At 36.5% G+C, this 43,728-nt stretch carries 46 protein-coding genes and 2 riboswitches (1 of these 48 cut by a window edge); of the genes, 10 read left to right on the top strand and 36 right to left on the bottom strand.

Annotation, left to right across the window (positions count from 1 at the left end):
- From TE34_RS04795 to TE34_RS04860, 15 genes are all read right to left on the bottom strand, one after another.
- Positions 1–468 carry the beginning of a bifunctional metallophosphatase/5'-nucleotidase gene (locus tag TE34_RS04795; RefSeq protein ID WP_236687101.1) on the bottom strand. Its footprint begins 951 nt before the window's first position, so the window shows 468 of its 1,419 coding nt (coding positions 1–468); the start codon lies at positions 466–468; its stop codon lies off the left edge, out of view.
- Between the two features lie 12 nt (positions 469–480).
- The gene (locus tag TE34_RS04800; protein ID WP_236687102.1) at positions 481–1,347 is read right to left on the bottom strand and encodes a sulfite exporter TauE/SafE family protein; all 867 of its coding nucleotides are present in this window, start codon (positions 1,345–1,347) and stop codon (positions 481–483) included.
- Positions 1,348–1,451: 104 nt separating this feature from the next.
- Positions 1,452–2,849, bottom strand: coding sequence for a Fe-S cluster assembly protein SufB (gene sufB, locus TE34_RS04805; RefSeq protein WP_047983692.1), 1,398 nt, complete (start codon positions 2,847–2,849; stop codon positions 1,452–1,454).
- A gap of 26 nt (positions 2,850–2,875) precedes the next feature.
- A complete protein-coding gene (sufU, locus tag TE34_RS04810) occupies positions 2,876–3,307 on the bottom strand; it encodes a Fe-S cluster assembly sulfur transfer protein SufU (protein ID WP_047983693.1) in 432 nt (143 codons plus the stop codon).
- Positions 3,297–4,517 carry a cysteine desulfurase gene (locus tag TE34_RS04815; protein WP_047983694.1) on the bottom strand — a complete coding sequence of 407 codons (1,221 nt, stop codon included), beginning with the start codon at positions 4,515–4,517 and terminating at the stop codon, positions 3,297–3,299. Before TE34_RS04815 ends, sufU begins: the two co-directional genes overlap by 11 nt.
- Positions 4,517–5,824, bottom strand: coding sequence for a Fe-S cluster assembly protein SufD (gene sufD / locus TE34_RS04820; protein WP_047983695.1), 1,308 nt, complete (start codon positions 5,822–5,824; stop codon positions 4,517–4,519). The genes TE34_RS04815 and sufD overlap by 1 nt, the downstream gene beginning before the upstream one ends.
- A 17-nt stretch (positions 5,825–5,841) precedes the next feature.
- Positions 5,842–6,627, bottom strand: coding sequence for a Fe-S cluster assembly ATPase SufC (sufC, locus tag TE34_RS04825; protein WP_047983696.1), 786 nt, complete (start codon positions 6,625–6,627; stop codon positions 5,842–5,844).
- Positions 6,628–6,910: 283 nt separating this feature from the next.
- Positions 6,911–7,081, bottom strand: a complete 171-nt coding sequence (locus tag TE34_RS21195; protein WP_169749086.1) for a hypothetical protein — start codon at positions 7,079–7,081, stop codon at positions 6,911–6,913.
- 483 nt (positions 7,082–7,564) lie between these two features.
- Positions 7,565–8,380 carry a MetQ/NlpA family ABC transporter substrate-binding protein gene (locus TE34_RS04830; RefSeq protein ID WP_047983697.1) on the bottom strand — a complete coding sequence of 272 codons (816 nt, stop codon included), beginning with the start codon at positions 8,378–8,380 and terminating at the stop codon, positions 7,565–7,567.
- A gap of 27 nt (positions 8,381–8,407) precedes the next feature.
- A complete protein-coding gene (locus TE34_RS04835) occupies positions 8,408–9,076 on the bottom strand; it encodes a methionine ABC transporter permease (protein ID WP_047983698.1) in 669 nt (222 codons plus the stop codon).
- Entirely contained in the window at positions 9,069–10,091 is a 1,023-nt protein-coding gene (locus TE34_RS04840; RefSeq protein ID WP_047983699.1) for a methionine ABC transporter ATP-binding protein, read from the bottom strand. The genes TE34_RS04835 and TE34_RS04840 overlap by 8 nt, the downstream gene beginning before the upstream one ends.
- Before the next feature lie 133 nt (positions 10,092–10,224).
- A riboswitch (SAM riboswitch) is annotated at positions 10,225–10,338 on the bottom strand.
- Between the two features lie 83 nt (positions 10,339–10,421).
- Positions 10,422–10,739 (bottom strand): thioredoxin family protein, encoded by a 318-nt coding sequence (locus TE34_RS04845; protein WP_047983700.1) that lies wholly within the window; start codon positions 10,737–10,739, stop codon positions 10,422–10,424.
- A gap of 19 nt (positions 10,740–10,758) precedes the next feature.
- Positions 10,759–11,115, bottom strand: coding sequence for a toprim domain-containing protein (locus TE34_RS04850; RefSeq protein WP_084710627.1), 357 nt, complete (start codon positions 11,113–11,115; stop codon positions 10,759–10,761).
- A gap of 109 nt (positions 11,116–11,224) precedes the next feature.
- Positions 11,225–11,608, bottom strand: coding sequence for a glycine cleavage system protein GcvH (gene gcvH / locus TE34_RS04855; protein ID WP_047983701.1), 384 nt, complete (start codon positions 11,606–11,608; stop codon positions 11,225–11,227).
- Positions 11,609–11,679: 71 nt separating this feature from the next.
- Complete coding sequence (locus tag TE34_RS04860; protein ID WP_047983702.1) at positions 11,680–12,036, bottom strand: arsenate reductase family protein; 357 nt, start codon at positions 12,034–12,036, stop codon at positions 11,680–11,682.
- Between the two features lie 219 nt (positions 12,037–12,255).
- On the opposite strand from TE34_RS04860, the gene TE34_RS20195 reads away from it, so the two are divergent.
- Positions 12,256–12,804, top strand: coding sequence for a VanZ family protein (locus TE34_RS20195; protein ID WP_053074975.1), 549 nt, complete (start codon positions 12,256–12,258; stop codon positions 12,802–12,804).
- 7 nt (positions 12,805–12,811) lie between these two features.
- Positions 12,812–13,297 carry a GNAT family N-acetyltransferase gene (locus TE34_RS04870; protein ID WP_047983703.1) on the top strand — a complete coding sequence of 162 codons (486 nt, stop codon included), beginning with the start codon at positions 12,812–12,814 and terminating at the stop codon, positions 13,295–13,297.
- 62 nt (positions 13,298–13,359) lie between these two features.
- Here TE34_RS04870 and TE34_RS04875 read toward each other — a convergent pair whose 3' ends face one another.
- From TE34_RS04875 to TE34_RS04890, 4 genes are all read right to left on the bottom strand, one after another.
- Positions 13,360–14,130, bottom strand: coding sequence for a phosphotransferase (locus TE34_RS04875; protein WP_047983704.1), 771 nt, complete (start codon positions 14,128–14,130; stop codon positions 13,360–13,362).
- Positions 14,131–14,257: 127 nt separating this feature from the next.
- Positions 14,258–16,042, bottom strand: a complete 1,785-nt coding sequence (locus TE34_RS04880) for an acyl-CoA dehydrogenase family protein (protein WP_047983705.1) — start codon at positions 16,040–16,042, stop codon at positions 14,258–14,260.
- Positions 16,043–16,275: 233 nt separating this feature from the next.
- Entirely contained in the window at positions 16,276–17,451 is a 1,176-nt protein-coding gene (locus TE34_RS04885; protein WP_047983706.1) for an acetyl-CoA C-acetyltransferase, read from the bottom strand.
- Positions 17,452–17,467: 16 nt separating this feature from the next.
- Positions 17,468–19,867 (bottom strand): 3-hydroxyacyl-CoA dehydrogenase/enoyl-CoA hydratase family protein, encoded by a 2,400-nt coding sequence (locus TE34_RS04890; protein ID WP_047983707.1) that lies wholly within the window; start codon positions 19,865–19,867, stop codon positions 17,468–17,470.
- A 351-nt stretch (positions 19,868–20,218) separates the two neighbouring features.
- Between TE34_RS04890 and TE34_RS04895 the strand changes: the two genes are divergently transcribed.
- Genes TE34_RS04895 through crcB form a run of 6 tightly spaced genes read left to right on the top strand, consistent with a single transcriptional unit; the run spans position 20,219 to position 23,963 of the window.
- Positions 20,219–21,187, top strand: a complete 969-nt coding sequence (locus tag TE34_RS04895) for a metal ABC transporter solute-binding protein, Zn/Mn family (protein ID WP_047983708.1) — start codon at positions 20,219–20,221, stop codon at positions 21,185–21,187.
- 15 nt (positions 21,188–21,202) lie between these two features.
- On the top strand, positions 21,203–21,961 hold the full coding sequence (locus TE34_RS04900; protein ID WP_047983709.1) for a metal ABC transporter ATP-binding protein: 759 nt from the start codon (positions 21,203–21,205) through the stop codon (positions 21,959–21,961).
- A 16-nt stretch (positions 21,962–21,977) separates the two neighbouring features.
- On the top strand, positions 21,978–22,826 hold the full coding sequence (locus TE34_RS04905) for a metal ABC transporter permease (protein ID WP_047983710.1): 849 nt from the start codon (positions 21,978–21,980) through the stop codon (positions 22,824–22,826).
- Complete coding sequence (locus tag TE34_RS04910; RefSeq protein WP_047983711.1) at positions 22,823–23,236, top strand: Fur family transcriptional regulator; 414 nt, start codon at positions 22,823–22,825, stop codon at positions 23,234–23,236. Before TE34_RS04905 ends, TE34_RS04910 begins: the two co-directional genes overlap by 4 nt.
- A complete protein-coding gene (locus TE34_RS04915) occupies positions 23,221–23,604 on the top strand; it encodes a fluoride efflux transporter FluC (RefSeq protein WP_047983712.1) in 384 nt (127 codons plus the stop codon). Before TE34_RS04910 ends, TE34_RS04915 begins: the two co-directional genes overlap by 16 nt.
- Positions 23,605–23,606: 2 nt before the next feature.
- Positions 23,607–23,963, top strand: coding sequence for a fluoride efflux transporter CrcB (gene crcB, locus TE34_RS04920; protein WP_047983737.1), 357 nt, complete (start codon positions 23,607–23,609; stop codon positions 23,961–23,963).
- Here the strand turns inward: crcB and TE34_RS04925 are convergent.
- From TE34_RS04925 to TE34_RS04955, 7 genes are all read right to left on the bottom strand, one after another.
- The gene (locus TE34_RS04925; protein ID WP_047983713.1) at positions 23,946–24,260 is read right to left on the bottom strand and encodes a DMT family transporter; all 315 of its coding nucleotides are present in this window, start codon (positions 24,258–24,260) and stop codon (positions 23,946–23,948) included. The genes crcB and TE34_RS04925 overlap by 18 nt on opposite strands.
- Positions 24,261–24,599 carry a DMT family transporter gene (locus TE34_RS04930; RefSeq protein ID WP_047983738.1) on the bottom strand — a complete coding sequence of 113 codons (339 nt, stop codon included), beginning with the start codon at positions 24,597–24,599 and terminating at the stop codon, positions 24,261–24,263.
- A 106-nt stretch (positions 24,600–24,705) separates the two neighbouring features.
- A riboswitch (guanidine-I (ykkC/yxkD leader) is annotated at positions 24,706–24,795 on the bottom strand.
- A 50-nt stretch (positions 24,796–24,845) separates the two neighbouring features.
- Positions 24,846–26,039 (bottom strand): hypothetical protein, encoded by a 1,194-nt coding sequence (locus TE34_RS04935; protein WP_047983714.1) that lies wholly within the window; start codon positions 26,037–26,039, stop codon positions 24,846–24,848.
- Positions 26,040–26,059: 20 nt separating this feature from the next.
- Entirely contained in the window at positions 26,060–27,253 is a 1,194-nt protein-coding gene (locus TE34_RS04940; RefSeq protein WP_047983715.1) for a hypothetical protein, read from the bottom strand.
- The gene (locus TE34_RS04945; RefSeq protein ID WP_047983716.1) at positions 27,243–28,457 is read right to left on the bottom strand and encodes a DUF58 domain-containing protein; all 1,215 of its coding nucleotides are present in this window, start codon (positions 28,455–28,457) and stop codon (positions 27,243–27,245) included. The genes TE34_RS04940 and TE34_RS04945 overlap by 11 nt, the downstream gene beginning before the upstream one ends.
- Positions 28,454–29,398 (bottom strand): AAA family ATPase, encoded by a 945-nt coding sequence (locus tag TE34_RS04950; RefSeq protein WP_047983717.1) that lies wholly within the window; start codon positions 29,396–29,398, stop codon positions 28,454–28,456. The genes TE34_RS04945 and TE34_RS04950 overlap by 4 nt, the downstream gene beginning before the upstream one ends.
- 175 nt (positions 29,399–29,573) lie before the next feature.
- Entirely contained in the window at positions 29,574–30,887 is a 1,314-nt protein-coding gene (locus tag TE34_RS04955) for a hemolysin family protein (RefSeq protein ID WP_047983718.1), read from the bottom strand.
- A 292-nt stretch (positions 30,888–31,179) separates the two neighbouring features.
- Between TE34_RS04955 and TE34_RS04960 the strand changes: the two genes are divergently transcribed.
- Positions 31,180–31,770: a YitT family protein gene (locus TE34_RS04960; protein WP_047983719.1), complete on the top strand. Its 591-nt coding sequence runs from the start codon at positions 31,180–31,182 to the stop codon at positions 31,768–31,770.
- A gap of 4 nt (positions 31,771–31,774) precedes the next feature.
- Here TE34_RS04960 and TE34_RS04965 read toward each other — a convergent pair whose 3' ends face one another.
- The 9 genes from TE34_RS04965 to TE34_RS05005 all read right to left on the bottom strand — a co-directional run bounded on the left by TE34_RS04965 (position 31,775) and on the right by TE34_RS05005 (position 42,108).
- On the bottom strand, positions 31,775–33,286 hold the full coding sequence (locus tag TE34_RS04965; protein WP_047983720.1) for a BCCT family transporter: 1,512 nt from the start codon (positions 33,284–33,286) through the stop codon (positions 31,775–31,777).
- Between the two features lie 163 nt (positions 33,287–33,449).
- On the bottom strand, positions 33,450–34,646 hold the full coding sequence (locus tag TE34_RS04970) for a C40 family peptidase (RefSeq protein ID WP_047983721.1): 1,197 nt from the start codon (positions 34,644–34,646) through the stop codon (positions 33,450–33,452).
- 460 nt (positions 34,647–35,106) lie between these two features.
- A complete protein-coding gene (gene aceA, locus TE34_RS04975; RefSeq protein ID WP_047983722.1) occupies positions 35,107–36,378 on the bottom strand; it encodes an isocitrate lyase in 1,272 nt (423 codons plus the stop codon).
- Positions 36,378–37,973, bottom strand: a complete 1,596-nt coding sequence (gene aceB, locus TE34_RS04980; RefSeq protein ID WP_047983723.1) for a malate synthase A — start codon at positions 37,971–37,973, stop codon at positions 36,378–36,380. The genes aceA and aceB overlap by 1 nt, the downstream gene beginning before the upstream one ends.
- 327 nt (positions 37,974–38,300) lie before the next feature.
- On the bottom strand, positions 38,301–39,134 hold the full coding sequence (locus tag TE34_RS04985; RefSeq protein WP_047983724.1) for an undecaprenyl-diphosphate phosphatase: 834 nt from the start codon (positions 39,132–39,134) through the stop codon (positions 38,301–38,303).
- 12 nt (positions 39,135–39,146) lie between these two features.
- Positions 39,147–39,755: a DedA family protein gene (locus tag TE34_RS04990; protein ID WP_047983725.1), complete on the bottom strand. Its 609-nt coding sequence runs from the start codon at positions 39,753–39,755 to the stop codon at positions 39,147–39,149.
- A 261-nt stretch (positions 39,756–40,016) separates the two neighbouring features.
- Complete coding sequence (locus TE34_RS04995; protein ID WP_047983726.1) at positions 40,017–40,382, bottom strand: PilZ domain-containing protein; 366 nt, start codon at positions 40,380–40,382, stop codon at positions 40,017–40,019.
- Positions 40,383–40,516: 134 nt separating this feature from the next.
- Complete coding sequence (locus TE34_RS05000; protein WP_047983727.1) at positions 40,517–41,485, bottom strand: LLM class flavin-dependent oxidoreductase; 969 nt, start codon at positions 41,483–41,485, stop codon at positions 40,517–40,519.
- A 14-nt stretch (positions 41,486–41,499) separates the two neighbouring features.
- On the bottom strand, positions 41,500–42,108 hold the full coding sequence (locus TE34_RS05005) for a DUF1836 domain-containing protein (protein WP_047983728.1): 609 nt from the start codon (positions 42,106–42,108) through the stop codon (positions 41,500–41,502).
- Between the two features lie 130 nt (positions 42,109–42,238).
- Between TE34_RS05005 and trhA the strand changes: the two genes are divergently transcribed.
- Complete coding sequence (gene trhA, locus TE34_RS05010) at positions 42,239–42,886, top strand: PAQR family membrane homeostasis protein TrhA (protein WP_157037582.1); 648 nt, start codon at positions 42,239–42,241, stop codon at positions 42,884–42,886.
- A 28-nt stretch (positions 42,887–42,914) separates the two neighbouring features.
- Here trhA and TE34_RS05015 read toward each other — a convergent pair whose 3' ends face one another.
- Positions 42,915–43,676, bottom strand: coding sequence for a helix-turn-helix transcriptional regulator (locus TE34_RS05015; RefSeq protein WP_047983730.1), 762 nt, complete (start codon positions 43,674–43,676; stop codon positions 42,915–42,917).
- Positions 43,677–43,728 lie beyond the last annotated feature (52 nt).

Raw genomic sequence — 43,728 nt, forward strand, 5'->3', positions numbered from 1 at the left:
CGGATCAGCGATATGCCAACCTAACAGCTCATAATAGTCATTGAAAGGAGCAGTAAGCCCGATAACCCCTACTTTTACTCCTTGAACAGACTGTATACGTACCGACTGACTCAGCCAGTCCGGTAATTGATTATCCAAGCTTTCTAGATTTGCACAAACCACCTTAAACGCTGCATCATCATATAAATGAAACAAGTCCTCATGACCAAAAGTAATTCCCTCATTATTTCCAATGGTTACTAAATCATAACCAACCTCATTGAGTAGAAAGACATTTCCTCTTCCCATGAGCGCTTCAGATATTGGATGCACACGGTCCACATGGTCACCTATATCAACTATCCAGTATGAATCATTAGCTTTTTCCCGCCTAGCCTTTGCTTCTTTCATAAAAGTGGCAACACGCGGCCACTGTTCGAAGTTACTATGTAGATCATTTGTATAATAAAAATATAGTTTTTCTTGCATTCAAAAATCTCCTTAAGCTGTTAACCCGTTAATAATCATTCTAACTCCAATAAGAATCAATGTTATTCTTAATACCCATTCCAATGTTTTTCCTTTTAAAAATTGACTAGTCTTAGCACCTAATTTCCCACCAATCCATGCTCCAGGAATAAAAAATAAAACATATTCCCAAACAATATGTCCTAGTGCAATATGGGTGCTTGCCCCGATAACACTAACGAAAAAGATCATAAACATGGAAGTCGCAGTAGCAATATGAACAGGAAAACCAAATAATAATATCATGGCTGGAACCATAATCGAGCCTCCACCTATTCCAAACAATCCTGACATCATCCCTACCGTTAATGATAAGAAAAAGGCAAAAACCGGTGATACAGCATATTCATAAAGCTCGCCATCAACTAGAAAGGATCTTCTAGTTTTACCACGTAAGGTGAGCTTTTGTTGTGGTCTTTTTTTCAAGAAGAACAACATGGAAATAATGATGATTAAAATTCCGAAATATAGTAAAAAAGCATCTGTCTCCATAAACTGGTTTAGCCAAGAACCAAAGACACTCCCTGGTATACTCCCAGTTAAAAATAGTAGCCCAGTCTTATAGTCCACCCTACCTTTCTTAAAATAAGTAAGAGTGGAAGATAACGAAGTAAAAATCATTGTAATTAATGAAATCCCTACTATGGCTTGTGGTGATGCCCATTCAAATCCAGGCACAAATTGATGTAATAGAATTAAAATTGGAATTAGAATTACTCCGCCACCAAGCCCAACTAAACTACCAACAAATGCTGTTAAAACTCCAACAAGTACACAAATAATAAATACCAAGCCAATAACCTCTGTCCTATTTTTAGTTTCTATTCTATATTTTAGCATTCTTTTATAAAGATTCCTACCGAGCAATAGAAAGTTCGAACGTATCCGACAATATAAAAAACCTGAATCCATTTTGGATTCAGGTTTTTGATTCATGAAATAGCTTAACCAATAGAACCTTCCATCTCGAATTTGATAAGACGGTTCATTTCAACTGCATATTCCATCGGAAGTTCTTTTGTAAATGGTTCGATGAAGCCCATTACGATCATTTCTGTTGCTTCTTCTTCTGTTAAACCTCTACTCATTAGGTAGAATAGTTGCTCTTCAGATACTTTAGAAACTTTCGCTTCATGCTCCAGTGAGATATTATCATTTAGAATCTCATTGTAAGGGATTGTATCAGAAGTTGACTCGTTATCAAGGATTAACGTATCACACTCGATATTTGCACGTGCACCATCTGCTTTACGTCCAAAGTGAACGATCCCACGGTATGATACTTTACCACCTTGTTTCGAGAATGACTTCGAAACAATTGTAGAAGATGTGTTTGGTGCTAAGTGATGCATTTTCGCACCAGCATCTTGTACTTGACCTTTACCTGCAATAGCGATAGAGATCGTGTTACCACGAGCACCTTCACCTCTAAGAATAACCGCAGGATATTTCATCGTTAATTTAGAACCAATGTTACCATCAATCCATTCCATTGTTCCGTTTGCATCAACTACAGCACGCTTTGTAACTAGGTTGTATACGTTATTAGCCCAGTTTTGAATCGTAGTATAACGGCAATAACCATCTTTCTTAACGATTATTTCAACAACCGCACTGTGAAGTGAGTTGGTTGTATATACTGGTGCCGTACAACCTTCTACATAGTGAACAGATGCGCCTTCATCTACAACGATTAACGTTCTTTCAAACTGTCCCATATTTTCAGAGTTAATACGGAAGTATGCTTGAAGTGGTGTATTTGTTTTAACACCTTTTGGAACATAGATGAATGATCCACCAGACCAAACCGCCGAGTTAAGTGCAGAGAATTTATTATCAGAGTAAGGGATTACTGTTCCGAAGTACTCTTTAAATAATTCTTCATTCTCTTTTAGTGCAGTATCTGTATCTTTAAAAATAATACCTAAATCTTCTAAGTCCTCTTTTAAGCTGTGGTATACAACTTCTGATTCATACTGTGCAGAAACACCAGCAAGGTATTTTTGTTCTGCTTCTGGAATACCAAGTTTATCAAATGTTTGTTTGATTTCAGCAGGCACTTCATCCCATGTTCTACCTTGTTTTTCAGAAGGTTTAACATAATACACAATCTCATCAAAATCAAGACCTGTTAAGTCTCCACCCCATTGTGGCATTGGACGCTCATAAAAATGCTCTAATGCTTTTAAGCGATAATCTAACATCCACTGAGGTTCTTCTTTCATATTCGAGATTTCTTCCACGACTCTCCGCGTTAAACCACGTTCTGTACGGAAGATAGAAACGTCTTTATCACGAAAGCCATATTTATACTCATCTATTTCAGGCGCTTTCTTTGCCATTATATATACCCTCCTTTAAGTATTCGTTACTTCTCATTAACTCCCTTTTCCATCGCTTTCCATGCTAGGGTTGCACATTTGATTCGAGCTGGGAATTGCGAAACACCACTCAATGCTTCTGCATCTCCTAGTTCTAGCTCTGAATCAACTTCCTCCCCAAGCATCATCTCTGAAAAGATTTTCGACATTTGGAGAGCATCTGATACAGGTTTTCCTTTAATTGCTTGTGTCATCATAGATGCTGATGACATACTAATCGAGCAACCTTCCCCTTGAAACTTAGCATCTTTTACTACTCCATCTTCCACTTGTAGTTGAAGTTGTATACGGTCACCACATGTTGGATTATTCATATCCACTGTTAATGCGTCACCTTCAAGTTCACCGCGGTTTCGTGGGTTTTTATAATGATCCATAATAACTTGTCTGTAAAGTGTTTCCAAGTTGTTAAAAGACATGACCGAAAAACTCCTTCGTCTTCAAAAGTCCGTCTACTAATTTTTCTACATCATCTTCTGTATTATATAGATAGAAGCTTGCTCTTGCTGTTGCTGTTACATTCAACCATTTCATTAATGGTTGTGCACAGTGATGGCCAGCTCGAACAGCTATTCCATAAGAATCTAATGCAGTTGCAACATCATGTGGATGAACATCCCCAAGGTTAAATGTGACTAGAGCTGCTCTGTGTTCTGGTCCATAGACTTTAATGCCTTCAACCGTGCGTAAACGATCCATCACATAATCTGCTAATTTTTGTTCATGGTCTAGAATGTTATCCATGCCGACTTCTTCTAAAAAGTCAATCGCAGCAGCAAGACCAATTGCTCCCCCAATAATAGGAGTACCACCTTCAAACTTCCAAGGTAGTTCTTTCCATGTAGAATCTTGTAGTGAAACAAAATCAATCATTTCTCCACCGAATTCCACAGGCTCCATGTTCTCAAGTAACTCCCTTTTGCCATATAAAACACCGATACCAGTTGGTGCTAGCATTTTATGTCCAGAGAAAGCATAGAAATCACAATCTAAATCCTGCACATCTACTTTCATATGAGGAACACCTTGTGCACCATCAACTACAAGGATAGCACCTTTGCTATGTGCAATGGTAGCTATTTCTTTAACTGGGTTTATTGTTCCCAATACATTAGAAACATGTGCAATTGCTACAATCTTCGTATTCTCCGTAACAAGCTGGCGGTAATCATCCAAAGATACCGTACCATCAGCTTGTAAGGGAACATAGTTTAGCGTTGCACCTGTTGCTTTTGCAGCTTGCTGCCAAGGAATAATATTACTATGATGCTCCATTGGAGTTATTAGAATTTCATCTCCAGGTTTCAAGTTTGCTCGAGCATAACTCATAGCAACTGAATTAATAGCAGTAGTTGTACCACGATTAAAAATTATTTCCTGTGTACTCTTCGCATTGATAAACCTACGAACCTTCTCTCGTGCACCCTCATATTGATCTGTAGCACGAGACCCTAATGTATGAACACCACGGTGAACATTCGCATTGTCAAAACGGTAGTAATTTTCAACTGCCTCGATCACAGAAATTGGTTTCTGTGAAGTTGCAGAAGAATCAAGATAAACTAATGGATGGCCATTGACTTCCTGATCAAGTATCGGAAACATCTGCCGGATAGCTTTTACGTCCATTAGTTAACTTTCCTTTCAATTACTTGTTTTAACTGTTTTTTAACAGCAGCAATAGGTAGTTGAGCAACTACTGGATCTAAGAAACCATGAATAACTAATCGTTCTGCCTCTTCTTGTGTAATACCACGACTCATGAGGTAGTAAAGTTGCATAGGGTCTACACGGCCAACGGAAGCCGCGTGTCCTGCAGTCACATCATCTTCTTCGATTAATAGAATTGGGTTGGCATCACCACGTGCCTTCTCACTTAACATTAGAACGCGAGATGTTTGTTCATTATTAGCACCTGTAGCACCATGTTCAATCTTACCAATTGCGTTGAAGATAGTAGTTGCACTCTCTTTCATTACACCACGTTGTAAGATTTGTGCATCAGAATTTTTACCCCACTGCGCAATTTTAGCAGTAAAGTTTTGAATTTGCTTCCCACGGCCAACAGTAACCGCATTAGCATTAGAAACAGATCCATCACCAATTAGATGTGTTACGTTTTCCGATACTGTATTACCATCGTTCATTTGTCCAAGAGCCCAGTCAATAGTTGCATGACGATAACCGACACCACGTCGATTCACATACGTTGTCGTACCTGCTGCAAAATTATCTACCGCACCAAACGAGATTTTAGCATTATCTTGTGCAATAACCTCTGTAACGATATTAGCAACTGTAGCTTCTTCTTTATTATTAGAAATGTAATTTTCAACATAAGTTAGTTCACTGTTTTCTTCAGCTACTACTAACACATGGTTTACTAGCGCTACTTCTGGGTCTTCTTGCCAGAATACAGCTTGAAGTGGTTCTTCAATTTGAACATTCTTAGGAACATAAACAAAGACGCCACCATTCATTAAAGCTGCGTGTAAGGCAGTTAATTTATGTTCATCAACGGACACAGCATCTTTCATGTAATAACGTTTTACTAGTTCTTCATGTTCTTTCAGAGCTGTAAAAATATCTGTAAAGATTACACCTTTATTTTTAAGTTCTTCGTTTAATTGTGCGAAAGCTACAGAGTGGTTACGCTGAATAACAATATTCTCTGGTAAGTTCTCAACATCAAAGAAATCTTGAATTTCAGCCGGTAAATCTGTTAATGAAGAAATTGTTTCTCCTGTAGCTACATGCTTGAAACGTGTAAAATTCCAATTACCGATTTTTGTTTTATCTGGTTTTGGTAATTCTAAAGATTCAGCTTGTTCTAGCGCATTTATACGTAATTCCTTCATCCAAGCTGGTTCATTACGTTCGCTAGAGAACTGTTCAATATAACTTTTATCATAAGGTAGCTTTGTGTCTACAGCCATATTACCCCTCCTAACTATTAAGCGTTTTGCCCAACTGTTTCGTCTTCAATACCTAATTCTTCTTTAATCCAGTCATATCCTTCTGCTTCCAAACGATGAGCTAGTTCAGGTCCACCGGATTTCACAACGCGACCTTGCATCATAACGTGTACAAAGTCTGGAGTAATATAATTTAATAGACGTTGATAGTGTGTAATAATTAAGCAACCGAAGTTTTCGCCACGCATTTTGTTGATCCCTTTTGAAACAACTTTTAATGCGTCAATATCTAATCCTGAATCAATCTCATCTAAGATAGCAATATCAGGCTTAATTTGCATTAATTGAAGAATTTCATTACGTTTCTTTTCCCCACCTGAGAATCCTTCATTTAAGTATCTTGTTGCCATGCTTTGATCGATTTCTAGGTAATCTAAGTCTTTATCTAAGTCCTTAATGAATTTCATTAAAGGAATTTCATCGCCTTCTTCACGGCGTGCGTTAATTGCTGAACGTAGGAAGTCAGAAGTAGTTACACCACTAATCTCACTAGGATACTGCATCGCTAAGAATAGACCAGCACGTGCACGCTCATCTACTTCCATCTCTAATACATCTTCACCATTTAAAAGAACGCTTCCTTCTGTAATTTCATACTTTGGATGCCCCATAATTGCAGATGCTAATGTTGATTTACCTGTTCCGTTTGGACCCATGATTGCATGGAATTCCCCACCTTTAATTGTTAAATCAACACCCTTTAATATTTCTTTACCTTCAATTTCAACATGAAGATTTTTAATTTCTAATGTAGATCCTGCCATATCGATACCTCCATATATTATCTTGTTTTTGGATATGTAATATAATGATATCCATTCTCAATTTATTCTCATTACAATCTTATAGCATTTCGAATTGATAATCAACTTTTTTAGGTTGCACAAGTTTGTCCATATTATAATAGGAAAAAACACGGATTTTTATAAGTTCCATTTTATTTAAAAATCAAAGTTTCCTAGGCTTTTATAGTCCTAATAATAGATTATTAATCTATAACCAAAGGAAAGAGGATATTCTTATGGAATATCCTCAAGTTTAAGTAAATTATTTAAATAGTTGACTATCTATTTCAGCTACAATTTGCTTGCTTTTATTGTAATCTTCTTGTCTTCTCTTTTCAACCTTCATCCGGTTTTCCAGTTTGCGACAATACTCAGCATACCCCATTTGATGTGACGTTTGCATCGCTTTTTCCATTTCTGGGGTATAATTCATCTTAATTCCACTATTAATAGTGAATCATCCTTTCGTTTTATTAACAATTCTAATGTTACATGATTATCGAAAGGACACCAAACTCGATTTAATTGCTTCATTTCAATTCTTACTACGTATAAAGTGCTCCATTACATATAATTGGACTTTTCATAAACATTTGGATGTTTCCTTGCATATACTAGTAAATGCTAAGATTATAGCATCGTAGCCCGCAGCCAGCATACACTCCGCTTTCCGCGGGCGGCTGGTGAGCCAGGCTACTACTTGAGTATACTTCCTTGCTGCCTTGCACCGAGGAAGCCTGCTTCGTAGCAATACTAGTAGACACAGGTGCATCTTGTGGGGTCTCACCTAAGCCTATCCTCCCGCAGGAGTCTCCGTGTATGCTGGCTGCTCAGAGGAGTTTCGCAAGTCACATTTCTCTCTATATGATCAATCATAAAAAATGACCAGTAATAAATCACTGGTCATCTCTATAATTTAGTTATTACCGCCTACTGGTACAACTGCTCCATCATATTTTTCTAAGATGAAGTTTTGAATTTCTTCCGATTGTAGAACTTCAACAATTTTCTTTAAGTCCTCATTATCTTTATCTTCTGCACGTGCAGCAACAATATTTACATAATCAGATTCTTCACCTTCAACAAATAATGCATCTTCTAGTGGCTTCAGGTCACCTTCGATTGCATAGTTAGTATTAATTGCCACAAGGGTATCTTCCTCATTGTTATAAGCCTCAATTAGGAATTCTGGATTAACTTCACCAAATAAGAATTGTAAGTTTAACGGATTTTCAACAATATCGTCTTGTGATAATGTTAGTGGATCCTCAATATCATCTGCAATCTTAATCAAACCTTCTGCTTCAAATAATTCAAGTACACGCAGGTGATCTGCATCATTACGACTAATAATTACTTCTGTGCCTTCTGGAATCTCTTCAACACTTGTAATTCCTTTTGAATAAATCGCAATTGGTTCAATATGAATTCCACCTAAATTAACAATATCATATGCTTTGTCTGGATCTGATGTTTCACCTTCAAAGAATGGAATATGTTGGAAATAGTTAGCATCAATTGCACCTTCATCTAAATCCAGGTTAGGTAAGAAGTAATCGGAATACTCTTCAATTTCAATTGTAATTCCCTCCTCTTCAAGAATAGGTTTAGCCTTTTCTAAAACTTCAGCGTGTGGTGTACTTGTTGCACCAATTTTAATAACATCATCATTTCCACAAGCAGCTAATAGTCCAATAAGTATAATGGATAGTACAAATAATAATTTCTTCATCTTTTTATCTCCCTTATGTTTAGTTTTTTATCTTTTATCCAATTTCTTAGTAATTAAGTCACCAATAAATTGGAAAATGAAAACAATTATAATGATTAATACAGTACAAACAAATACAACATCAAAATCACGTCGTACAAAACCGTGGTAATAGGCAAAATCACCTAGTCCACCAGCACCAATAACTCCAGCAACTGCCGTGTATCCAATTAATGCAATTGCTGTTACGGTTGCCCCTGAAACAAGAGCAGGCATCGATTCAGGTAATAACACTTTAAAAATGATTGTTTTTGTTTTTGCTCCCATCGATTGTGCGGCTTCTATTACTCCTTTATCCACTTCACGTAAACCGATTTCTACTAACCTTGCATAGAAAGGTGCAGAACCAATAATAAGTGCAGGTAAAGCGGCATTCGAGCCTCTAAACGTACCTATTAAGAATGTGGTAAAAGGGATTAATAATAAAATTAAAATGATAAAGGGAATTGCTCTAAAAATATTAACGATAGCAGCTACAATTATATTCAGTCCCTTATTTTCCCAAAGGGCTCCCTTAGAAGTTAAGTACAGTAGAAGACCTAATATTACCCCAAAAATAATTGATCCTACCAAAGCAAGTAAAGTCATATAAAAAGTCTCACCAGTTGCTACTAATAAATCTTCAATAACCACATTTGGAAATAATTCATTAAGCATTTTCTAAAACCTCCACTTCTACTGAGGTTTTATCGTTGATAAAGCTTATTGCTTTACTTATTTCGCTTGAGTTACCATTAATTTGTACGACAAGCGTACCGTAAGCTCCTAGCTTCGTTTGGGTAATTTTCCCTTGGAGTATATTAATTTCTACTTCGTATTCTCTGGAAATTTTACTAATTAAAGCTTGGTTTGCAGACTCCCCAACAAAATGTAATCGCACAACCTTACCACTAGTGTAAACTTCCAATAACTGATCTAGGTCACCATCTTCATTTCCCATCACTTGCTCTACAAATTTCTTTGTGACAGCCTGCTGAGGTTTTAAGAAGACTTCCAACACATCACCTTGCTCCACCACTTTACCATTTTCCATAACTGCAACTCTGTTACAAATTTTGCGAATCACATGCATTTCGTGAGTAATAAGTATTATGGTTAAACCCAATCTTTCGTTAATATCAACTAGAAGATCTAGTATAGAATTTGTCGTTTCAGGGTCTAATGCTGATGTTGCTTCATCACAAAGTAAAACTTTAGGGTTGTTAGCTAGTGCTCTGGCAATGCCTACTCGTTGTTTCTGACCTCCACTTAGCTGAGAAGGGTAAGCATTTTCCCTTCCAGAAAGTCCAACAAGCTCTACTAGTTCTTTTACTCGCTGTTTTCTTTCTTCGTCAGGAACTCCGGCGATTTCCAGTGGAAAAGCAATATTCTCACTAACAGTACGAGACCACAACAGATTAAAATGCTGAAATATCATTCCAATATCTTGTCTAGCGATTCGAAGGTTACTCTTATGCATAGCTGTTATATCTTGACCTTGTATCGTTACCTTGCCTGAAGTAGGTTCTTCTAGTCGATTTAATAATCGGATAAACGTACTTTTTCCTGCACCACTATAACCTATGACACCAAATATTTCACCATCTTCAATGGTTAAACTCAAATCATCAACAGCGTTAATTTCTTTCTGATTTAAGCGAAATATTTTTGTCAAACCTTCTATGGAAATCATACACATCCCTCCTCTTTCTATGATGTACAAAAATCTAAATTACATAAGGTTCTTATAGCTCGAAACAAACAAAAAACGCCCTTCTGTAAGAGAACAGAAAGACGTAATAATTTAAGTATTAGATCTTCACGTTCTCTCATCTATCAAAGCATAAATGCTTTGTAGGAGTTGGCACCATTTCAAACACAAGTGTCTGACGGTTGCCGCGGTTTCATAGGGCCTTTCCCTCCACCGCTCTGGATAAGAGATTCATTGGATATTCGATTTTCAATAAAGTTAACTATATCACCAGTCTATAAAAGTGTCAACTAGTAAAATAAATTTATTTATTTATTTATTTTCGGTAAACATCTCTGGCTGATATTCTAAAAGATAACTATAAATATTAGCAATCGAGTGAAATGCATAGATTTTTTCTTGTATGTTATTACTCTTTTTAATAACTAAACAAGGAACACTCTCAATTTTATTTTCTTGCATAAATTCCGGATACAAAGAGGCATTCATTTCATAAAAAATAGTCTCCTGATGCACAGCCTCAATCTTTTCTAGCATCGTTCTAGCTAGATGGCATGTTCCACAGAACGGCGTATAAATATATAATAGAAAGTCTTGTTCCTCCAATATTTCTTCAGATATTTCTTTCAAATCATCACCTACTCGTAAGCTAAACTAAGAAATGGGGATTAACAGCAATATGCTTACCAAGTAGAAGCATTGCCAATATGCGCTCTGGAGTTGCAGCAACTTCACGATACTCGCTGCTCACATAAATATGATCTGCATGTGGTAGCTCCAATGATAGTTGCTTGCGAAGTTTCATCCCTGATTTATCTTCATCAACAAGTATATAAACATCTTTCTCATCCAATTGATAGGTTTCTAGCATTTCATCAAAACGCTCAACATCAAAAGTTCCATTCGTACAAATTATTGTAATCTGATCATCAATAACCTTTTCCAGTTGCTTTTTGTCGGTTAATCCCTCAACAATAATAACACGATCCGGCTGATGTAACATCATGATAGATCCCCCTTAATTAGAAAAGCGTAAGGCGTATAGACAAATGGAAAGTTAAAACTGACTCTCTTCCTACATTAGGAAAAAAGTCAGCTCAAGATTCAATATTATATTAGTCTTGCTCAATTAATTCTTTATATGCTTCAGGTGATAATAGGTTATCAAGCTCTGAGTCATCACTTAATTCGACAACAATCATCCATGCATTTTCATATGGTGATTCGTTCACAAGCTCTGGGCTATCCTCTAATTCAGCGTTAACCTCAACAACTTTCCCACTAACAGGAGCATATAATTCAGAAACAGTTTTAACAGATTCAACACTTCCAAATGGCCCGTCAAGAGTAATTTCATCGCCAACTTCTGGTAGCTCCACGAATACGATATCTCCTAACTCATCTTGGGCGAACTCTGTAATACCAACACGAACCGTGTTACCTTCTTTTTTTACCCATTCGTGTTCTTTTGAATATAATAATTCATTTGGTAAGCTCATTGTAATCCCTCCGAATAATTGGTTGTACATTAACTATACAACCTATAATTGTTTTACGCTAGTATTATTAATTAGACCCAATTACTTTGATATTCTTCTTCTTTAAAACCTACTGTTACAGCTTTTCCATCTGTTACAATTGGCCGTTTAATGAGCATCCCATCCATTGCTAGGATCTCTGCCATCTCCTCGTTAGTTGCATCTTGTATCTTCTCTTTAATATTTAATTCACGATACTTCTTACCGCTCGTATTAAAGAATTTTTTAGCAGGAAGACCACTCTTTTCAATTAGCTCTAAAATCTCTTCCTTAGAAGGTGTTTCTTCCACAATATGTATGCTGTTATAGGAAACGTTATGCTCATCAAACCATTTCTTCGCTTTTTTGCATGTCCCACAGTTTGGATACCAGTAAAATGTAAGTGCCAAAATATCCCCCCTCTATTAAGGTTATTTTACCATGTATTGTGTCGAATTATAAGTGAGATTACTTGAATTGGTTTAGAATAAAAGTTATATGGATTTCGTGTTGTGGTACTCAGCAAGTTTCGAGTGTTTTTTATGAAATAACTTTGAGTTTTTGGCTACAACTACTTAAATTGCTGATATACTAGTCTTAGAATCAATCAAAGAAAATAAGGAGATATGATGAATTATATAAATAACATACCAATACTACTTATTGCTATCACTCTTATTATTTACATACCACTACGTTTTATTTATCGTAAGAAACACAAGATAACGAAGAATCTGTCCCGTGAAATTACATATATATTACTAATAGCATATGTAGAAAGCATACTTTACTTAACATTATTTCCTACTACTACGGGAGTATCTAATCACGTTTCTATTAATCTAATACCTTTTAAAACTATTAATATGTATATAAACTTCCATCACGATTTTACTCTACAAGTTATTAATTTGTTAGGTAATATTGTCGTCTTTATTCCCATTGGTATATTTGCTTTACTCTTATTGAAAAGAGTTACTTTCTCTACTGTTTTCTTAATAGGTTTAATTAGTACGTTGTTTATTGAATTCATGCAATTAGTACTATCTATTAACGGTGTCATCTCTCGAAGCTTTGATGTGGATGATTTAATATTAAATACTATCGGTGTAATAATTGGGTACGTAATTGGGATAATTGGACGAAAACTCTTCCCCGACAAAGAGGAAACGGGGTGAAATTATTTTGCGAGTAAGCGAAGTTAGTTTAAGAGACATTGAAGAATCTGATCTACCAATTTTCTATAGCCATCAAACAGACAGGGATGCAAATTATATTGCTGCATTCACAGCCAAAGATCCATTGGATAAGGAAGCGTTTCTAGGACACTGGAAAAAGATTATGGCGAGTGATACCGTCATAATAAGGACTATCCTTAAAGAAAACACTGTTGTCGGGCATATTGCTAAGTTTGAAATGTTTGGTGAACCTGAGATAACCTATTGGCTAGGAAAAGAATATTGGGGCCAAGGAATAACTACGCTTGCATTGACAATGTTTCTTGAGGTAGTTACCATCAGGCCATTATTTGCTCGTGCGGCAAAAGATAATATCGCCTCTTTAAGGGTACTTAGAAAATGTGGATTTAACATGATTTCTGAAGATAAAGGATTTGCGAATGCTAGGGGAACAGAAATAGAAGAATATGTTTTAAAACTTAATTCCCTTTGATAATTTAGAAAGCTAGTTTTATTAATTTAAAAATCTAGCTTTCTTTTTTTATCATTATAAAATCAAAAGAATTCATAAAGACCTTCATCAAAATAAGAATACTCTTCGCTCGAAACCTGATACCTCTTGTAACCCTCATAAAAAGCTCTCAGGTATTCTTCATGATTTTTCAAACGACCAATGGCTAATGATTCATCATATCGAGGGTCACCAACCGTCATACCCGCCACATCAATAAACATTTTAACTTCTCCGTTAATTACTAATACATTATCAGTTGTACAATCTCCATGAATCACTGTCTGTTTCACTGGTAGAGGCTTATGTAATTTTAACTTCTCCAGTAGTAGTTTATCTCCGTCCACTCCTCCTTGTTCTAAGTGTCGCTCTGCAAGCTCTAACTGAACTTCTAGCCATTCACCTTCATGATTCAAAGGATCGATTGGAACTATCTCATGGAGTTGTTGAAGAAGGCTGCCAAAACTCTTTATTAATGCTATTTTTTCTTGGGAATCTTTAGCTTTCCCTAAAGCACTAGATAAAGAGATTCCATCCTCCAATGACATTATTAAGTGGCTAGCATCATTTTCTTCTATAAACCCGTAAAAGTGAGGAACAGGTATTTTGGTCTGGTTAACTAGTTTCTCTAGTACCTGAGCTTCCTGCTTAAGCCAATCTCTATACCGCTTCTCAAAGGAACTTTTTAACAAATAATTCCCCTTATTAGTAGTAATCTTTTGTACGATAGAAGTGCACCCTTGTTCTTCCAATCTTGTAATACTTTTTATTTCACCTACGATATTCCCAATCTTACTTATCAATTGTTTATTCAATTTTTTGACACCACACTTATCTAATGATTCGTGATTTTACAATTTCAATTCTATATTAACAAATATTTAAGATAATCTAATACTAAAAAGAGATCGATTTGTTATCGACCTCTTTCCATGATTAATATTAAACAGTGTACTTCTCAGCTTCGATAATCCCGGCTGCGATTTCACGCTTCTTAACAATTACATTAGTTGGAGTGTGACGAGTCAGTTTACGTAGAGAGGAAAGCATCATACGTAACGTATCTCCTTCTTCTACAGCAATTAATGTTTCTTTCGCGTCAGCCTCTATACGATTAAAAGCTTCTTGCACATAAACTTGTGTATACAGAAGTTTTTGCTTGTTCTTTTCAGCGCCAGTAGCATTGATTGCTTTTTCTGTACGAAGGATAGCACTTTCCATGTTGTAAACTTCAGCAACCATGTCAGCAAGATTCACAAGTATTTCTTGTTCTTTTTCAATCTTTTGCATGTATTTTTGTGCCGCTAATCCTGCACCAAGCAATACGATTTTCTTTGCGTTTCTTAGTAAATATTTTTCTTGATCAAGAGGCTCTGAACCTGGCTCTTCTGGCATCATCATCATTAACTCTTCCTGTAAGCTCATTGCTTTTTGGAAAAGTGGTAAGTCACCTTTCATGGCCTTCTTCAACAATGTTCCAGGAACTAGTAAACGGTTGATTTCATTTGTACCTTCAAAGATACGGTTGATACGTGAGTCACGATAAATGCGCTCTACTTCATACTCTTGCATGAATCCGTAACCACCGTGCATTTGTACCGCTTCATCTGCTGCATGGTCAAGTAATTCAGTAGCCATGTACTTGTTCATGGAGCACTCGATTTGATATTCTGCAATCGCACGAGCGATTTCTCTTCCGTCTTTTAACTGTTCCTCTGTTAGTGATCCCATGCGCTGTTCAAATAGTCCAACTGTACGGTATACAGCACTTTCGTTGGCATAGATTTCAGATGCAATCGTAGCAAGTTTTTCTTGTGTTAATGAGAATTTAGAAATTGGTGTGTTGAATTGTTTACGTTGGTTAACGTATTGTGTAGCAACTTCAAGAGCACGCTTCGCTCCACCAACACCACCGATAGCTAATTTATAACGACCTACATTCAAGATATTAAATGCGATAATATGGCCGCGTCCTTTTTCTCCAAGTAAGTTCTCAACTGGCACTTCCGCATCTTCTAGGATTAATGTACGAGTTGAAGACGATTTGATACCCATTTTCTTTTCTTCAGGACCTGTAGATACACCAGGGAAGTCTTTTTCTACGATAAATGCAGAGAAGTGCTCACCATCGATTTTTGCATAAACAACAAATACGTCAGCAAAAGCGGAGTTTGTAATCCATTGCTTTTCACCATTTAATACATAGTGCGTTCCTGCTTCATTTAATTTAGCAGTTGTTTTTGCACCTAATGCGTCTGAACCTGAACCTGGTTCAGTTAGTGCATATGCTGCAATTAGTTCGCCTGTTGCAAGTTTTGGTAGGTATTTTTCTTTTTGTTCTTCGTTACCAAAGAAAACTATTGGAAGTGATCCAATTCCTACATGTGCTCCGTGAGTAATGGAAAATCCACCGGCACGAGCAAATTTCTCTGTGATTAAGGATGAACTGATTTTATCTAGTGCTAGGCCGCCGTATTCTTCTGGAACGTCAGCACCTAATAGTCCTAGGTCTCCTGCTTTTTTAAGTAGGTCTACTGAATGTTCGAATTCATGGTTTTCTAGTTTTTCTACTAGTGGTAGTACTTCTCCTACTACGAAGTCTTCTGTTGTTTTTGCGATCATTTTGTGTTCGTCTGTAAAGTCTTCCGGTGTGATGATGTCTTCTCCGGATAGGTCTTCTACTAGGAAGGATCCGCCTTTAAATAATTTTTCTTTTGTTTCGCTCATTTGTTTACATCCTCTCTTAATATCTTTAGCCCTAGTCCGCGAGTCGAATACACTTCGCTTTCCGCGGGCGGCTGGTGAGCCTCCTCGTGCTATCGCACTGTGGGGTCTCACCTATGCCTATCCTCCCGCTGGAGTCTTCGTGTATTCGACTCGCTCAGAGCAACTTATGTTATTTGTCTATAAACTTAAAGTAATAATCTACTAATAAACCAAATAAATTTTAAACTACTAACTTATAACAGTTCAAATACTCCTGCTGCGCCCATGCCTCCGCCGATGCACATGGTTACTACTCCGAATTGTACGTTTCGGCGTTTCATTTCGTAGGCTAGGCTTAGTGTTAGTTTGGTTCCTGTCATGCCTAGTGGGTGTCCTAAGGCGATTGCTCCGCCGTTTACGTTTACGATGCTTGTGTCTAGATCTAATGCTTGGATTACACGTACGGATTGGGAAGCGAATGCTTCGTTTAGTTCGAATAATCCGATATCAGAAAGGCTTAGACCGGCGATTTCTAGTGCTTTAGGAATTGCTTTTACTGGTCCTACTCCCATAATCTCTGGTTCCACTCCCGCTACAGCGAAGGAACGGAATTTCACTAAAGGTTTTAGTCCTTCTGCTTCTGCTTTTTCTCGATCCATTACTAGTACGGATGCTGCACCATCACTCATTTGTGATGAGTTACCTGCAGTAACAGAACCTTTCACATGAAATGCAGGACGTAATTTTGCAAGTACATCGATTGTCGTACCTTCTCGTACACCTTCATCCGTATCGAAAAGAAATGACTTTTCTTCTACTTTGTTGTTCTTCCCAATAAATCGTTCTGTTACTTCTACAGGAACAATCTCATCTTTAAACTTACCTTCTGCGATTGCTTTCGCTGCACGCTTATGACTTTCAACTGCAAATGCATCTTGGTCCGCGCGTGATATTCCAAATCGATTTGCTACTTCTTCTGCGGTATGCCCCATTCCCATGTAATAACCTGGTGCATCTGTAACTAGCGTTGGATTTGGCTTAAATGAGTGCCCTAGCATTGGTACTAGACTCATAGATTCCGCACCACCAGCAACAATGGTGTCACTTGCTCCTAGCATGATGCGTTCTGATGCAAAGGCAATACTCTGTAAACCAGAAGAACAATAACGGTTAATTGTAATTCCTGGTACGTCATGTTTTAATCCTGCAAGACCAGCTATATTACGTGCCATATTCATTCCTTGTTCAGCTTCAGGAATAGCACAACCGATTATCACATCATCAATATTCCCATCATAGCCACCAGCACGTTTTAGCGTTTCTTTTATCGTAAGAGCTGCTAAATCATCCGGACGATTGTTACGCAAAGATCCTTTGCTTGCTTTTCCTACAGGGGTTCTAGCACCTGCTACAATAACTGCTTCTCTCAAAACTCTCTCCCCCTCACTAATTCCTTAATGGTTTTCCTTTTAATAGCATGTGTTGCATACGCGCTTGCGTTTTTGGCTCGGCAATTAAACTTAAGAACGCCTCACGCTCTAAATCTAGCATTACCTGTTCATCAATTAGCGTACCTTCTTTAATTCGTCCACCAGATAATACATATGCTAACTTTTCAGCAATCTTCACATCATGTTCGGAAGCATAACCACCGAACTGTAATGTTTTAGCCCCTATTAACATAGCTGCATATCCTGCTTCACCAACAACAGGGATTTTTTCACGTTTTGGTGCACGGTAACCTGCATTGTACAATTCAAGTACGCGTTGTTTTGCATCATAAATTAAATGATCTGGATTTACACTAATTCGGTCATTTGCATCTAAGAAGCCATTCTCTCTTGCTTCCTCTGCTGATGTAGACACTTTCGCCATCGCCACTTTTTCAAATACATCATTGGCAACCTTCGTTAAGTCAAAATCAATTCCTTTTGGTACATTACGTAGTTGCTTTAAATAAAGCTCTTTTGTACCGCCACCACCAGGAATAAGACCGACACCAAATTCTACTAGTCCCATATACGTTTCAGCAGATGCTTGTAGAGCTGCAGCTGGTAAGGATACCTCAGCTCCTCCTCCAAGTGTCATATTAAATGGAGCTACTACAACTGGTTTGTCGGAATATTTGATTGTGGTTCCCATGTCTTGGAACATCTTAACAACCATATCAAGCTCAAAGAAGTTATCTTCTTGGGCTTCCATTAGCATTAACGCTAGGTTAGCACCTACACTAAAATTCTTTCCTTGGTTTCCGATTACAAGCCCTTTGTAATTTTTATTTACTTCTTCTACTGCGAATTTCACCATTTGAATGGTATCAAGACCGATTGCGTTACTCTTTGAATGGAACTCTAGTAATGCTACTCCATCCCCGATATCAATAAGGCTAGCTCCTGAATTTTTCTTAATGACACCGTTAACATCTTTTAGGCGCTTAACATTTATTTCTTTTGGATTAAATGCTTGTTGTTTATACTCACCATGATCAAAGAAGTAAACATTACCATGGTCATATTTATAGAAGGATTCATTTCCTGCCTCTAGCATTTCAGTTACCCAATTAGGAACTGTTTCTCCCTCTTCTTTCATGCGTTCAACGGATTTCTTCAGACCAATTGCATCCCATGTTTCAAATGGACCAATTTCCCATCCGAATCCCCATTTCATCGCTTGATCAATAGCAAGTATATCATCTGCTATTTCTCCTACGAGTTCAGCAGAGTATAATAAAGCAGGCTTTAAAATGTTCCATATCAAATCTCCAGCACGGTCGCCTTTCGCGTTTACAAGCGCTTTCAATTTATTGCGTGAGCCTTTTGCTTGCTTTGCTATTTCTACAGCAGGAGATTTTAATTTTTTATTGTCTTCATATTCTAATGTTTCAGGGTTTAATTCATAGATGGTGCTCCCATCTTTCCCCTTCTTTTTCAAGAAAAATCCTTGGCCACTTTTTGCACCTAGCCAGCCATTTTCTTGCATTTTTAGCATGAATTCAGGTATATCAAATACTTCTTTCTCTGCGCCGTCTACTTGATCATATACGTTACGTGCTACATGAACGAAAGTATCTAATCCGACAACATCTAATGTACGGAAAGTTGCACTCTTCGGTCTTCCGATTAAAGGACCTGTCACTGAATCGACTTCACCAACACTATATCCACCTTTAAGCATCTCTCTTACGGTTACTAATAAACCATACGTACCGATACGGTTGGCAATAAAGTTTGGTGTATCTTTTGCTTCTACGACACCTTTTCCTAAAACATCCTCACCAAATGTCTTCATAAAGCTAAGAACTTCAGGATCTGTATGTTTTGTAGGAATAACTTCTAGTAATTTTAAGTATCTTGGCGGATTAAAGAAGTGTGTTCCAAGGAAATTTTTTTGAAAGTCCTCTGAGCGTCCTTCTACCATTGCTTCAACAGAAATTCCAGATGTGTTTGAGCTAACAATGGATCCTTGCTTTCTGAACTGATCCACCTTTTCGAAAACGATTTTTTTAACATCTAGTCGTTCTACTACTACCTCAATAATCCAATCAACATCTGCTAATCTTTCCATATCATCATCCATATTCCCGACTTCAATTAAGTCTAGACTTCCTTTGGATGTGATAGGTGATGGCTTTTGTTTTAATAATAATTGCTTACTTCCGGCTGCGATTCGATTTCGTACTGCCTTATCCTCTAATGTGAGACCTTTTTGCTCCTCTTCTTTCGTTAATGCTCTTGGTACAATATCAAGCATTAATGTTGGAATGCCGATATTGGCTAAGTGAGCAGCGATTCCGGACCCCATCACTCCTGAGCCTAAGACCGCAGCACGCTTGATTGTTCGATTCATGTTTTGTCCCCCAATCACACTTTGAATGAATACTCATTCATTTTTTGAGTAAAAAATTAAGGACAGTCTCCTATCCATCTACATTAACTATAAAATAAATTCTGATATTTCGCAATAACCAATTAGGATATTATCTAATTTATTTTTAATCCACATTCTTTTACAGCCAATAAAACCGTACCGAATAGGTTATTTAATTCGTGGCAAATTATGAAGAAACTTATTAGGAAATTTTCTCTGTACTAAATTTTATACTTTTCCCTAAAACCGTAATCATTCCTATTTACAAATCGTAACGATTACGATACTATATCATAGGTACTGCTATTCTATGAAATTGCGAGGCCAATCATGAAACTTTTTACAAGTCTTATTACGATTATATTAATGAGTATATTACTCCTCGGTTGTACAAATGTAAATACAGAGAGTCAATCATCCAATAAACTTAGCATTTATACATCTGTTTATCCAATTCAATATATAGTCGAGCGTATTGGTGGTGATACGGTCACGACCACATCTATCTTCCCTCCAGGAGTTGATGCCCACACCTATGAACCAACTGCAAAGACGATGACTACGCTCGCTAGAAGCGATGCCTTTATATACTTTGGAACTGGAATGGAAGGATTTACAGAAAGCATTGCAGAGGCTTTGGAATCTGTAGATATAAGTTTACTCGAGTTAGGTGAGTATGAAGAGCTATTTGAAGAAGTTGAACACCATCACGTGGAGAGTAATCAGGTAGAACCCGAAGAGCATGAAGAACATCATCACGATGGCCATAACCATGGTGATCACGATCCACATATTTGGATTGATCCGCTTCGTATGGCAGAAATGGGTCACATTATTACAGAATACTTAATAGAGCTTAATCCTGATCAGAAACGACTTTATGAGGAAAACTTTCATCTGTTGGAACTGGATTTGCACCAACTTGACGAAGCTTTCTCCGAAGAATTAAGTAAGAAAAAAAATAAAGAGATCCTAGTTTCCCATGCAGCATATGGCTACTGGGAGGAGCGCTATGGTATAGAACAAATATCTATAAACGGATTATCATCTTCGAGCGAACCATCTCAAAGGGATCTAGTAGAAATAATTGAGCAAGCAGAAGCTAGTCAGCTACAGTATGTGATTGTTGAGCAAAATACTTCTAGTAAAGTAACCGAAATTATACAAGAACATATTGGTGCTGAGGCACTTAGCATCCATAACCTGGCCGTTCTAACGGAGAAAGATGTAAAAGAAAAATCCGATTATTTATCCATTATGAGGCATAACCTTAGCGTCTTAGATTTAGCAACCCAATGAAAGGAGGCAAATTACATGAATCAAGATACCATCATCACTTTAAGAAATATTAATTATTCTATTGAAAAGAAAAATGTTCTACATGATGTTAATTTCGAATTACCAAAGGGTGCCTTCGTAGGACTGTTAGGTCCAAACGGAGGAGGAAAAACAACCTTAACCAAAATCATACTTGGAATGTTGAAACCTACTAGCGGGAATGTGACACTCTTTAATAAACCACTTGAAGAATTTAATGACTGGACAAAAATTGGCTTTGTTTCCCAAAAGTCAAACTCCTTTAACAGAGAGTTTCCAGCTACTGTTTATGAAGTTGTATCTACAGGTCTTACTAGTAAAGTAGGTTACTTTAAATTCTTTAATAGATATGACAAAGAAAAAATTCTACAAGCAATCGATGCGGTTGGTATGAACGAATACACGCGTGAAAATATCGGTAAATTATCTGGTGGCCAGCAACAACGGGTTTTTATCGCACGTGCATTAGTCAGTGAACCTGAATTACTGATCCTCGATGAGCCAACAGTCGGAGTTGACTCTGAAAACGTACAACGCTTCTATGAACTTTTACATGATTTAAATCAAAATAAAGGTATTACTTTACTATTAATAACACATGATACCGGAACGATGACAAAGTATGCTTCAAACGTAGCTTGCTTGAATAAAACGCTTCACTTTCACGGGAAACCAGAGGAATACGAAAAACTTACAGAGAGAGAAATATCAAAATTTTATGGTCACCCTGTAAATATTGTCTCACACGACCATTAATGTTGGAGGAAAACGAATGTTAGCAGATTTATTAGAGTTTGATTTTTTAAGGCAAACATTTATGACGGGGCTTTTAATTGGTATTATTGCACCATTACTAGGAACCTTTATCGTTGTTAGACGCCTGTCTTTAATTGCTGATGCTTTATCACATGTAACGTTAGCTGGTATCGCATTTGGTCTATTTTTGGAAAAACGATATGCACTAGTCATGATTCCACCGATATACAGTGGATTACTGTTTTCCGTAGTAGGTTCGATTTTCATTGAGAAGCTGCGTAGTGTATATAAATCGTATCAAGAAATCGCCATCCCTATTATCCTTTCTGGTGGTGTAGGATTAAGTGTTATTTTTATCGCTTTAGCAGATGGGTTTAACACAGAACTTATGAATTATCTTTTCGGTTCAGCATCAGCAGTTAGTAAAGCAGATTTTATTACTATATTTACAATCACTATTTTTGTTGTGCTAATCATTACCTTTTTATATAAAGAGTTATTCACATTATCCTTCGATGAAGAGCATTCTAAAGTTTCAGGCATTCATTCTAAACAAATACATTTACTATTTATCATTCTAACGGCGCTAGTTATAGCAGCTTCCATCCAAATTGTAGGTGTACTATTGGTATCCGCACTAATGACACTCCCCGTCGCCGCAAGTATGCGAATTGCTAGAGGGTTTAAGCAAATGATGTTTCTAGCTATTGCTTTCGGTGAGCTAGCTGTTATGATAGGATTAATCTCAGGATATTATTTAAATATTCCTCCTGGAGGAACGATTGTTGTCGTATCCATTATTATATTATTAATAGCAATTGGCTATAAAAAAGTGAATGTAACTAAATTGGGGGCAGTAGAATGAAAACCTCTGAAGCAATTGAACTGTTAAAGAAAAAAGGCTATAAAACTACTGGAAAAAGAAAAGATATATTAACATATTTCGAGAATGAAGATGGTTATCGTACTGCTAAAGATCTTATTCTGCATTTAGAAGAAACCTATGAAGGAATTAGCTTTGATACAATCTATAGAAATCTCCATCTATACCATGATGTAGGAATACTAGAAGTAACCGAGTTAAATGGGGAAAAACATTTCCGTATGAATTGCACGCATCATCACCACCACCATTTCATTTGTAAAGAATGTGGTAAAACGAAAGAAATTGAAGTATGCCCTATGGAAGAGGTTAGAAAGTCTCTTAGTAACTATGAAATCGAGGACCATAAATTTGAGATTTATGGATTATGCCCAGGATGCCAAACCGTTTAAATCTTTACCTCGGTGTTGGCATCGGTGGTGTAATTGGTGCTTTAGGAAGATATGCCATATCCATTCTATTTGAAAGTGATAGTTATTTTCCTTTTGGAACACTGGTTGCTAATTTGCTTGGTTGCCTTTTGCTAGGTTTTCTATTAAATAGTCCACTAATAAAAAATAATGTATCAAACATTGTCTTCATAGGGTTAACTACAGGTTTAATTGGGGCATTTACAACCTTCTCCACTTTCGCCTTGGAAACAGTCCATTTAGCATATCATCATTTATTTTTAGCTTTTGTATATGTTGGGATAAGTGTTCTTGGTGGAATTTTTTTAAGTTTCCTTGGGTTTAGACTCGCGAATAAAAGGCAGGCATGATCATGAATATCCTATTGATTAGTTTAGGAGGATTTCTGGGAAGCATCCTCCGTTTTTACATTTCCATTAAACTAGATAAACGACTGGTTGGTACATGGTTGGCTAATGTAACTGGCTCTATGCTATTGGGAGTTTCTATATACTTCCACTCTATTCATATGATTTCAGATTATTTGTGGCTATTCTTAGGAATTGGCTTTTGCGGGTCTTATACTACATTTTCTACTTTTGGAAATGAGGTAGTTCAACTGCTTTTAATGAAAGATTACCGTACAGCCACACTCTATATTGTTACTTCACTGTTCGTGTCTATTCTGGTTGTTCTTACTGTTTTCGTATTGTTAGGATATAAGTTTTAACCCAACAGCTGCTGTTAAAACCATCCCAATAAATAGTATTCGTAATAAGTCTCTAGACTCTCCGTAAAAAATCATACCGACTACGACACTACCAACTGAACCAATTCCTGCCCAAACCGCATAAGCCGTACCCATAGAAATTGTTTGCATAGCTATTGTTAATAACACAAAGCTTAATACAAATCCACCAATTAATAATCCATAACTACCAATACTTTTTTTCTTGTTAACCTGACTTATTCCTGTTACACCTAGAACTTCTCCTACACCAGCTAACAATAAAACTATCCAGTCCATTTATACTCCACCTTTTTCTTGTGGTTGCTTTGTCACCATTTTTAGTCCAATCACACCAACTAGTAGCAATGTAATCAGCCCTATTTTCACAACTTGAAAAGGCTCATTAAAAACGATCATTTCCATTAGAACCGTACCCGCTGTTCCCATCCCAGTAAATACAGCATAGGTAGTACCAGTTGGCAATTTGCTAGAGGCGACTACGAGTGCATGTATACTAATATAAATTGCTAGGATGGTTAATCCCCAAGTCCACCAATTGTAAGAATGCTTTAATCCTGTTACCCACCCAATCTCAAATATCACGCCAAGCCAAACTAAATTCCAGTATTTATTCATACCATCACCTCTATAAGAAATTGGAAAGACACCGAGAGCCTCATAATTTAACTTCCACTTGTTAACATAGAAAAAAGCCCGGGAATAGATATCACTATTACTGATATCCTCCCGGGCTTTTCTCCCTCCGTGTACACTTCCGTGCGTTTTCTCTCGGACCAGACCATAGAAATGCGGAACCCTAGAAAACTTTAATATAATTACTATAACACGATATTCTCTCAAATACTAGGCTTTGTCCTGCTACTAGGACTTTTCTAGCCTTGCTTCCATTTCCTTTAACCAATCTCGTAAATCATTTTCCTCTTCAGTAGTTGCTTCGTAATCACCATAACGAACTTTCTGATAAACTTGAATATCACCTTCTATGTCAAGACGATCGAACCAGTTTTCTATTGATTCATGACGCAACCTGCCTAGTTCAAGCTTAGCTGCTTTCTTCTCAAATTCATATACCAGCTTACGTATTGGGTGATTTGGTCTTCTATTTCTTTTTTTAAACCATCTTCTATCAGATTGGTCATCATTGGTTAGCTTTTCTTCTCGTATGTCATAATTTAAAGAGTCATTTGACACGGCTTCAGATGCCTTTTCCCGAAATGTTTTATACAATATCACGAAAAATACTAGAATAAGGATTCCAAAGAAAATATAGATTAAAACGTTAACATCTACTCCATCCGAATGCTCTCTACTAGTTGTTTCAATCGTTTCGTTATTCGCAAAACCTGTAGGTTCAGGTGGTTCCATCTGGTCTATACCCTTTTTAAAGAATTCACTTATACCTATATACTCAAATAGTTTTGCTATACCACTTGCAAATAACGTTAATACGCCTCCAATTCCTGCCCAGATCTTTGACGTAATCATGGCAAGTGTATCAGAAAATAAGTAAATTAATAAAGTAGTAGTTCCAAAGAATCCTCCCCACTTTAGCCATTCTGTCCGATTAAAGGTACGTCGTTTTTCTGGTTCTGTATTAAGCAGATTTCTAAGTGTGTACCCGAACAGGACAACAACAACTTGTGTGATAAGGAATATGACAACCTCAAAGTCACGCATGATTACTAAGCCAAGAAGTGTCAAAAGAATGGTCGCTCCAAGGTAGGTTGGTTCATATGCAGCACCCATCTTGCCTCTTATCGAAATAAATCTCCAAGCAAATAATGATGAAAATACAATGCTTAATCCTAATGCAAACCCTAAAAACTGTAGAAAAAAAACGAGAATTGGTATGGATAAAATATATGGAAGGTAATTTGCCGTTTGTTTTGCGATAAAAGCATACACGATACTGATGCCCAATACCAGGGCTAGATATGCCCATACGGACACATCTTCAAATTGAGCAAATACAATAGGCAGTAATGCCAAATATATGATAATGGATTCACTAATGAAATAGTAGGCATGAGTTACATAGTTATGCTTTTCGTGCATTGCTTTCACCCTCAGGTATTTTATTTTACGGAAATAACTTGTTCCATTGATTTTAGCTGACTTTTTAATGCTTGTTGTTCATTTTCGCTTACTTTTCTATCACCATATCGTACGCGTTGATAGATATTGATGTCCGCTTCCACCCCAATACGTTTAAACCAATCCTCAATTGTTTCATGTGACTTTCTACCTTTATTAAATTTAGTTGCTTTTCTTTCAAATTGAAAGACCATCTTTCGGATTGGGTTATTCGGCTCTTTCTTCCTTCGTTTAAATATTGATTTACTCTCATTTTCTACAATTGCCTCACGGTGTATAGGAATAGGGCTTTTCTTTTCTGCTAATTCTACATCAACATTGATCAGTCTATTCTTCACTTGTTTTCGTATGTAGTTGATTATTATTAAAGCAAATACGAAAAGTAAAACCAAAATTACTCCCATAACTAATAACCCTGACATTTCTTCTAAGACATTATATTCCTGTAACTCATCCCAGTACCCATCTCCATGCTTAGCTTCCTCGGGTGTTTGTTCTGGCCACCCTCTTTTCTCAACTTCAAAGAAGCTTAAGAAGTTGGATACGCCGAGAATTACATCCCCTGCTAAGTTTATAAAGCCTTGCCATATTTTAACTGTAATTTGCCTTAGCAAAGGAAAAGCTATAAAAAATAATCCAGCACCGATTATTAATAAACCAGCAAAATATCCCGGGATTTTTCTATCAATTTGTTTTCTATCTTCTTTTACAACATGAACCATATGACTAGCTATGTATCCGAAGAATAATAGGACAAATTGTAAGAAAGGAAACATCATAATTTGGCTATCATGAACAAAAATACTTACAATTACAGTCGCGAATACAGTCAAGAGAATATATAGGGCTTCTCTATTTATGACCTCTTGTTTCCGTATATTTATATAACTCCAAACTAGAAAGACAGAGAATAACGCACTGAAGACAAAAGGATAATCTAATAGAGAAAATACGATAAACAAAATTGGTGCAACTACGATATTTACTTTTAGATGGGCTTTTAACTTAGTAAGAATGGAAAAAAGTATACACGCTGCAGCAATTACCGCTAGATAGCTTCCATAAGGAACAAAGAAAAACCGATGATAAAAGACTGGTATCGTAATCATAAAGATTAAGATTGCCTCACTCAAAAAGTGATAGGCATAGGCTATAAGAGGATGATTATGTTGCATTCCTTTTAGCCTCCCTTGCTACTGGCCGTATACCTGCTCCACCTTCTCCTTCCACCACCTGATAAACACTGTTTTGAACTTGTTTCCATGAATTCATCATTTCCATAGAAGCACCAGGTAAATCACCGATAAAGATTATCGTCTTAGGCTTTATAAATTGCTTGCCAATATGGAAAAGCAGTTTATTAAATGGTAAAATAGGGGCTTGTTTATGTACTCTCGCCAACATCTCAAGTGCATGCATGTAATGTGTTTTCCCTTCCCCTTCATGCAGATGAACATATGGTATTTTTCCAGGCCTTCTTGCATTAATGTAGATTTCAAATGGAATTCGCATTTTTGTCGCGTATTCACTCAGGAATGCTGTGTAAGATAAAATATTTTCTAAGTTCTTATTAAAGCTCACCATGTTTTTGTCATTTTCTGTACTTAAATTAATAATGAATACAAAGGTTCGATCCACTACCTTTTCATAAATATTAGTTTGTATTTTTTGTGTTTTAACGGTTGCTTTCCAATTAATTTTATGAAAAGGATCGCTATAGCTATAATCTCTAGTACCTAATGGACTTTGAACATCCTCAAATGGTGAGTAATTCAAGCGACTATCTCCTGGCATCATGTGAAATACCGCATTTGCTCCTTGAACAGGTAATAGCTTCGGATAGACAATAAATTCCGTTTGAAAAAAATCATAGTAACGAAGCCGGACCCTGCTAAAATTAAGGAGATGTGGAAAATCGAATGAAATATTTTTCACTCTAGAAACGCCCCGTTGCTCAGCACGTATAGGAAACTCTAAAATAGTTTTCTTCTTTTGGATGATAGATAATGGTAGATGTAACTCTCTCCAGTATTCCTCTTCCTTTGTTAATGTATAGGCTTTGATGGCGGATCCTATTTGAAATGTAAATTCACCGTTTATTAAAGGAAACATCGATCTGTTTTCAATCTCAAACTTAAAGCTTTCTTCCTCTCCAGGAAAAAGCTTAACGGTTCGCTGTTTATTCTTTAAGGAGAGACTCCGCATAACACTTTTGTCGTATATTTTATAAGCAATTAAGTAAGCAGCAAAAATTCCAACTGCTATGAAGACAACAGCAGATTTAAAAATAACACCGATAATAAAGAATACACCTAACGCTAGAAGGATATAATCAAAGCTTCTAGAATCTCCTGTCCCTGCTTCCTTTCTCCACATCATTGTGATACTGCTCCTTCTTCAACAGGTACTGGAACTGCTTCTAAGATTTCATTTACTACCTGTTCGGAAGTTTTCTTAATTGATCCTTCCATAGTTAATATTAAACGATGTTCAAAGACAAACGGTGTTAGTCTCTTAATATCATCAGGCGTAACAAACTCTCTTTCTTGTAAAAATGCACGTGCTTGGCTTGCTCGCATTAGTGCCAGCATCCCCCTTGGACTAATTCCTAATTCAACATCATGATGATTTCTTGAAGCATGAACTAAATCAAGTAGGTAATCATATACAACATCAGAGATAGTGATTTGTTTAATATTTTCTTGAACGGTTCTAATCTCTTCTAAAGATAAAGCTGCTTGAATCTCTTCATATGGGTCATTCATGCGATAAGTGGTTAAGATTTGTTTTTCTTCTTCTTTTGTTGGGTATCCGATATCTACTTTAAACAAGAAACGGTCTAATTGAGCTTCTGGTAATGGGAAAGTTCCATAGTTGCTTTCCACCGGGTTTTGAGTTGCAATTACAATAAATGGTGCGTCTACTTTAATCGTTTCACCATCAATTGTAGATTGATATTCTTCCATTACTTCTAATAAACTCGATTGTGTTTTTGGTGTTGCACGGTTAATTTCATCGGCTAAAAGTACATTCGATACTACTGGACCAACTCGTAATTCAAAATCTTGTGTTTTTGGATTAAAGAAACGAATCCCAGTTACGTCACTAGGCAGTACATCAGGTGTAAACTGAACACGACTAAACTTACCATCCATTACTTTAGCGAAACTCTTTGCTAGCTTTGTTTTACCAGTTCCTGGAACCGATTCTAGTAAAACATGCCCTCCTGCAAACATTGCTGTGAAAAGAAGGTCTACCACATCCTCTTTTCCGTAGATTACACGATTTAATGCTTCCCTTGCTAGTTTAATATTCTCCATTTCTATACCCCCAGTAATTATAATAATTTGACAATTAATGCAATTATAACATGTTTTAATATTTTAATACGAGTCAATTAGCGCGAAGGTTTCAGATTTCCAACTTATATTTTAACCATACAAAAACGCACTGCAATACTTTTACAGTGCGTCAATGCTTACTATTCATAGATTGCTACTCTAGTGAACCTTCTTCTAGGTCCTGAGTTAACTCTGATTTTACGATACGTATTTTCTTAATTTGATAACCATCGTTTTCTTCTACTATAAACTGATACCTATCATGTTCCACTGTAGTACCTTTTTTCGCTTCTACATTATGGTTAATGATCCATCCAGCAATTGTATCCACTTCTTCTTCATCAAGGTCAATATCTAAATACTCATTAACTTCATATAATAACACTTTACCATCAACTACAATAGAACCGTCTTCTAGTTCCTCAATCATCGGGGTCTCATGCGTATCAAATTCATCACGGATTTCTCCTACGATTTCTTCTAAGATGTCCTCAACTGTAATTAAACCTGCAGTTCCACCGTATTCATCAACAACGATAGACATATGAATACGTTCCTTCTGCATACGTAATAATACTTGTTTAATCGGTGTTGATTCTGATACATGAAGAATCGGTCGAATATGCGGTTCAATGGATTCCTTTTCACTCGTTATATGTCCTGTGAATAATTCTTTAATATTGATTAGTCCAATAATATGGTCTTTATCTCCATCAGCTACTGGATACCTTGTGTATTGCCCCTCGCGGATGACATTAATATTCGTCTCATAGCTATCTTCTTTAAAAAAGCAAACCATTTCGGTTCGTGGTACCATGATTTCTCTTGCGACACGTTCATCAAATTCAAAAATATTATTCACGTACATCATTTCTGCTTTATTTATTTCACCATTCTTGTAGCTCTCCGTAAGAATTAAACGTAATTCTTCTTCCGAATGTGCATCATTTTCTTGAACGGATTTAAACCCAAGTAAGCGAACGAATAGCTTTGCAGTTCCATTCAAAATGAACGTAATAGGAGTTAAGATGAACCGAACAAATAGTAGAGGCTTCGCCAAGCTTAAAGCTAATACTTCAGGTTTATTCGTAGCTATAACTTTCGGTACTAATTCACCTAAAACGACACGTACAAACAGAATTATGAAAAAGGCAATTATAAATGCTAGGAAACTAGATAAACTAGCCGATTCTAAATTAACGAAAATTGGTTGGATTGTTTTCTCTACAAAATCTTTACCTAACCATCCAAGTCCTAGTGCAGTAATTGTAATACCAATCTGACACACATTTATAAAAGCATCGAGATTGTCATCAATTTTTTTCAAACTAACCGCTCTAGAATTACCTTCTTCAATTAATTGGTCTATTCGACTAGAACGAACCTTTACAATAGCAAATTCGGTTGCTACAAAGAATGCGGTTAGCAATATCAATGCAGCAACCCACAGTAAGTTAACTATATCCAATTAAGATCCTCGTATCATTAGATACAGAGGATTTCACCTCCTGATATTTATCAATCTAATATAATAACCGTCCAATCTGTAGATGATTCCATCCAATAGGGAATGAGAACATCTTCAAATCGTCTCTTATAAACATATAGGTTTACCTTCCCATGAGAATCACCTACCTCCCTATCATAATTATATTCTATCTTTTTCTTTGAGTCTACAAAATTATTTGCATACATTTCTCATGATTTCTCCGTGTTTTTCATACAATAGGATGATAACTTGGACAAGGTGGTTAGAAAAGTTGATTCAAAAAATAATAGCCATATTAAGCGGGAGTCTATTTATATCAATTGGTATTAACTTTTTTGCTATCCCGCATCACTTATTGGACGGGGGGATGATTGGACTTGGCCTAATTGGCAAGTATGCCTTTGAATTGCAACCTGGTCTAACAATTATTGTATTAAGTATACCTCTATACCTCGTTGCGTTCTTTTATGAGCGGAATTACTTTTATAATGGTATTCATGGCCTATTAGTTTCATCCTTTTTTATAGATTTTTTCCGACCTCTTTCAGAGTATTCCACGATTCCAATATTTATAAGTAGTATTAGTGCTGGATTTATGATTGGCATTGGTATTAGTATTATGTTGATCAATAACATTAGTACAGGAGGATCTGATCTTTTAGCTTTAATTTTATCTAAGATCACCTCCATAAATGTTGCCCTATTTATACTTACTTTCGACGGTTTGGTGATTCTACTTGGCTCTATATTCATTCCAGAAACGACTATTCTCTACTCTGCATTATTAATTGGAACCGTTGGATTTACAGCTCTTTTTATTACAAGCTTCATGAGAATGAATAAAAGTAGCTCTCCTATATGAAGAGCTACTTCAGTTCTTTTCCATCTTTTTTAGCAAGCTCGGTGTCTTTTAAAAGCTTGATAAAAGCAATAACTATTAATACTAATATGATAGTGAATGGTAATGCAGATATAAGGGAGGCAGTTTGAAGAGCATCTAATCCCCCAGCTAATAATAAAACTACTGCTATCGCTGTGATTAAAATACCCCAAATAATTTTCACGATTAATACCGGATTTAGACTACCTTTTGAAGTCATGCTACTTAAAATATAAGTCGCAGAGTCAGCAGATGTTACTAAGAACGTAAATATTAATAAAATAGATAGAATAGACATTATGGTTTTAAGCGGCATTACGCCAAATGTCTCAAATAAAGCAACGGCGACATCTTTATTAACAGCCTCAGCTATTCCCGTTCCATTGATTAGGTCACTATAGAGTGCTGTCCCTCCAAAAGCTGCTATCCACAAACATGCAATGGCTGGCGGTACAACAAGAACCCCGAAAATAAATTCCCGGATTGTTCTCCCTCTAGAGACTCTTGCGACAAACGCCCCCACAAACGGAGACCAAGCTATTGCCCATGCCCAATAGAAAATGGTCCAATCACGAACCCAACTTCCCCCCCGATATGGTGTTAATCGCAAGCTATACTCTATAAAATTGGTTAAATAATCACCTAATCCAAGCACAAACGAATTTAAGATAAATACAGTTGGACCAGCAAAGAAAACAAATAGAAGCACCAATAAGGCTAAACCAAGATTCAAATTACTTAACCATTTAATGCCCTTATTTAATCCAGTACTAGAGGATAACAGGTACAAAGCAAGCATGACAGTCGCTATAATTAATTGAATCCAAGTAGTATTCGGAATACCAAAAGTGCTGGATAATCCACCAGTCATTTGAAGGATACCAAGACCTAGCGATGTTGCAACTCCCATTACTGTTGCAATTACGGCTAATGAATCAATGGTATTCCTTACTATTTTATGACCACCCACCACTGGTTTAATAGCGGTTGATATAAGGCCATTCTTTTCCTTTTTAAACTGATTATAGGCAATAATTAATCCTACTACAGCAAATACAGACCATTGACTAATTCCCCAGTGAAAGAAAGAGTAGCCCATCGCAATTCTTGCAGCCTCTTCGGATTTACCTACCAAGTCAGGAAAAGGTGTCGAGAAAAAGTGTGACATAGGCTCCGCAACTCCCCAGAAAACTAATCCTGATCCAAATCCTGCAGAGAACAACATTCCTATCCAAGTAAAAAAAGGATATTCAGGTTTTGAATTTTGCGGCCCAAGTCGTATCTTTCCATATTTACTAATAGAAAGTGCAAGAAGAAATATGATAAAAGCAAATACTGCTAGTAAATATAGCCAACCAAAGTTAATAGTAGTGAAATTAAAGAGTGTTTGAGCAATTTCACGAAATCTCTTTGGTAAAAATGCTCCTAATATAACAAGTAAAGATATGACACATACGGAAACATAAAATACGGGGTTACGATAAGATTGGTTTTTCATACTAATTCCTTTCTAAAAGAGAATTTCATTAGCATGATTTATTCTACTTCAATCCTACTGTTTTATACGATAGCAAAAAGTACGCCACGTCCTAAATAAATTTAAAAGGTCAAATTTCTCATAATCTGAGAAATTTGACCTCAAAGGAATGTATTGTAAATAATTAATTAACTACTCGTCTTACATGGCCGGCAAAGTGGTTTTTCCAATATCCAGATGTCATATCTGCAACAGCTAAGCCAGTTGAATTTTGCGCGCCAATAAATTTACCGTTTCCAATGTAAATCCCGACGTGACCATTTCTTTTATACGTATCAAAGAATACTAAGTCACCAGGCTTGATATCACTATAGGAAATCTGTGTACCAGAGTATTGCATTGCTGACGTACTAGATGGAAGATATACACCGGCTTGTCCATAAGCCCAAGATACAAATCCAGAACAATCAAATCCACCAGGACCTTTACCAGCCCATACATACGGTGTACCCAAATGTGGGTAACCTGCATTGATCGCTGTTTGGATAGTATTGCTTGAAACAACAGGTTTATTCTGCGTACTATTTTTACTTAACTGTGTTAATGAACCGTTAGATTTAGATGTATCACTAGTACCTGTTGAAGCTACCGGGTTAGAGGCAGTACGTTTTGCCGCTAACTGACGATTAACCTGTGCTTCGATGGAAGCTAGTTGGCTTTCTTTCATTTGCAGTTCTTCAATTTTAGCTTGTAGACTTTCTTCTTTATCACTTAGTTCTTTCTTCTTAGCCTCATTTTGTTCCTTTTGTGTAAGAATCGTTTCTTGCATACCTTCAAGTTCTGTTTGCAATTCGGATAACTCAGCTAATTTCTCTGCAACTTCTACTTTATCATCTTCTAATTGATTAACTAAATCAGCATCTGAGGATGTAATCTTATTAATAGCGGTTACTCGACTAATGAAGTCAGAAAAGCTGCTAGAACCAAAAATCACATCAAGAAAACCAATATTACCACCATTTTTTTGGTAGTTAACCATTCGGTTACTTAAAATATCGTAACGTCTCTCAATTTCTTCTTCTAGTTCTGCAATTTCTTCTTTAGTAGTTTTAACTTGTTCATTTGTCTCGTCGATCATTTGTTGGTTAGACTTTAATGCTTCTTCGACTTGTTTAATCTCTTCATTTAATTCTTCTAATTCTAACATTACGTCAGCGATTTGCGCTTCGGCATTGGATAGTTGACTTTGAACTTCAGATCGCTCACTTTGAATCTGTGATTGACGGTTGTTTAAATTATCTGCATGTACAGAATCAATAGCTAAATTACTTGTCAAGCCCACTACGGCAACTGTAGCAATTGTTATGAAAGACTTCTTCACTTTCTTTCCCCCGCTTTCCGAGACATCCTACTAGTCTACTAAATCTATTTATCTATATTTCGAGTCTATTAAGTCTATTATTAGTTAATTAGTAGTATAGCACCTCATAGTTTCATGAGTATTTTAGTTGTGTTACAAATAGATTTCAATAGATAGTAGTAGGTACTAATAGTTTGTCTATAAGCCAAGAGAAAGCTGTGTCAAAAGTAATACCATCAAAAGTAAATCCGAACATTATTAGTGCACATAACCCGCCCCAGAAATATGGTAATTGTCCGTATTTACATTCCTTTGATTTAGTTATGTCCCAGACTGAATTTAATGAAAATACCACGTAAACCCACTCCGCCAATATGAATTGCCTTTACTACCAACAATTTATTATCGGAGTGGGTTTATTGTTCATATTTTAATCTCTTGTAGAAGTGATTTTGTCCTATTGCCTTTATATTTTTAGTTCTTAAAACTGCGCTTCTTCTGTTGAACCTTTTAATGCTACTGTTGAAGATGTACCACCAGATATTACTTGAGCAACTTCATCAAAGTAGCCAGTTCCAACCTCTCGTTGGTGCCTTGTTGCCGTGTACCCATATTGTTCACTAGCAAATTCGTTTTGTTGAAGCTCCGAATAAGCAGCCATTCCTGTTTCACTATACTTTCTAGCGAGTTCAAACATACTGTGATTTAACGCATGGAATCCAGCAAGTGTTACGAATTGAAATCTATATCCTATTGCTCCAAGTTCATCTTGGAAGCTAGCAATCTCGTCATTTGATAATTTCTGCTTCCAATTAAATGATGGGGAGCAATTATATGCTAATAATTTATTAGGAAACTTTTCATGGATTGCATCTGCAAACTGCTTTGCTTCATCTAGGTTCGGCTCTGAAGTTTCACACCAAATCAGATCAGCATATGGTGCGTACGCTAACCCTCTTGCAATTGCTTGATTTATTCCTGCTTTGGTTCTAAAAAACCCTTCCGCGGTCCGCTCACCTGTTATAAAGTCAGCATCTGTCGGATCAATATCACTTGTTATAAGGTCGGCTGCATTCGCATCGGTTCTTGCAATAATAACAGTTGGTGTTCCCATCACATCTGCTGCAAAACGAGCAGCAATTAAATTCCTAACCGCAGTTTGAGTTGGTAGAAGTACTTTACCGCCGAGATGGCCACATTTCTTCTCGGAAGATAATTGGTCTTCAAAATGTACCGCAGCTGCTCCTGCTTCAATCATCGACTTCATTAATTCAAACACATTTAACTGTCCACCAAACCCCGCTTCAGCATCTGCGACAATTGGAACAAACCAATCTATGTCATCTTTCCCTTCTGAAAAATGAATTTGGTCAGCGCGTTGTAAAGCCTGATTTATGCGCTTAACAACAGTAGGTACACTATTAACTGGGTAGAGACTTTGATCAGGATACATCTGCCCTGCAACATTAGCATCCGCAGCAACCTGCCAACCACTCAAATAAATCGCTTTTAGTCCTGCTTTCACTTGCTGTACTGCCTGATTTCCCGTTAATGCTCCTAGCGCCCTTACAAAGGAATCACTATTGACCATTTCCCATAGCTTTTCTGCCCCTTTTTTCGCTAGTGTATACTCAATATCCACTGAACCACGTAGTCGTACAACATCTTCTGCTGTATATGGTCTTTCTATACCTGCCCACCTAGTGTTCCCTTCCCAATCGCTTAATAACTTCTGAATGCGTGATGTTGTCATTATACTGTTCTCCCTTCACTGATTAATGCCTCATACGCAGGCAAGGTTAAGAATTCAATAAATTCATCATTATTAACGAGCTGTCTAAAAAGATTCGAAGCAGCTACATAGTCTCCAGTCGCAAAATTACTTTCGCCAACTTCTTTACGTATACGAGTTAATTCGGATTCTATCATTCCTTCTACTAGCTCCACGGTGATTAGTCTGCCATCTTCTAGCACACCCTTTGGATGTCTTATCCATTGCCACACTTGAGCACGGGAGATCTCTGCTGTTGCTGCATCTTCCATCAAGTTATTAATTGGCACTGCACCTCTACCGCATAACCAGCACGCTATATACTCTATAACAACGCCTATATTAGTGCGCAATCCATTTTCTGTAATAGCACCTTGTGGTATTTCTAATAACCGTTTACTTGTAATATGATTATCTAGTTTTTTATTAATCTGATTTGCAGTCAGCATATTGTCATCAAAAATCTCTCTAACAAGCGCAACCATTCCTGGATGAGCGACCCAAGTGCCATCGTGGCCATCACGGGCTTCTCTTTCCTTGTCTGCACAGACTTTGTCAAAGGCCACTTTGTTCGCAACATTATCATTTTTTACTGGAATTTGCGCTGCCATACCACCAATAGCCGGTGCATTCCGCTTGTGGCAGGTTTCAATCGCTAGTAAAGAATAAGCCCGCATAAAAGGCGATTCCATCGTAACTAAAGCGCGATCAGGAAAAATAACACACTCATGATTTTTAAATTTCTTAATAAAGCTAAAGATATAATCCCATCTACCACAATTTAATCCAGCAGAATGCTCTCTTAATTCATACAAAATCTCATCCATTTGAAATGCAGCGGTAATTGTTTCAATTAATACCGTTGCCTTTATAGTACCGGTAGGAATCCCTAACCAATCTTGAGCAAATAGAAATACATCATTCCAAAGCCTTGCTTCCTTATAATGTTCAATTTTCGGCAAGTAAAAGTAAGGTCCGGTTCCTTTTTGGATAAGCTCTTTCGCGTTGTGAAAAAAATATAATCCAAAATCAACTAAACTAGCTGACATGGCCACACCATCTACAGTTATATGTTTTTCCTCCATATGCCAGCCTCTTGGCCGTACAACTAGTACTGCCGTTTTTTCGTTCAAGTTATAAGATTTTCCATTTTCAGAAACAAAATCTATCTCTCTTCGTACCGCATCTCGCAAATTCGATTGACCTTGGAGCATATTTTCCCAAGTTGGTGATGAAGCATCTTCAAAGTCAGCCATAAATACATTAGCCCCTGAATTTAGTGCATTAATGATCATTTTTCGGTCAACTGGGCCAGTAATCTCAACCCTTCTATCTTGTAAGTCCAAAGGGATAGGGGCAACCGTCCAATCGCCCTCTCGCACATGGTTAGTCTCCGGCAAAAAGTTTAGTGTGCCCCCACTATCAAGCTGTTCTTGCAATAATTTCCTATTTTCTAGTAATGAAATTCTTCGATCGTTAAAACGATGATGAAGTTCCTTTAAAAAAGTAAGTGACTCCTCTGTTAAGACTTTTTCTTGATTTGCTACACTACTAGCACTTTGAACAAAATGAATCATGTAACCCCTCCAACTGTTATAATACATTTATATATATAAAACTTGTTATATAACAATTTAATCAAAAAAAATTACTCTTCTTTTTTGGATAAGCAATAATCACATTCTAATGTAAAGCCCAAATTATCAACATGGCTTCCACATTCAGGGCACCTTTCCGTTTGCTTCTTCACACGAACACCACCTTTTATATAACAGTTTTACTTTTATGAATATTGTTATGATACAGGGTATGAGATTATTCTAATTTTGATACAAATTTTTTAAAAGCATAAACAGTTCTACAATAAAAGGACCAAGCACGGCGAAGTACTTGATCCTTTTCACTTATAAGAAAAACACAAAGATTATAACCACTAATATAATACGATAAACAGCAAATGGAACGAGTTTAATTCGATCAATTAATTTTAAGAAGAACTTAATTGAAATTAAAGCAAAGATAAATGCACTGATAAAACCTGCAATGAAAAATGGTAATGCATCAATCGTAAAATACTGCCAGTTTTTGAGCAGTGATAGAAAGCTTGCTCCAGCCATAATCGGTACAGCCATAATAAACGTAAAATCAGCTGCTGCCCTGTGGCTCATTCCCATTAGTACCCCACCTGAGATAGTTGCTCCAGACCTTGAGAAACCCGGCCATAAGGAGAAGCATTGAATTAAACCAACACTAAGTGCTTGTTTATAGGTTATCTGGTCAACCGACTTAGCTGATGGACTTGCTGATGCATAACGATCAGCAATAATCATTAAAATTGCTCCAAGCAATAATCCTATTAACACTGTCTCTGTTGAAAATAAATATTCGTCGATAAAATCTTCAAATAGCACACCGAAAACTCCTGCAGGAACTAACCCTACAATTACTTGAGTTAGTTTCAAACGTTGTCCGCTTGGTATGGACTCTTTATTCAATAGTCGGTTTAAACCTAACAAGTCAACAAATCGCTTCCAAAATACTACTACTACGGCTAGTATTGAACCTAGCTGAATTACAATTTTAAATGTATTAGCTGGGTATTTCCCCAGAAATTCTTCTGATTTTAACCACATATCATCAACAATTATCATATGACCAGTTGAAGAAACAGGGGCAAACTCTGTTAATCCCTCTACTAGCCCCAAAACAATAGCCTTTAAAATTTCAATGAATTCCATTTATATTCCCCTTTATTTGCGAATCCTTTTATTCAAAAATACAATCCCAAATATGACAATTGCAATAGCGATAAAGGCATAAGTGATAGTAGAATATATATCCATAAATCCTAAGATACTTTGCCAGTTTTCGCCTAATACTACACCAATCATAATAAGAATGATGTTCCATAGTAACGTTCCAATTAAAGAGAACAACAGAAAAAGTGTAAAGTTCATATTCGACATCCCAGCAGGTATAGAAATTAAGCTTCTAACCAGTGGAATCATCCTACAAAATAGTACAGTCCAATAGCCATACTTGTCAAACCACCGGTCAGCTTTCTGAATATCCTCTTTCTTAATCCGAATAATATGTCCCCATCGGTCTACGATTTTCTCTAGTCGTTCCACGTCAATTAGTAGTCCAATACCATATAGTATAATTGCGCCAAGTATAGACCCACTAGTAGATGTAACGATGACGCCAACCACAGTAAGCTCCGAATTAGTAGTCATAAAGCCACCAAATGGTAATACAATTTCCGATGGAATAGGTGGAAAAACATTTTCTAACGCCATCATTAAAAATATCCCAGCATAGCCAAATTGCTCCATAATTGTTGTTATCCACTCTTGCATCCTACTCCTCCTGTGAACCAAGTGGTGTCCCACAAATCAATATAGTTTGTCCATATAAATATAATCGTTACAATACTTAAATATGCACACTTTACTATAACCAAAACTAAATCGACAAGTCTAGTATTAACTGACAGCAGATTAACAGTAAGGAAAAATAGGTTCAAAACAAAAGAAAATGGCAATCTATTATATAGATTACCATTTCCTATGTTAAATAATTGTAGGTTGGTTTCAGAATCTCATTCATGATTAACAAATTTAAGCCATTCGTTTCCCGATCATTTTTATGTCATCTAAGATGGCATCCTTCGTGTTTTCACTTGTATTATAATGAATGCCATAATAATACTCTTGTAATCGCTGCTTCTTCCATACGATTTCCCCTTGAATTGTATAGTGATGATGATTTAAAAGAAGTTGAACGGTTACTTTTACATCTTTACCGGATTCAAATGGTAAAGATAGTGAAGTAGCAATTTTCATTCCTTTTAAGCTTAAATCTCGCATGGTAGCTTTCCCATCTGATGTATGAATTACTTTTCCATTAATTTCGTCAATCGTAAAGATAATTGGAAGTGGTTCACCAAATTCAAAACGAAACGCCTCATCACGTCGATATCTCATAAAAAGACCCCCTAGCAGAATCTATTACCAAAATAATAGAATAATTCTGGCACTTTGACAATAACAAAAAACAAAAAATGTAAAATTTTCCTGATATTTGATGAAAAAGGTCAAGTAACAATGAATGAATTCTATTATTGGAATGTTTTTGCTAGTAGTTCATATGATCGATTTCTTTCTTCGTAGGTTGGGGTATTTGTTAAGATCATAAATTCATCTACTTTATTCGTTTGCTGAAGCGCCATTAGTTTCTCGCTTACTTGATAGGGATCTCCCACGATCATTTTATGTTGACTTCTTCGATAGTCCTTTTGGTCTTCAGCCGGTTTCTTATCATTTTCAGGAGTCGAATATTCTCCTTTACGTTTCCCCCAGTAATAGCTTCTAATTGCCAACTCCTCAGCTTCCTCCGACGTTTCAGCACAAATTACATTAACAGCAAGGATAACTTTGGGATCTTTTGAAGGATGCTTCGAGATTAAGGATTCCCGATAGGTAGAAAGGATTGGAGTTGCATCCTGGTCACTCATAAAATGACCAAAAGCATAATTCATCCCCTTCTCTGCTGCTAAAATTGCACTCTTTTCACTCGTTCCAAGTAACCACATTTCTGGGGAAACGGCCGGAATTGGAGTCGGTTTGATTTTAGAATACATATGATCCTCAGCAAAACTTCCTGTTAAAAATTGCTGTAATTGATCAATCAATTCAGGTATTTTACGGACATTTTCTAAGAAATTTCCTGATAATGCAACAGATGCCTCTGCGGAACCACCTGGTGATCTCCCTAAGCCTAAATCTACTCGTTCTGGATACATGGTAGCAAGTAAATTAAATGTCTCTGCTACTTTAAACGGCTTATAATGCGGTAGCAGTATAGCTCCTGCTCCAATCCTTATTCTCTCCGTGTTCATACCAATAGTCCCTAACATCACTTCGGGAGCGGGACATGCGAGACCATCTAAATCATGGTGCTCTGCAATCCAATATCGACGATAGCCTAAGCTGTCTCCTAATTTAGCTAAGTTAATGGATTCAAATAGTGCCTCTTTAGCGTTTTTTCCATCTGCAATTGGTGTTTGGTCTAATATGCTCAGTTTCACATTTTCACCTACATTTATTCCGATTTTTTCTTCGACTTCTTCGGCTTTTCTTCCGCTGGTGGAGTGATACTATCGACTAAACGTTCAGCTAGTTTTCGATAGTAATTACTCATGTTAACTAATGAAGCAATTAGTAGCAATTGCTCTAGATATTCTGAATCCTCATCTTTAATAGGAGCAACCTCATTCTTCACTTGCTCCAAGCATTCATAGACATCATTGCTAAATTGCTTTGCATTATTTTTCGAAAGGTTTTCATAACTGCGATAAACATTCTCTACATTAAAATCTTCTTCCACTATCTTTTCGTTTAATTTTTCTAACGTTTTAATAATATCTTTTATAGAAAGTGCACCCTTAAGCTGATAAATCATACTAATTAGGATTAAATGACTCTTCGAATATTTTTTATTTTCAATAGGAAAAATCAACTTGCCCTTTGCATAATTATTAATCATTGTTTTAGTTAATACTTTTTCTTCTTCATTTCGTTTCGACTTCTCTAGCTTATTTTCAAATAGTTGAATAACTTGATCCATATATAGATCGAGCTCTGGCATTTCTTCAACTGATAAATAGCTTTCCAAATGTAAATTTTCTAATATGTTATCTATATTTTCCATAATCATTTCCTCTATTATTATATTTCTTTAATTATAAGATAAACCAACACTAAAAGTAAACCTTGACTAGATGTTATCATAGGTGTATTATTCTAGGTAGTTATTAAAACTACATGAAGAGGTGTTGGAAATTAAAATGTATATTAGAGAACCCATTAACGGATTTACCCATTTATTTGGAGCGATTCTTTCTTTTGTCGGTCTATTGGCATTAGTTATTAAAGCATCGGAAGAGTACGGATCACCAATTGTAATTGCTGCAGTTATTATTTTTGGGATTAGTCTAATTTTACTTTACTCTGCTTCAGCTACCTACCATATGGTTGTAGCAAAAGATAAAATAATTGCCTTACTACGAAAAATAGACCACTCGATGATTTTTGTCCTAATCGCTGGAACCTATACACCTATCTGTCTGATTAGTCTAGATGGCGTTACAGGTTGGGTACTCTTTGCTGTCATTAATGGCTTGGCGATTCTAGGAATATTGTACAAGCTTATCTGGTTTAATGCCCCGAGATGGCTTTCTACTGGCATCTATGTGTTAATGGGTTGGATTATTATATTCTTTAGTTCCTCTCTATTAGATGTCTTAACCTGGAATGGGATGATTTTATTAATACTAGGTGGATTAGCATATACGGTAGGAGCATTAATTTACTGGCTCAAACCATCATTCTTAGAATTTAAGCATATGGGCTTTCATGAGATCTTTCACATTTTCATTCTCTTCGGTAGTCTATTCCATTTCTTATGTATCTATTTCTTCGTTTTATAAAAATAACGAGTGGGCATTTTGCCTCTCGTTATTTTTTGCTATAAGAGTTATTTCCTAATTGTTTGTATTTCCCTGGTGTTATACCATTATATTTTCGGAATAATGATGTGTAATAGCTCTGGTCGCTAAATCCAAATAGTAGTGCTATATCTAACAAAGAAGAACTGGTGTGTTCCAAAAAATACTTGGATTCCTCGATTTTCTTTCGGTTGACATATTCCTTCATAGGGATACCCACTATCTTACTAAACAATGAAGATAAATAATTCGGGTTAACATTGGTTGCCTCTGCTACCTCAGTTAGCGTTATAGGCTGTAATATATGATCATGAATATAATGGATTGCTTTATCAACAATCTCATTTTGATACGGATCTTTTCGGTAATCGCGAACCGCTTTTATGAAGGTAATTACCATCTCATATTCTAAGTCAAGTAAATCATTGGAATGGTTTATCTTTTCAATCTCACGAATATAGATATCACTCAAATCGAAAGCATACTCGGGTGTCACTCCTGCCTTAATAGTAGCTCTTGTAAACAGTGTACAGGAACAGATTAAAGAGTTTTTTATAGAACGTAGAGGGTTAGTCGAAAGCCTAGCCCTTTCTAAATTGTTAATTTTAGAAAGAACAACTCTAGCTTTCTCTTCGTCTGCCTGGGTTACCCAATGTAATAATTCTTGCTCCAATTGATAGGATGGATGGGCAAAAAAGGACTCTTCGTTTTCCTTTCTCGTCAGCAAAAATTGTTTGATCACATCATGTTGAATGGTAGACAATTTTCTCATTAAACTCCCCCACTAACACCTTAAATTATTTATAAAAATCTTAATATTTAAA

Origin of the sequence: Ornithinibacillus californiensis, from assembly GCF_001038485.1 — a bacterium.
GTDB lineage: Bacteria > Bacillota > Bacilli > Bacillales > Amphibacillaceae > Ornithinibacillus > Ornithinibacillus californiensis.

Coding starts and splice junctions, on each gene's coding strand:
- TE34_RS04840 (WP_047983699.1), bottom strand. CDS start 10,091: ATGATTTCCATAGAAGGTTTGACAAAAATATTTCGCTTAAATCAGAAA.
- TE34_RS04985 (WP_047983724.1), bottom strand. CDS start 39,134: ATGGAATTCATTGAAATTTTAAAGGCTATTGTTTTGGGGCTAGTAGAG.
- aceB (WP_047983723.1), bottom strand. CDS start 37,973: ATGATTCATTTTGTTCAAAGTGCTAGTAGTGTAGCAAATCAAGAAAAA.
- TE34_RS20195 (WP_053074975.1), top strand. CDS start 12,256: ATGAATTATATAAATAACATACCAATACTACTTATTGCTATCACTCTT.
- TE34_RS05015 (WP_047983730.1), bottom strand. CDS start 43,676: ATGAGAAAATTGTCTACCATTCAACATGATGTGATCAAACAATTTTTG.
- TE34_RS04945 (WP_047983716.1), bottom strand. CDS start 28,457: ATGATGTGGAGAAAGGAAGCAGGGACAGGAGATTCTAGAAGCTTTGAT.
- TE34_RS04995 (WP_047983726.1), bottom strand. CDS start 40,382: ATGAGATATCGACGTGATGAGGCGTTTCGTTTTGAATTTGGTGAACCA.
- TE34_RS04900 (WP_047983709.1), top strand. CDS start 21,203: ATGAATCAAGATACCATCATCACTTTAAGAAATATTAATTATTCTATT.
- TE34_RS04880 (WP_047983705.1), bottom strand. CDS start 16,042: ATGAGCGAAACAAAAGAAAAATTATTTAAAGGCGGATCCTTCCTAGTA.
- TE34_RS04915 (WP_047983712.1), top strand. CDS start 23,221: ATGCCAAACCGTTTAAATCTTTACCTCGGTGTTGGCATCGGTGGTGTA.
- TE34_RS04940 (WP_047983715.1), bottom strand. CDS start 27,253: ATGCAACATAATCATCCTCTTATAGCCTATGCCTATCACTTTTTGAGT.
- TE34_RS04930 (WP_047983738.1), bottom strand. CDS start 24,599: ATGAATAAATACTGGAATTTAGTTTGGCTTGGCGTGATATTTGAGATT.
- TE34_RS05005 (WP_047983728.1), bottom strand. CDS start 42,108: ATGGAAAATATAGATAACATATTAGAAAATTTACATTTGGAAAGCTAT.
- gcvH (WP_047983701.1), bottom strand. CDS start 11,608: ATGAGCTTACCAAATGAATTATTATATTCAAAAGAACACGAATGGGTA.
- TE34_RS04935 (WP_047983714.1), bottom strand. CDS start 26,039: ATGCACGAAAAGCATAACTATGTAACTCATGCCTACTATTTCATTAGT.
- TE34_RS04800 (WP_236687102.1), bottom strand. CDS start 1,347: ATGCTAAAATATAGAATAGAAACTAAAAATAGGACAGAGGTTATTGGC.
- TE34_RS04895 (WP_047983708.1), top strand. CDS start 20,219: ATGAAACTTTTTACAAGTCTTATTACGATTATATTAATGAGTATATTA.
- TE34_RS04830 (WP_047983697.1), bottom strand. CDS start 8,380: ATGAAGAAATTATTATTTGTACTATCCATTATACTTATTGGACTATTA.
- sufB (WP_047983692.1), bottom strand. CDS start 2,849: ATGGCAAAGAAAGCGCCTGAAATAGATGAGTATAAATATGGCTTTCGT.
- TE34_RS04905 (WP_047983710.1), top strand. CDS start 21,978: ATGTTAGCAGATTTATTAGAGTTTGATTTTTTAAGGCAAACATTTATG.
- crcB (WP_047983737.1), top strand. CDS start 23,607: ATGAATATCCTATTGATTAGTTTAGGAGGATTTCTGGGAAGCATCCTC.
- TE34_RS04965 (WP_047983720.1), bottom strand. CDS start 33,286: ATGAAAAACCAATCTTATCGTAACCCCGTATTTTATGTTTCCGTATGT.
- sufU (WP_047983693.1), bottom strand. CDS start 3,307: ATGTCTTTTAACAACTTGGAAACACTTTACAGACAAGTTATTATGGAT.
- TE34_RS04925 (WP_047983713.1), bottom strand. CDS start 24,260: ATGGACTGGATAGTTTTATTGTTAGCTGGTGTAGGAGAAGTTCTAGGT.
- sufD (WP_047983695.1), bottom strand. CDS start 5,824: ATGGCTGTAGACACAAAGCTACCTTATGATAAAAGTTATATTGAACAG.
- TE34_RS21195 (WP_169749086.1), bottom strand. CDS start 7,081: ATGAATTATACCCCAGAAATGGAAAAAGCGATGCAAACGTCACATCAA.
- TE34_RS04850 (WP_084710627.1), bottom strand. CDS start 11,115: ATGATGTTACATCAGCCGGATCGTGTTATTATTGTTGAGGGATTAACC.
- aceA (WP_047983722.1), bottom strand. CDS start 36,378: ATGACAACATCACGCATTCAGAAGTTATTAAGCGATTGGGAAGGGAAC.
- TE34_RS04990 (WP_047983725.1), bottom strand. CDS start 39,755: ATGCAAGAGTGGATAACAACAATTATGGAGCAATTTGGCTATGCTGGG.
- TE34_RS04950 (WP_047983717.1), bottom strand. CDS start 29,398: ATGGAGAATATTAAACTAGCAAGGGAAGCATTAAATCGTGTAATCTAC.
- TE34_RS04910 (WP_047983711.1), top strand. CDS start 22,823: ATGAAAACCTCTGAAGCAATTGAACTGTTAAAGAAAAAAGGCTATAAA.
- sufC (WP_047983696.1), bottom strand. CDS start 6,627: ATGGCAGGATCTACATTAGAAATTAAAAATCTTCATGTTGAAATTGAA.
- TE34_RS04890 (WP_047983707.1), bottom strand. CDS start 19,867: ATGAATCGAACAATCAAGCGTGCTGCGGTCTTAGGCTCAGGAGTGATG.
- TE34_RS04835 (WP_047983698.1), bottom strand. CDS start 9,076: ATGCTTAATGAATTATTTCCAAATGTGGTTATTGAAGATTTATTAGTA.
- TE34_RS04815 (WP_047983694.1), bottom strand. CDS start 4,517: ATGGACGTAAAAGCTATCCGGCAGATGTTTCCGATACTTGATCAGGAA.